The 57,671-nt window shown below is 62.8% G+C and carries 48 protein-coding genes, 1 other RNA gene and 1 pseudogene (1 of these 50 running past the window's edge); 19 read left to right on the forward strand and 31 right to left on the reverse strand.

What is annotated here, in order from left to right; genetic code table 11:
- Positions 1–320: hypothetical protein (locus R3F72_RS02305; protein WP_332778830.1), on the forward strand; the 320-nt coding region annotated here is incomplete at its 5' end.
- Between the two features lie 59 nt (positions 321–379).
- On the opposite strand, the gene prpD is transcribed toward R3F72_RS02305, so the two are convergent.
- From prpD to R3F72_RS02325, 4 genes are read right to left on the reverse strand one after another with little or no spacing between them, the layout of a single operon-like run.
- Positions 380–1,864, reverse strand: a complete 1,485-nt coding sequence (gene prpD / locus R3F72_RS02310) for a 2-methylcitrate dehydratase (protein ID WP_087718095.1) — start codon at positions 1,862–1,864, stop codon at positions 380–382.
- A 50-nt stretch (positions 1,865–1,914) separates the two neighbouring features.
- Positions 1,915–3,039, reverse strand: coding sequence for a bifunctional 2-methylcitrate synthase/citrate synthase (gene prpC / locus R3F72_RS02315; protein ID WP_332778831.1), 1,125 nt, complete (start codon positions 3,037–3,039; stop codon positions 1,915–1,917).
- A 37-nt stretch (positions 3,040–3,076) separates the two neighbouring features.
- Positions 3,077–3,961 carry a methylisocitrate lyase gene (gene prpB / locus R3F72_RS02320; protein WP_087717848.1) on the reverse strand — a complete coding sequence of 295 codons (885 nt, stop codon included), beginning with the start codon at positions 3,959–3,961 and terminating at the stop codon, positions 3,077–3,079.
- On the reverse strand, positions 3,958–4,704 hold the full coding sequence (locus R3F72_RS02325) for a GntR family transcriptional regulator (RefSeq protein WP_087717849.1): 747 nt from the start codon (positions 4,702–4,704) through the stop codon (positions 3,958–3,960). The genes prpB and R3F72_RS02325 overlap by 4 nt, the downstream gene beginning before the upstream one ends.
- Positions 4,705–5,027: 323 nt before the next feature.
- Between R3F72_RS02325 and pabB the strand changes: the two genes are divergently transcribed.
- The 4 genes from pabB (at position 5,028) to R3F72_RS02345 (ending at position 9,152) form a co-directional block, all read left to right on the forward strand.
- A complete protein-coding gene (gene pabB / locus R3F72_RS02330; RefSeq protein ID WP_087717850.1) occupies positions 5,028–6,428 on the forward strand; it encodes an aminodeoxychorismate synthase component I in 1,401 nt (466 codons plus the stop codon).
- Between the two features lie 79 nt (positions 6,429–6,507).
- Entirely contained in the window at positions 6,508–7,587 is a 1,080-nt protein-coding gene (locus R3F72_RS02335) for a FecCD family ABC transporter permease (protein ID WP_332778832.1), read from the forward strand.
- Entirely contained in the window at positions 7,584–8,366 is a 783-nt protein-coding gene (locus tag R3F72_RS02340; protein WP_332778833.1) for an ABC transporter ATP-binding protein, read from the forward strand. Before R3F72_RS02335 ends, R3F72_RS02340 begins: the two co-directional genes overlap by 4 nt.
- A 165-nt stretch (positions 8,367–8,531) precedes the next feature.
- A complete protein-coding gene (locus tag R3F72_RS02345; RefSeq protein ID WP_071231617.1) occupies positions 8,532–9,152 on the forward strand; it encodes a phosphoadenosine phosphosulfate reductase domain-containing protein in 621 nt (206 codons plus the stop codon).
- A gap of 130 nt (positions 9,153–9,282) precedes the next feature.
- Here R3F72_RS02345 and cysB read toward each other — a convergent pair whose 3' ends face one another.
- Positions 9,283–10,251, reverse strand: a complete 969-nt coding sequence (gene cysB / locus R3F72_RS02350) for an HTH-type transcriptional regulator CysB (protein ID WP_071231618.1) — start codon at positions 10,249–10,251, stop codon at positions 9,283–9,285.
- A 241-nt stretch (positions 10,252–10,492) separates the two neighbouring features.
- Between cysB and trxA the strand changes: the two genes are divergently transcribed.
- The gene (gene trxA / locus R3F72_RS02355; protein WP_071231619.1) at positions 10,493–10,816 is read left to right on the forward strand and encodes a thioredoxin; all 324 of its coding nucleotides are present in this window, start codon (positions 10,493–10,495) and stop codon (positions 10,814–10,816) included.
- Between the two features lie 197 nt (positions 10,817–11,013).
- Here trxA and R3F72_RS02360 read toward each other — a convergent pair whose 3' ends face one another.
- The 14 genes from R3F72_RS02360 to R3F72_RS02425 all read right to left on the reverse strand — a co-directional run bounded on the left by R3F72_RS02360 (position 11,014) and on the right by R3F72_RS02425 (position 29,824).
- A complete protein-coding gene (locus R3F72_RS02360; RefSeq protein WP_087717853.1) occupies positions 11,014–12,120 on the reverse strand; it encodes an AI-2E family transporter in 1,107 nt (368 codons plus the stop codon).
- Between the two features lie 179 nt (positions 12,121–12,299).
- Positions 12,300–13,124 (reverse strand): phosphate ABC transporter ATP-binding protein PstB, encoded by an 825-nt coding sequence (gene pstB / locus R3F72_RS02365; RefSeq protein ID WP_087717854.1) that lies wholly within the window; start codon positions 13,122–13,124, stop codon positions 12,300–12,302.
- 20 nt (positions 13,125–13,144) lie between these two features.
- Positions 13,145–13,996: a phosphate ABC transporter permease PstA gene (pstA, locus tag R3F72_RS02370; RefSeq protein ID WP_087717855.1), complete on the reverse strand. Its 852-nt coding sequence runs from the start codon at positions 13,994–13,996 to the stop codon at positions 13,145–13,147.
- Between the two features lie 16 nt (positions 13,997–14,012).
- Positions 14,013–14,951 carry a phosphate ABC transporter permease subunit PstC gene (pstC, locus tag R3F72_RS02375; RefSeq protein ID WP_087718097.1) on the reverse strand — a complete coding sequence of 313 codons (939 nt, stop codon included), beginning with the start codon at positions 14,949–14,951 and terminating at the stop codon, positions 14,013–14,015.
- Positions 14,952–15,057: 106 nt separating this feature from the next.
- A complete protein-coding gene (pstS, locus tag R3F72_RS02380) occupies positions 15,058–16,101 on the reverse strand; it encodes a phosphate ABC transporter substrate-binding protein PstS (RefSeq protein ID WP_087717856.1) in 1,044 nt (347 codons plus the stop codon).
- Between the two features lie 319 nt (positions 16,102–16,420).
- Positions 16,421–17,635: a Bcr/CflA family multidrug efflux MFS transporter gene (locus R3F72_RS02385; RefSeq protein WP_087717857.1), complete on the reverse strand. Its 1,215-nt coding sequence runs from the start codon at positions 17,633–17,635 to the stop codon at positions 16,421–16,423.
- A 253-nt stretch (positions 17,636–17,888) separates the two neighbouring features.
- On the reverse strand, positions 17,889–18,395 hold the full coding sequence (locus R3F72_RS02390; protein WP_071231623.1) for an STAS domain-containing protein: 507 nt from the start codon (positions 18,393–18,395) through the stop codon (positions 17,889–17,891).
- On the reverse strand, positions 18,388–19,527 hold the full coding sequence (locus tag R3F72_RS02395) for a PP2C family protein-serine/threonine phosphatase (protein ID WP_442978325.1): 1,140 nt from the start codon (positions 19,525–19,527) through the stop codon (positions 18,388–18,390). Before R3F72_RS02395 ends, R3F72_RS02390 begins: the two co-directional genes overlap by 8 nt.
- Positions 19,528–19,543: 16 nt before the next feature.
- Positions 19,544–20,290, reverse strand: a complete 747-nt coding sequence (locus R3F72_RS02400) for an MlaA family lipoprotein (protein WP_303853114.1) — start codon at positions 20,288–20,290, stop codon at positions 19,544–19,546.
- Positions 20,290–21,420, reverse strand: coding sequence for a beta-ketoacyl-ACP synthase III (locus tag R3F72_RS02405; protein ID WP_332778835.1), 1,131 nt, complete (start codon positions 21,418–21,420; stop codon positions 20,290–20,292). The genes R3F72_RS02400 and R3F72_RS02405 overlap by 1 nt, the downstream gene beginning before the upstream one ends.
- A gap of 84 nt (positions 21,421–21,504) precedes the next feature.
- Complete coding sequence (gene hrpA / locus R3F72_RS02410) at positions 21,505–25,551, reverse strand: ATP-dependent RNA helicase HrpA (protein ID WP_442978320.1); 4,047 nt, start codon at positions 25,549–25,551, stop codon at positions 21,505–21,507.
- A gap of 110 nt (positions 25,552–25,661) precedes the next feature.
- A complete protein-coding gene (locus R3F72_RS02415; protein WP_332778836.1) occupies positions 25,662–27,377 on the reverse strand; it encodes an AMP-binding protein in 1,716 nt (571 codons plus the stop codon).
- A gap of 126 nt (positions 27,378–27,503) precedes the next feature.
- Positions 27,504–29,300, reverse strand: coding sequence for a vWA domain-containing protein (locus R3F72_RS02420; RefSeq protein ID WP_332778837.1), 1,797 nt, complete (start codon positions 29,298–29,300; stop codon positions 27,504–27,506).
- Between the two features lie 65 nt (positions 29,301–29,365).
- Complete coding sequence (locus R3F72_RS02425) at positions 29,366–29,824, reverse strand: hypothetical protein (protein WP_087717863.1); 459 nt, start codon at positions 29,822–29,824, stop codon at positions 29,366–29,368.
- 244 nt (positions 29,825–30,068) lie between these two features.
- On the opposite strand from R3F72_RS02425, the gene R3F72_RS02430 reads away from it, so the two are divergent.
- On the forward strand, positions 30,069–32,135 hold the full coding sequence (locus tag R3F72_RS02430) for a S9 family peptidase (RefSeq protein WP_087717864.1): 2,067 nt from the start codon (positions 30,069–30,071) through the stop codon (positions 32,133–32,135).
- Positions 32,136–32,198: 63 nt separating this feature from the next.
- Here R3F72_RS02430 and R3F72_RS02435 read toward each other — a convergent pair whose 3' ends face one another.
- From R3F72_RS02435 to R3F72_RS02480, 10 genes are all read right to left on the reverse strand, one after another.
- On the reverse strand, positions 32,199–32,654 hold the full coding sequence (locus tag R3F72_RS02435) for a YcgN family cysteine cluster protein (RefSeq protein ID WP_087717865.1): 456 nt from the start codon (positions 32,652–32,654) through the stop codon (positions 32,199–32,201).
- A gap of 62 nt (positions 32,655–32,716) precedes the next feature.
- Positions 32,717–33,007: a YcgL domain-containing protein gene (locus R3F72_RS02440; RefSeq protein WP_087717866.1), complete on the reverse strand. Its 291-nt coding sequence runs from the start codon at positions 33,005–33,007 to the stop codon at positions 32,717–32,719.
- Complete coding sequence (locus R3F72_RS02445) at positions 33,007–34,131, reverse strand: ribonuclease D (RefSeq protein WP_087717867.1); 1,125 nt, start codon at positions 34,129–34,131, stop codon at positions 33,007–33,009. The genes R3F72_RS02440 and R3F72_RS02445 overlap by 1 nt, the downstream gene beginning before the upstream one ends.
- 80 nt (positions 34,132–34,211) lie before the next feature.
- The gene (gene recR / locus R3F72_RS02450; protein WP_087717868.1) at positions 34,212–34,817 is read right to left on the reverse strand and encodes a recombination mediator RecR; all 606 of its coding nucleotides are present in this window, start codon (positions 34,815–34,817) and stop codon (positions 34,212–34,214) included.
- Positions 34,817–35,143 (reverse strand): YbaB/EbfC family nucleoid-associated protein, encoded by a 327-nt coding sequence (locus R3F72_RS02455; protein WP_071231634.1) that lies wholly within the window; start codon positions 35,141–35,143, stop codon positions 34,817–34,819. The genes recR and R3F72_RS02455 overlap by 1 nt, the downstream gene beginning before the upstream one ends.
- Positions 35,144–35,264: 121 nt before the next feature.
- On the reverse strand, positions 35,265–37,547 hold the full coding sequence (gene dnaX / locus R3F72_RS02460; RefSeq protein ID WP_332778838.1) for a DNA polymerase III subunit gamma/tau: 2,283 nt from the start codon (positions 37,545–37,547) through the stop codon (positions 35,265–35,267).
- A 214-nt stretch (positions 37,548–37,761) separates the two neighbouring features.
- Positions 37,762–37,858: signal recognition particle sRNA small type (ffs, locus tag R3F72_RS02465), an RNA gene on the reverse strand.
- Positions 37,859–38,092: 234 nt separating this feature from the next.
- Positions 38,093–39,610 (reverse strand): tripartite tricarboxylate transporter permease, encoded by a 1,518-nt coding sequence (locus tag R3F72_RS02470; RefSeq protein WP_087717869.1) that lies wholly within the window; start codon positions 39,608–39,610, stop codon positions 38,093–38,095.
- Positions 39,610–40,056, reverse strand: a complete 447-nt coding sequence (locus R3F72_RS02475; protein ID WP_087717870.1) for a tripartite tricarboxylate transporter TctB family protein — start codon at positions 40,054–40,056, stop codon at positions 39,610–39,612. The genes R3F72_RS02470 and R3F72_RS02475 overlap by 1 nt, the downstream gene beginning before the upstream one ends.
- Positions 40,053–41,039, reverse strand: a complete 987-nt coding sequence (locus R3F72_RS02480) for a Bug family tripartite tricarboxylate transporter substrate binding protein (RefSeq protein ID WP_303853096.1) — start codon at positions 41,037–41,039, stop codon at positions 40,053–40,055. The genes R3F72_RS02475 and R3F72_RS02480 overlap by 4 nt, the downstream gene beginning before the upstream one ends.
- A gap of 300 nt (positions 41,040–41,339) precedes the next feature.
- Here R3F72_RS02480 and R3F72_RS02485 point away from each other — a divergent pair, with 300 nt between their 5' ends.
- From R3F72_RS02485 to R3F72_RS02500, 4 genes are all read left to right on the forward strand, one after another.
- Complete coding sequence (locus R3F72_RS02485; protein ID WP_332778839.1) at positions 41,340–42,011, forward strand: response regulator transcription factor; 672 nt, start codon at positions 41,340–41,342, stop codon at positions 42,009–42,011.
- The gene (locus R3F72_RS02490) at positions 42,008–43,402 is read left to right on the forward strand and encodes a sensor histidine kinase (protein ID WP_332778840.1); all 1,395 of its coding nucleotides are present in this window, start codon (positions 42,008–42,010) and stop codon (positions 43,400–43,402) included. Before R3F72_RS02485 ends, R3F72_RS02490 begins: the two co-directional genes overlap by 4 nt.
- Before the next feature lie 2 nt (positions 43,403–43,404).
- Positions 43,405–44,541 (forward strand): ABC transporter substrate-binding protein, encoded by a 1,137-nt coding sequence (locus R3F72_RS02495; protein ID WP_332778841.1) that lies wholly within the window; start codon positions 43,405–43,407, stop codon positions 44,539–44,541.
- 67 nt (positions 44,542–44,608) lie between these two features.
- Positions 44,609–45,358, forward strand: a complete 750-nt coding sequence (locus R3F72_RS02500) for a TlyA family RNA methyltransferase (RefSeq protein WP_087717873.1) — start codon at positions 44,609–44,611, stop codon at positions 45,356–45,358.
- 28 nt (positions 45,359–45,386) lie between these two features.
- On the opposite strand, the gene mscK is transcribed toward R3F72_RS02500, so the two are convergent.
- Complete coding sequence (mscK, locus tag R3F72_RS02505; protein WP_087717874.1) at positions 45,387–48,905, reverse strand: mechanosensitive channel MscK; 3,519 nt, start codon at positions 48,903–48,905, stop codon at positions 45,387–45,389.
- Positions 48,906–49,235: 330 nt separating this feature from the next.
- Between mscK and R3F72_RS02510 the strand changes: the two genes are divergently transcribed.
- From R3F72_RS02510 to R3F72_RS02525, 4 genes are read left to right on the forward strand one after another with little or no spacing between them, the layout of a single operon-like run.
- Entirely contained in the window at positions 49,236–50,159 is a 924-nt protein-coding gene (locus tag R3F72_RS02510) for a phospholipase A (RefSeq protein ID WP_087717875.1), read from the forward strand.
- 60 nt (positions 50,160–50,219) lie between these two features.
- Positions 50,220–50,561 (forward strand): DUF883 family protein, encoded by a 342-nt coding sequence (locus R3F72_RS02515; protein WP_087717876.1) that lies wholly within the window; start codon positions 50,220–50,222, stop codon positions 50,559–50,561.
- Entirely contained in the window at positions 50,561–50,941 is a 381-nt protein-coding gene (locus R3F72_RS02520) for a phage holin family protein (RefSeq protein WP_087717877.1), read from the forward strand. Before R3F72_RS02515 ends, R3F72_RS02520 begins: the two co-directional genes overlap by 1 nt.
- Entirely contained in the window at positions 50,934–51,233 is a 300-nt protein-coding gene (locus tag R3F72_RS02525) for a YqjK-like family protein (RefSeq protein ID WP_071232829.1), read from the forward strand. The genes R3F72_RS02520 and R3F72_RS02525 overlap by 8 nt, the downstream gene beginning before the upstream one ends.
- A gap of 69 nt (positions 51,234–51,302) precedes the next feature.
- Here the strand turns inward: R3F72_RS02525 and R3F72_RS02530 are convergent, their stop codons facing one another.
- The gene (locus R3F72_RS02530; protein ID WP_373419392.1) at positions 51,303–52,535 is read right to left on the reverse strand and encodes an NAD(P)/FAD-dependent oxidoreductase; all 1,233 of its coding nucleotides are present in this window, start codon (positions 52,533–52,535) and stop codon (positions 51,303–51,305) included.
- Positions 52,536–52,791: 256 nt separating this feature from the next.
- Here R3F72_RS02530 and R3F72_RS02535 point away from each other — a divergent pair, with 256 nt between their 5' ends.
- The 4 genes and pseudogenes from R3F72_RS02535 to R3F72_RS02550 all read left to right on the forward strand — a co-directional run.
- Positions 52,792–53,853 (forward strand): efflux RND transporter periplasmic adaptor subunit, encoded by a 1,062-nt coding sequence (locus R3F72_RS02535; protein WP_332778842.1) that lies wholly within the window; start codon positions 52,792–52,794, stop codon positions 53,851–53,853.
- Positions 53,853–56,985, forward strand: a pseudogene (locus R3F72_RS02540) (efflux RND transporter permease subunit). Before R3F72_RS02535 ends, R3F72_RS02540 begins: the two are co-directional and overlap by 1 nt.
- A gap of 126 nt (positions 56,986–57,111) precedes the next feature.
- On the forward strand, positions 57,112–57,462 hold the full coding sequence (locus R3F72_RS02545) for a DUF883 family protein (protein WP_332778843.1): 351 nt from the start codon (positions 57,112–57,114) through the stop codon (positions 57,460–57,462).
- Between the two features lie 67 nt (positions 57,463–57,529).
- A protein-coding gene (locus R3F72_RS02550) for a DUF883 family protein (protein ID WP_332778844.1) crosses the window boundary here: on the forward strand, positions 57,530–57,671 show its 5' portion. 95 nt of this gene lie beyond the right edge of the window; only the first 142 of its 237 coding nucleotides appear in the window; its start codon is at positions 57,530–57,532; its stop codon lies beyond the right edge, outside the window.

Consider the following 57,671-nt stretch of genomic DNA (forward strand, 5'->3'; position numbering starts at 1 on the left):
CCTTACTTTGCCGTTGTCGAACCCAAGTGCTTGTCAGCGCTTGTTTTCTGGGCCGCCGTAAGGAGTGGCGTATTTTAAGGATCTTGGCGGCGATGTCAACATCTTTTTCGTTGAATCCCGCTGGCTCCGGTCAAACCTGGTGGAGCCGATCCTTCGAAGAACTGGGAAGCGATCTTACCGGCTTCACCGCCTTGCGTCAACCGATTTCTTCAATCAAATCAAACGCTTGGCTTTCTTCTCCGCTGCCTCCGAAACCCTGTCTCGGCGTCAGCGGATGCGTACTTTACGACTCTCACCGGCAGTTGGCAACCCTTGGATGAAGAAAAAGTTGATGATACGACCCAGTCGTCATCAAACAGTCACCTCGAGGCCTTCTCTCTTAGATAATCCAGTGCTCCAGAAAGGTATTGACCGGCATCGCTTCGAGCTGCGCAGCATCTTCATACAAGGCGAGTATCCGCTCGCCTCGTTGTGCCGGGAAGCGCGTTGCCAGGTTACGGCGAAACTTCTCTTTCAACAGGGGAATCCCCTCCTCCCGCCGACGTCGATGCCCGAGGGGATATTCCACCGCCACCCGGTCGGTGTGCGTTCCGTCATTGAAGAAGACCTGAATGGCGTTAGCGATGGAGCGCTTGTCCGCCTGGTGATACTCGCGGCTGTATCGCTCGTCTTCTACGATCTCCATCTTGTCACGCAGGAGATCGATGACGGGATGCGCCCGATGGAAGTCATCCTCGTAATGCTCGGCGGTCAAGTCACCGAACGCCAGCGGCACGGCGATCATATATTGCAGGCAGTGATCCCGATCGGCGGGGTTGGCGAGCTCCCCCACCTTGGAAATGATGCGGATGGCAGATTCGTGCGTGGTCACCACGATCCGCTCGACCTCGTCCAGGCGATCGCGCACTTGAGGATGTAGTGCAACGGCTGCTTCGGCCGCGGTCTGGGCATGAAACTCGGCCGGGAAGCTGATCTTGAACAGGACGTTCTCCATCACGTAAGTCCCGTAGGGCTGAGACACGCGAAAGGCACGCTCGGCCTCGGGCTTGATCGCCTGGTCCCTGTTGGTCTTGCTGAACAGGACATCGTAGAACCCCCACTGCGGCGCGGAAAGTACGCCCGGAACGCCCATTTCGCCCCGCATCGCCATATCGGCCAGCCTCACCGCCCGGGACGTTGCATCCCCTGCCGCCCAGCTCTTGCGCGATCCGGCATTGGGTGCGTGGCGGTAGGTGCGCAGACTCTGCCCATCGACGAACGCATGAGAAAGCGCCGAGAGCAACTGCTCGCGGTTGGCGCCCATCAGCTTGGCGACCACAGCCGTCGATGCCACCTTGACCAGCACGACGTGATCCAGGCCTACACGATTGAACGAGTTCTCCAGCGCCAGCACGCCTTGTACCTCGTGGGCCATGACCATGGCGTCGAGTACATCACGAAGGGTCAGCGGTTGTTCGCCCTTTGCCAGGCGCTGCTGGGAAAAGTGATCGGCCACCGCCAGAATGCCGCCGAGATTATCGGAGGGGTGCCCCCATTCCGCCGCCAGCCAGGTGTCGTTGTAATCCAGCCAGCGGATGATGCAGCCGATATCCCAGGCCGCCTTCACCGGATCGAGTCGAAACGGAGTACCGGGTACCCGGGCCCCGTGCGGAACGATCGTACCTTCTACCAGCGGCCCCAGATGTTTGGTGCATTCCGGAAAACGCAGTGCCAACAGTCCGCATCCCAGCGTATCCATCAGACAGTGACGCGCAGTATCCAGCGCTTCCCGACTTTCGATGCGATAGTCGAGCACGTAATCCGCAATCGCCTGAAGCTCCGGATCGTAATCGGGGCGCTGGTTGAAATCGACGTTGGCACTCATGGCATTTCCTTTGATTTGTGACTTGTCCGGCTCGATGTTCGAAGCCGATATCATTGACGCTGCTCGATCGGCACCCAGTCGCGTTTTTCCGGTCCGACATAATCGGCACTGGGACGGATGATACGGTTGTTGGCGCGCTGCTCGAAGACGTGTGCGCACCATCCCGTCAAACGGGAGCAAACGAAGATCGGCGTGAACAACTTGGTGGGAATGCCCATGAAGTGATAGGCGCTGGCGTGATAGAAATCGGCATTGGGGAAGAGCTTCTTCTCTCTCCACATGACTTCATCGACACGCTGCGACACCGCATAGAGGTGATTGTCGCCCACGTCATCCGCCAGTTGTCTGGCCCATCCCTTGATGATCGCGTTACGAGGATCGGACTCGCGATAGATCGCATGGCCGAAGCCCATGATCTTGTCCTTGCGCTCGAGCATTTCGAGAATATGGCGCTCCGCCTCGTCCGGCGTCGACCAGCGGCTGATCATTTCCATCGCCGCTTCATTGGCACCGCCATGCAACGGTCCGCGTAGCGAGCCGATCGCCCCGGTAACGCAGCTGTGCAGATCCGACAGTGTCGACGCACACACCCGCGCCGTGAAGGTCGAGGCGTTAAACTCGTGCTCGGCATAGAGAATCAGCGAGACGTTCATCACCTTGGCGTGCAACTCGGAGGCCGGCTTGCCGTGAAGCAGATGCAGGAAGTGACCACCCACGGAGTCGTCGTCGGTTTCGGTCTCGATGCGCTCGCCGTAATGTGAATATCGATACCAGTAATTGAGAATCGACGGCATGACCGCCAGCAGCCGGTCCGCGTGGCGCTGTTGATCTTCCCTGCGCTGCTCGGTTTCCAGATTGCCCAGCATGGAAGTCCCCGTGCGCAGTACATCCATCGGATGCGCATCGGACGGGACCTGCTCCAATACCTTCTTCAGCGCCTCCGGCAGCGAACGGGAACGCTGGAGCAGCGCAACGTAGTCATCCAATTGACGCTGATTGGGCAACTCCCCCTTGAGCAGCAGGTAGGCGACCTCTTCGAAGCGCGCATTCTCCGCCAACGCCTGGATGTCGTAGCCACGATAGGTGAGCCCCGAGCCGCTCTTGCCGACCGTGCAGATTTCGGTCGAGCCGGCGCTCTGCCCGCGCAGCCCGGTGCTTTTGGGTCGTTCCGCCATGGTAGTCTCCTCCGATAGTCTTCTTCCTGGCTGCGACTCAGTCGCCCCCTTTCTCGAAGAGCGTATCGAGCTTGCGTTCGAAGGCGTGATAGTCGAGGAAGTCGTAGAGCTCTTCTCGTGTCTGCATCAGATCGACCACGTCTCGCTGATGCCCTTTGGCGTGAATGTCCCGATACACCTTGAGTGCCGCGGCATTCATCGCACGGAAAGCCGAGAGCGGATAAAGCACCATGCGACAGCCGACCTCGGCCAGCTCCTGCTGGGTAAATAGCGGCGTAGCCCCGAACTCGGTGATATTGGCGAGGATGGGTGCCTCGACGCCCTCGCAGAACGCCCGATAGTCATCCAGGGTATGCACCGCCTCGGCAAAGATCGCATCGGCGCCCGCCTCGATACAGGCGTTAGCCCGCTCGATCGCAGCGGCCAGACCCTCCTTCTGGAAGGCATCGGTGCGCGCGATGAGATAGAAATCCGCGTCGTGACGGGCATCGGATGCCGCCTTGATACGATCGACCATCTCCGACTGGGAAACGATCTCCTTGTTGGGACGATGGCCGCAGCGTTTCTGCGCCACCTGGTCCTCGAGGTGAACCGCGGCAACACCGGCGCGCTCCATCTCCTTGATCGTGCGGGCGATGTTGAAAGCCCCGCCCCAGCCGGTATCGATATCCACCAGCAGCGGCAGATCGCAGGCGCCAGTAATGCGACGGGCGTCTTCCACCACATCGTTGAGCGTGGTCATGCCCAGATCCGGCAGCCCGTAGGACGCGTTGGCCACCCCGCCGCCGGACAGATAAAGGGCATGATGCCCGACCGCCTTTGCCATCATCGCGCTATAGGCATTGATGGCGCCGACGATGGGCAACGGACGGTGGCGATCGAGCGCTTCACGAAAGCGGGCGCCGGGGCTTGGTTGAGTCATGATTCGATCCTCGGGATGTCGGGAGAGTCGGACGCCTCCTCTCCCAGCGTACGGGCATAATGGGCAGCGACGTTCTCGCGAGAGGCGCTGACATGGCGGCGCATCAGCAGCTCGGCCAGCTCGGCATCGCCCGCTTCGATCGCATCGACGATACGATGGTGCTCGACGAACGCTCGTTGCGGCCGGGAGCCCTTGGCACTGAATTGGGTACGATAGAGCCGCACCAGGTAATAGAGGTCATCGCACAGCAAGGTCATCAGCATGCGATTGTGGCTGCCTTGCACGATGCGATAATGAAAGTCGAGATCGCCCTCGCGCTGGTAATAAGCCTCTCCACTGGACAAGTCTTCCTGACGTTCGTGAAAAGCCAGCACTTCTCGCAGCCCGGCAATTTCCTCGGCGGTCATCGACTTCGCGGCCAGTCGCGCCGCCATGCTCTCCAGCGCCTCACGCACGTCGAACAGCTCCAGCAGCTCGTCCATCGACAGCTTGACGACCCGGGCACCGACATGGGGCACGCGCTCGATCAGGCGATAGGTTTCCAACCGGCGCATGGCTTCCCGCAACGGCCCCCGGGAGATACCGTAATGCGACGAGAGGTCCGGCTCCGTGATGCGCGTGCCGGGTGGCAGCTCGCCACGAACGATGGCACGCTGAAGCTGGTGGAAAACGCGCTCGGCCAGGGTACGAACTACAGGAAGTTCGGTGTCGGCATCGTGCGCATCGGAAGTTGGTTGAAACATTAAGTTGTTAACAATCAAAGGGCGAAGACCCAATCATAGGCGCCCCGTTTTCCCGGGGCAATGGAAAAAACGTCGCAGATATCGCACTTTAGTCGAAAACCACAAACTTCTTTCTGCATCATTGTCGACAATCAATTCCACAAGCGGCCAGACACCGGCAGATACGCTTCCGCTCCCGGCGCCATTCACGTTCGCCCCACGAGAGCGCAAAGACCTCGCTCATCATCACGACTCCCGATAGACTTGCCGCCAGGCATTCGTTGCCCGCATGACAAGGCTTTCGATGCCGTGTCGTTGTTTCATTCGTCAGGAAAAAGGTGTTCATGGCTGACGCGCGACCGTGGCTCGAGATAGCCGACCTTCCCTATACCTCCGATCCCACGTCGCTCTTCGAACGATTGCAGTCGCGTCCCGGTGCCGTATTACTGGACAGCGGCCGTCCGGGCGCCCCGGGTGGACGCTTCGACATTCTCAGCAGCGATCCGCTGGCGATGCTGACCATCGATGACGGCCACCCTCGTTGCGAGCCGTCGATGCCACTGCCCGCCGCCCCCTTCGCGGCACAGCAGGCCTTGCTGGAGCACGCCGAGACCGAACTGCTGCCGAGACTGTCGGACACCGTCGCGGCGCGGGCCAGCGCTCTTCCCTTTCTCGGCGGCCTGCTCGGCTACTGGGGCTATTCGCTGGTCAAGGCTCACGATGCGACGGACGACGCTGCCCGGCGAGCCGCCCGCCGACCGGGGCCCGGGCTGCCCGAGGCCAGGCTCGGGCTCTACGACTGGGCGCTGATTCAGGATCACTACGCCCGGCGCACGTTCGTTGTCGCCACGGCCGAACGTCGCCAGCAGGTCATGGCCTGGCTGAACGAGCCTGCAACGCCGACACGGCCCGGCTTCACCCTGACCCGCCCCTTCGTGGCCGACCTGGATCGCGCCGGCTATACACAGCGCTTTCAGCGGGTCATGGACTACCTTCACGCGGGTGACTGCTATCAGATCAACCTGGCCCAGCGCTTTACCGCCCATTTCCAGGGGAGCACCTGGCAGGCGTACCAACGTCTTCGTCAGGCCACGCCGACGCCCTACGGCGGTTATCTCGCTTGGGAGGACCAAGCCATTCTGTCGCTGTCGCCGGAGCGCTTCATCGGTATCGCCGATGGACGGGTCGAAACCCGCCCGATCAAGGGGACTCGCCCCCGTGGCTCGACGCCCGAGGACGACCGGCGTCTGGCAGCAGAGCTACAGCAGAGTGCCAAGGATCGCGCAGAGAACGTCATGATCGTCGATCTGCTCCGCAACGACCTCGGCCGTGTCTGCCGGCCCGGCAGCGTCACGGTTCCCCAGCTCTGCGGACTGGAGAGCTATGCCAACGTACATCATCTGGTCAGTATCGTGCATGGGAAACTCGCAATCGGTGCGAGGCCGCTGGATCTGCTGGCTTCCGCTTTTCCCGGCGGCTCGATTACCGGCGCCCCCAAGCATCGCGCCATGCAGATCATCGACGAGCTGGAGCCCTCTCAACGTAGCGTCTACTGTGGCAGTCTCGGCTATCTCGATCGTCGCGGCCGTCTCGACACCTCGATCGCGATCCGTACCGTCATCGCCGATGGAGACACGCTACATATCTGGGGCGGCGGCGGGCTGGTCGCGGATTCCGACGAAGAGGCCGAATATCAGGAAACGCTGGCCAAGATCGCACGACTGATGCAAGCGTTAGCGGGTTGAAGCCGTCGCGAGCCCGATTTCTGATAGCCTTTCCCTGGCTGACGCCGCCCGACGCCACCTCTAGACATCGATTCTTGCCTTGAAAGCCACCACTCGCTTGCCTCACATCGCGAAGCCGGAATCCACGGCTGCTCGCTACCTGGCCCGCCAGCGGCGTCAGCGGGGGTTGATCGTCCTGACCGCCCTGGCGGTCCTGGCTTCTCTCCTGGCCGATGTCGCCACCGGCCCGGGTGCCTATGCCCTTCCCGACGTGCTGAAAGCGTTGGTCGCACCGTCGGAGGTGTCTCGCGTCCTCCAGATCGTGGTATGGGAGATTCGGCTACCGGTCGCCTTGATGGCTATCATCGTCGGCGCCAGTCTCGCCGTCGCTGGTGCGGAGATGCAGACTCTGCTCGACAATCCGCTCGCCGACCCGTTCACGCTCGGCATCTCTTCGGCGGCCAGCTTCGGCGCCGCGCTGGCCATCGTGCTCGACTTCGGCCTCCTGCCGGTGGCCGGCACGCTGCTGCTGACCGGTAACGCCTTCCTGCTGGCCATGTTCGCCTCCCTGGCGATATGGGCCTTGAGTCGACTACGCGGCGTCAGCATCCAGACGATGGTGCTGATGGGCATCGCGATCATGTTCTTCTTCAACGCGCTGCTGGGAATCCTGCAGTACGTCGCTTCCGCCGAGTCGCTGCAGCAGCTGATGTTCTGGTCGCTGGGCAGCCTGGACAAGGCCAGCTGGGGAAAGCTCGGGCTCGCCGGCCTGGCATTGCTGGTCACGATACCCATCTTCGTCAGGGCACGGTCGCGACTGACCGCCCTGCGACTGGGAGACGTTCAGGCCAAAGCGATGGGTATCGATGTCGGCAGACTTCGGCTGCGCATGCTGCTGTGCTGCGCACTGCTGTCGGCGACGGCCGTCGCCTTCGTGGGAACCATCGGCTTCATCGGCCTGGTCGGTCCGCACATCGCGCGCCTCCTGGTAGGCGAGGACCAGCGCGTGTTCCTGCCGATGTCCGCGCTGACCGGCGCCCTGATTCTGTCGTTGACCTCGATCCTGTCGAAGACCCTGATTCCCGGCATCCTGCTGCCGATCGGCATCCTGACGGCCCTGATCGGCCTGCCGTTCTTCGTCTCGCTGATCCTGCGTTCGCGCCGGGAGCCATGGCGATGACTCTCACCATCGATCATCTCGACTGTTCGCTGGGGAAGCGTCGAATACTGCACGATCTCTCCGGCCTGAGCGCAAGACCGGGCGAGATCACGGCATTGATCGGCCCCAACGGCTCGGGCAAATCGACGCTGCTCAAGGCGATCGCCGGCATCGAAGCGGCCAGCGGTCGCATCCGGCTGGGCGAACGGCAACTCGATGCGCTATCTCTCGAGCAGCGCAGCCAATGCCTCTACTATCTTCTCCAAGATACCAGCACCCAGGCGGCGCTGAGTGTTTTCGAAGCCGTCCTGCTCGCTCGTCGCACGCAGGTTGCCGAGCCCGCCGCCACCGCGCTGTCGGCGGTCGAACGAGCCCTGACATCGCTGGAACTCGACCCCTTGGCCGAGCGCGAGCTGGTCATGCTTTCCGGCGGTCAGCGCCAGCGAGTCGCGATCGCGCAGGCGATCGTGCGAAAACCGAAGCTGCTGATGCTCGATGAACCGACCAGCGCGCTGGACCTGCACCACCAACTGCAGGTGCTCGACTATCTTCGGCGTCTGGCGCGCCGCGAAGGGATCGTCATCGTTCTCGCGATTCACGATCTCAACCTGGCCGCCCGCTTCGCCGATCATCTGTGGGTCGTGAAGGAAGGTCGACACATTGTCAGCGGCATGCCAGAGCAAGTGCTGACCCCCGAGCGCCTGCGAGACATCTATGCTATCGAAGCCCATGTGGAATGGCCGATCGAGGCCCCGCCTCGTGTCATCCCGCTATCGGCCCTGCACCGGCTGGGTGACTAATAATCAGAAGATTGATTTCTAACGCCAACTAGATAATCTGGTTATATATCCATCTAACCAAACGGTATTGGTCGATGCCTGGCCGCCCTTGCTAGAGTGACAGCCATTCCACGCCCCGTCGGATTTTGCCCACCTTGCGGCGTGACCACCCTGAAGGAGTCAGCCATGGCGTTCGACCTCGATGCCCTGAACCGTGAAATCGGCCACGATCCGCTGGCCATTACCGAATTTGCACTGAGCCTGGATCAGAAGGCGATCTGCACCACCAACTTCCGTCCGTTCGAGGCCGTGATACTGCACCTGGTCACTCGTGTGCGCCCCGATATTCCCGTCGTGTGGATGGATAGCGGCTACAACACGCCGGAGACCTATCGCTTCGCCGAGGAACTGACCAGGCAACTCGACCTCAACCTGACCATCTACCACCCGCTTCGCTCACGGGCCCATCGCGAGGCAGTGGAAGGCCCGACACCGCAGATCGACGACCCGCGTCACGCGGCGTTCACCGAAGAGGTCAAGCTCGAACCGTTCCGCCGCGCCCTGGCCGAGACGGCGCCGGATGTCTGGTTCACGGCACTGCGGGCAGAAGACACCGCGGAGCGCTCGCGCATGCAGCCCCTGTCCCGCAATGCCGATGGGCTGTTGAAAGTGGCTCCGGTACTGCACTGGACCGCCAAGCAGATGTATCAATACCTGCAGCAGCACGACCTGCCCAACAACTTCGACTACTTCGATCCGACCAAGGTGGAAGAAAAGCGCGAGTGCGGTCTGCATTTGCAACATTGACCGGCAACGCGTCTCGCTCGGTCCGCACCCTATAACGCATGAGCCCCGCCAGTGGCGGGGCTCATGCGTTGAGAAAAAGATCGTCTGCTGGAAACGATCCCGACAGGAACCGGCCTCTACGACACGGTTTCTACAGCACCGGCAGCTGAATTCCCTCGAACAGCTCGGCCTCGTGCCGCGGCCCCGCCGCCAGCGCCGCCTCGACGGTTTCTCGATCGAGGTGTGGTGCCATGCGCTTGACGAAGTCGTACATGTAGGTACGCATGAAGGTGCCGCGACGTATGCCGATCTTGGTGGTGGAACTCTCGAACAGATGCGACGCATCCACGGCGATCAGGTCGCTGTCGGCAACGGGGTCGACGGCCATGTGCGCAACGATGCCAATCCCCAGTCCCAGGCGCACGTAGGTCTTGATCACATCGGAGTCGGCCGCCGTAAGCACGACATTGGGCGTCAGGTCCCGGGACTTGAACGCATCATCGAGCTGCGAACGACCGGTAAAGCCAAAAACGTAGGTGACCAGAGGATGTTCGGCGACGCGTTCGAGCGTCAGCTCGCCGGTGGCCAGCGGGTGCCCCTTGGGTACGAGCACGCAACGATTCCAGCGGTAGCACGGTAGCAGTACCAGATCGTTGAACAGCTCCAGCGACTCGGTGCAGATCGCGAAATCCGCGGACCCTTCACTGACCATCTGCGCGATCTGCTTCGGCGTCCCCTGCTGCATGTGAAGAGCGACATCCGGATACTTCTGCCGAAACTCGCTGATTACGCCAGGCAGCACGTACCGTGCCTGGGTGTGCGTGGTGGCAATCGCCAGGTTACCGCGGCGTTCGTCGCTATGTTCCTGCGCGACGTGCTTGATATCCTCGACCGTTCGCAGCACCTTGCCGGCCAATTCGACGATCGCCTCCCCGGCGGGTGTCACGCGAGTCAGATGCTTGCCGCTGCGCGCGAAAATCTCCACCCCGAGTTCGTCTTCCAGCAGCCGAATCTGCTTGGAGATACCGGGTTGCGACGTGAACAGGCTTTGGGCCGTCGCCGATACATTGAGCTGATGCCGTGTCACTTCCCATACATAGCGCAACTGCTGAAGCTTCATAAGCGACCTCGTGGCTTCCCGACTCGCCAAAAATGGCATAAGAAACGATTTAAAGATTACTTTACGCAATAAGTGGCAGCACGTGAAGGCCAAAAAACGCTATTCCGGATATGAAAAAATGACCTTTAATAACTTGGCGCTATCGTTTCGATAAGCCAGGATATTTGCCAGCATCCCATGCAAGGGCTAACATCGACGCCATAAGCTCGGTAAGAGCCCAATGTCTACAGGAGTTAACGTCATGTCCAACAACGTCGATGTCACCACGGCCAATTTCGAACAGGAAGTGCTGAATTCGGACAAGCCCGTTCTGCTCAAGTTCTGGGCGCCCTGGTGCGGTCCCTGCAAGATGATGGCGCCCGTCGTCGATGAAGTCGCCGATGAAAAGGCCGAGGATATCAAGGTCGTCAGCGTCAATGTCGATGACGCCCCGGAGATCGCCTCCGAGCACGGGGTGCGCGGGGTTCCCACGGTGATGCTGTTCAAATCCGGCGCCAAGGTCGCTTCGCTGGTCGGCGCGCAGTCCAAGTCCCAGCTGACGCAGTTCCTCGAACAGAACGGCTGATACCGGCAGACCGTCGACAGATAGTCTCGGTTTCGCCATATCCTCAAGGCCGCACTCTCGTGAGTGCGGCTTTTTCATGGCCGCCATTCCGGTCGCCGGGTAACCGAACGGCAGTCGGAACCTCGAGAGGCCAAGCCAGCCTGCTCTCGAACTGGGTCCGGCCGGTCGAATCTTCGGTGTCTGACGCTACCCGATCGCTACTCGATTTCTTCCTCCAGCTCATCCAGCGCTTCCTGAGCCTTGCGCTGACGCCGCCGTCTACGCTCCGAGGGGCTCAACATCTTGGCGATCCAGCGCGTCTCGGGATGGCTGTCCAACGCGATCTTGAGCGTCATCGTCAGCGGTACCGACAGCAGCATGCCGACCGGCCCCAGAACCCACCCCCAGACCACCAGGGAAAGAAACGCGACCAGCGTCGATAGTCCCATCGTTCGGCCCATGACACGCGGCTCGACGATGTTGCCAAGAATGAAGTTGATGGTGAGATAGGTACCCGACAGGATCAGCGCCTTCACTACCCCGCCGTCCGGCATCGCGAGTGTCAGCAGGACCGGCGGCACCGCGGCCAGCACCGAGCCGATATTGGGAATGTAATTGAGAATGAAAGCCAGCGCCCCCCAGAGCAGCGCGAACTTCACCCCGACGAGCCATGCCGAAATCGTGACCAGCACCCCCGTGATCAGGCTGATCACGGTTTTTACTGCCATGTAGCGCTTGAGGTTGTAGCTGAACTCGGTGAACCGCTCCAGACTCGGCCCCGGATTGGTCAGTGCCCTGGCCACCTTCTGGCGAAAATCCAGCGTCTCGAACAGCATGAAATTGACCATCAGCAGAATGACCAGACTCTGGGACAAGACTAGGCCCAGGCCGCTGAGAAAGCCGGAGACCCAGCTCTGGTCGTCGGAGTCGTCGACCATGTCGGAAAGCTGCTGCGGCGAGACGGAGAGCCCCTGGTTGGCCAGCCACTCCAGCAGAGTCAAATAGTGCCCTTGGAGCTGCTTCTGCGTTTCCGGCCAGCTCTCCATGAACATCGCGAAGCTGTTGGCCAGCAAGGTGCCGAACAGCGCCAGCAATCCGCCCAGTATCAGCAGCGTGATCAGTACGGCCGCAAAGGAATTGACCCCTCGGCGGTAGAGCCAGTGGACCGGCGAGGCACAGATCACGGCAACGAACAGCGACAGCAGTATCGGGATGATGAGACTTTCCGCGGCGCGTATCCCGGCGATGATGATCGTCAGCGACGCCAGCGTCAGCATCAGATTGAAGGGAACGTTCCGAAACGTGGGTTCCTGCCCGGGCGACATAGTGATAATCCTAGTGACACATCCTGTGAATCGAGACAGTAGCACGATCCTTGCACGGGTTCGTTGCCACGATGCAAAGTGTCGGAAATATCCTCTTTATCCAGACGCTGAACGCAGACACGCCCGAGCCAGAGCCCGGGCGTGTCTGCCAACCTCGATCGACATCCGATCTTCGGCGATCAACCATAACGGCCGGTAATGTAGTCCTCCGTCCGGGATTCCTTCGGCTGGGTGAAGATCCTGGTCGTGTCGTCACACTCGATCAAACTGCCCAGATACATGAAGGCGGTGATATCCGAAATGCGGGCTGCCTGTTGCATGTTGTGCGTCACGATGACGATCGTGTAGTCCTTCTTGAGCTCGTTGATCAGGTCTTCGATATACCCGGTCGAGATAGGGTCCAGCGCCGACGTCGGCTCGTCCAGCAGGATCACTTCCGGCTTCACCGCGATGGTGCGGGCAATGCAAAGTCGCTGCTGCTGCCCGCCGGAAAGCGCCTGACCACTCTGCTTGAGCTTGTCCTTGACCTCGTTCCAGAGCGCCGCCTTGCGCAGCGCCCACTCGACTCGCTCTTCGAGCTCGCGTGCCGAGAGCTTCTCGTAGAGACGAATCCCGAAGGCGACGTTGTCGAAGACCGACATCGGGAACGGCGTCGGCTTCTGAAAGACCATCCCGACCCGGGAGCGCAGCAGGTTGAGATCGACGCCCGAATCGTAGATGTCGTGATCGTCGAGCAGGATCTGCCCCTCGGTCCGGATCCCCTCGTAGAGGTCATGGATGCGGTTGAAACAGCGAATCAACGTCGACTTGCCGCACCCGGAGGGGCCAATGAAGGCCGTGACCTGACGCTCCGGAATTTCCATGGAGACGTTCTTGAGCGCCTGGAACTTGCCGTAATAGAGGCTCAGATCGTCCACCCGCAACTTGGTAGCAACCTGGGGAGCAGGCGTCGCATCGACGGGATCGGCGTCGCGTTTCTGCTTGAGAGAAATATCGGCTGTCATGGCAGTCTCGCAGCTGGAAATCAGGAACGCTGGCGCGAGAAATAGCGCGCCGCAATGTTCAGAATCAGGATGGCAGCGGTCAGGATCAATGCACCGCCCCAGGCCAGTGCAACCAGGTCGGGAATGAAGGCATTGATCGTCATGTTCTGGTAGATGGTCATCGGCAGGTTGGCCATCTCGCTACCCAGGTCGAATAGATTCCACTGGTTGGAATTCAGCGACGTGAACAGCAGCGGTGCCGTCTCGCCACTGATACGGGCAAAGCCCAACAGGATACCGGTCAGGATGCCTGCGCGAGCCCCGCTGTAGCAGACCCGAACGATGATCCACCAGCGATGGGCGCCCAGCGCAGCGGCCGCTTCACGCAGCGAATTGGGGATCAGACGCAGCATGTCCTCGGTGGAGCGAATCACCACCGGCACGATGATGACGGTCAGTGCCAGCACGCCCGCCCAGCCGGAGAAGTTACCCATCGGCACGACGACCACGGCGTAGATGAACAGGCCGATGATGATCGACGGTGCCGACAGGAGGATATCGTTGATGAAGCGAATCACCTTCGCCATCAGTCCCTTGCCGCTATACTCCGCCAGCCAGGTGCCCGCAGCGACGCCAATGACGGTACCGATCAGGGTCGCGGCGCAGGTCATGATGAACGTTCCCCAGATCGCATTGCCCAGGCCGCCGCCGGTCATCCGCGTACGCTCGACGAAGGTCGACGGCGAGATCGCGCCGATGCCCTTGGTCACCAGCGTGAAGAGGATCGCGAACAGGAAGACGAACCCGATCACGGTGGCCAGCTGACAGAGCAGCATCACCAACTGATTGAGCCGTTTGCGTCGGCGGTAAAGCGGCGTTTGACTGATATTCATGGCTCTCTCCTGCCGCTTACGCGTGACGACCGGTACTGTTGCGCAACAGATAGCGCGCGAACGCCAGTACCGCAAAGGTGATCAGGAACAGAATCAGACCGAGCGCCAGCAGCGCCGAGCGCTGAGTGCCGTCCGACTCGGAGAACTGGTTGGCGATCAAGGCTGCGATCGACGTGCCCTGCCCGGTCAGAGTCGTGTTCAGGAACAGGTTGTTGCCGATCACGAACGTTACCGCCATGGTCTCGCCCAGCGCACGCCCCAGACCGAGGACGACACCGCCGACCAGACCGCCTTTCACCGACGGCAGAATCACGCGCCGCGTCACTTCCCAGGTCGTGCAGCCCAGCCCGTAGGCGGACTCGCGCATGACCGCAGGCACGGTATTGATCACGTCCCGGCTTACCGCCGTGATGAAGGGAATGATCATCACGGCCAGAATGATGCCCGCCGTCGTCAGACCGGTACCGGCGGGAAAGACCGTAGGGAACCAGGTGCGCAGCAACGGTGCCAGCACTTCCATACCCCACATGCCGTAAATGATTGATGGGATACCTGCCAGCAGCTCGATCAACGTGCTCAGCGGCTGACGCAGGAACCCGGGGCATCGCTCGGTCAGGAAGATAGCGATGCCGAAAGAGACCGGCACGGCAATGACGATCGCGATGAACGACGTCAGCAGCGTCCCGTAGATTGCCGGCAGTGCGCCAAAGACCTCGACGTTGGCCGCCCAGCGGTTTTCCGTAAGAAAGTCCAGGCCGTAACGCTGGATTGCCGGCCAGCTGGACAACATCAATGACGCGATGATCGCCCCGAGCAGCAGCAGCACGGCAAAGGCGAACGCGAACAGCGTGCGCTCGAACCATACATCGATGCGTGCCTTGCGTCGTAGCCGCTTGCGGGCAGCATCGCTGAGATGCCCCAGGCCGCTGGCTTGAATCGCGTTGGAGGTGGCCATCTTCATTCCTCATCGACTTGCCAACATGCCGCCAACCGGCGGCATTCGATACAGCGCCGCGACGGAGGCGGTATCCCGCCCACCGTCGCGGCATGTCATGCAGGGATTACTGGTTCCAGACAGCGCCGCCATCCGGACCCTGGATTTCGCTCCAGCTGTCGCGAACCATCTCGGCGACGTTCTCCGGCATCGGCACGTAGTCCAGCTCCTGAGCCATCTCGCTGCCGTTGTTGTAGGCCCAGTCGAAGAATTCCAGTGCCTGACGCGCAGCGTCGGCGTCCTGGACTTCCTTGTGCATCAGGATGAAAGACGCACCGGTGATCGGCCAGCTTTCGTCACCCGGCTGGTTGGTCAGCACCAGATACATGCCCGGCGCGGCCTTCCAGTCGGCGTTGGCGGCAGCAGCCATGAACGATTCCATGCTCGGCGCAACGACTTCGCCGGCCTGGTTCTTCAGGTGCACCAGGCTCAGGTCGTTCTGGGCCGCGTAAGCGAACTCGACATAACCGATCGCGCCATTGGTGTTGGCGATCTGGCTGGCGACACCAGCGTTCGCCTTGGCGCCGACACCGGCCGGCCACGCGACGGACTTGCCTTCACCCACGTTGTTGGCGAAATCTTCGCTGACCTGGGACAGGTAATGCGTGAACAGGAAGTTGGTGCCCGAGCCTTCCGCACGGTAGACCGGCGTGATCTGGGTATCCGGCAGATCCATGTTCGGGTTCAGCTTGGCGATCGCCTCGTCGTCCCAGCTGGTGATCTTGCCCTGGTAGATGTCGGCCAGCGTCGGGCCGTCCAGGTTGAGCGAACCCCCTTCGATACCTTCGACGTGGAATGCCGCGACCACGCCGCCCATGACCATCGGCCACTGCATCAGGCCGTTCTCGTCGAGCTCTTCCTTGGTCATCGGTGCATCGCTGGCGCCGAAGGTGACCGTCTTGGCGACGATCTGCTGAATGCCGCCACCGGAACCGATCGCCTGATAGTTGAGGCCGACACCGGATTCATCCTGGTAGGCGTCCGCCCACTGCGAATAGACCGGGTACGGGAAGGTTGCGCCGGCGCCGGTAATGGCTTCCTGGGCCTGAACACCAGCGGCACCCAGAACCAGCGATCCGGAAATGAGCGTTGCGAAGACGTGTTTAAGCATAGCGATATCCTGTTTCCACCTTGAATGCGTGAGCGATAACGACGTTGCGAAGGTTGCCAACACTCTCAGCACACACCGTACTTCAGTGTCGTGACAGTTTTATGACACCGATGTAGCAACTATCGCGAAGGTTTCGAGGTCGTGCCCGCCCTGTTATGAAAAAACCATCGAACGATTGCCTGAAGTCTTCAGGATCGTCGATGGTTCTTTGACGGAGCATTACCGTGACAACCTTCGCGCCACCACAGTGGCAAGGTTTGATGACAACAGGATGACAAACGTCAAATCGGGTAACGATATCGCCGCTTCGGGTAACGGCTCAGGATGTCATCTCGTCAGACACGACACGGCGTTTGAGCGCCCGGCCGGCCAGCATGCGAACGGCAACATTGCCCAGTAGCGTGGCGCCCAGCATCGTCAGCACCGTCGGCCAGGCGCTGGCCAGTTCAAAGGCCCCTACCAGCGCCCCCGAGACGGCGCCGCAAGTAAACTGCAGACAGCCTTGCAACGCGGTCGCCGTCGCGCTCATGCGCGGGAAATGATCCAGCATCGACGACATCGCATTGGGGCTGATCAGCCCCTGCATGCCCACGAACACCACCATCAGCGGCGCGACGGTGAAGATGGAGTCCAGCCCCGTCGCCACCATGGAGACCAGCAGTAACCCCGCCGTGAGCTGGATTCCCAGCCCCAGGAGCAGATTCTGCTGCGGTGTGCGCGTCTTCAGCAGCCGGATATTGAGCCGGCTGGACGATGCCATGATCAGGATGTTGGCGCCGAAGACGAAAGGATAGAGCGTGGTCGAAAGCCCGTAGTGCTCCATGTACAGATAAGGAGAGCCGGTGATGAACGCGAACATGCCGGCAAACGACATCGACACCGCACCGATGTACCCCATCGCTTCGCGATGCCGAAGCACGCTGACGTAGTTGCCGAGGATCTGACGTGCCGAAGGCGCCTGCGGATCGCGTCCATGGGTTTCCGGGAGATAGCGCCCCAGCAGCCACAGCACGAACGCGGCATAGACGGCGAGAAAAAGGAAAATCAGCCACCAGTCCGCCAGATTCAGCAACGCACTGCCGATGGCGGGTGCCACCAGCGGCGCCATCATCAGGATCATTACCATGGTGGACATCACCTTGGCTGCCTCGCGGCCACTGAATCGGTCACGCACGATCGCCGCGGAATTCACCACGCAGGCCCCGCCGCCCAGCGCCTGCACGAACCGCCACCCCCACAGTGTCGCCAGCGAACCCACCTGGGTCAGCGCCAGACTGGCGATGAAGAAGACGCCTAGCCCCAGCATCAACACCGGCTTACGGCCGAAGCGATCCGAAAGCGGCCCGCAAATCAGCTGACCAAGCGCGAATCCGAACAGAAAGACGCTGAGAGACAGCTCCGTATGATGCACGCTGGCACCAATCGAAGCAGCCAGTGACGGCATCGCCGGCAGATAGGCATCGATTGCCAGCGGCGCCAGCGCCGTATTGGCTGCGACCAAAAACGCCAGACGGCGTGCGCTCAAAGTCGTCACACTCTCTCCTTAACACTCCGGCGCCTCACTCCGATTTTCCTGCCGGAGGCAAACTGGAAGGAACCCATGGGAAATCAAGCAAAAACGCCTTGCCAAAGCGGCAAGGCGCGAAGGTTCGACACCCGATAATCACAACATAGCATTCTAAACACGATCCTGAGGCTGCCGCGGAAGGCTGCCCGGTCCCGGCTCATGGCTGGTGCTTCTGTTTCCGGCCCGACAGCTCGTCATGCCCGGCACCTAATCGTTCGGATCAGCCGCGCGATGGCGCGTTGGTGCGCTGTGACTCGAGCAGTTCGACGAACGGCTGAAACTCGTGCCGATTGTGCTCGCTCATACGCATGAGGATGCGGTGAGCCTCGAGGATTCGCCGCTGGATGTCATTTTCATCCGCCTCGACATGGGGCAGCTCGTCCAGCTCCGACGGCTCGGTCAGCGGGGCTTCCAGCAGCGTGAAATAGCGCGCGAATCCCATCACATCCAGCATGCGCCGCACGTCCGGATGTTCGGCGATGATCGTGGGTGGGTCATCCAGCCGCCCCTGTACGGCCATCGCCACCTTGGCCAAAAAGCCCAGCGCGGTCGAATCGACATTGGTTGCCTCGCGCAGATCGACCATCACCGCGCGCAGCCCCGGCAGTTCCGCCAGGCGCTGGGCCTCGGCATCCAGGGTGGCACACAGCGTCAGCCGCACGTCACCGCACAGCTTGAGCACAAATACGCCCGACTCGAAGGCCGCCTTGATTCGCCCTTCAATCATGGTCGAAACCACTCAGTGTCATCATGCTGAGATCATCCGGCAGAGGATCCCCCAGCGCCAACCCTTCCCTCAGATCGTCGACGCTGGTGCAGTGTGTCGTGCGGCGCTCGAGTTCCTTGAGCCGCGCGTCCAGTGAATCCGCCGGCAGACACTCGAGAATGCCGTCGGAGCAGAACCAGAGTCGAAACGATTCCGGCAAAGGACAACCATAGATGGGGTACTCGACATCGGGAAACAACCCCACGGGAGGCCCCTCGCCTCCCAGATAAGCGCTACGCCCCTCAGCCTGCAGAATCGGCATAGGTAATTGAGCGCCGAGCGCATAGTGCAGAAAACGACGCTCGTGGTCCAGCACCCCGGCAAAGACCGTCGCATGCTTGCCGATTCCGGTCTCGAGCAGCTCGCGGTTGAGCTCACCCAACCATCGGGACGGAAATGCCTCCGGCAACAATGTGCGCCACTGGGCCAGCCAGCGGTTGCAGAGATACCGCAGAAGCACGGTAACGAACGCCGACGAGGAGCCGTGCCCGGCGACGTCGGCAAAGTAGAAGAAACTGTAACGGTCGTCGCAGCGCTGGAAATCCAGAAAATCGCCCGACAGGTACAGGGATGGCGCGAACCAGTAGTCACAGCGCACGCCAAGGTGCGTAACGCCCTGGGGCGGCAGCAACTTGCGCTGCACGTGGCCTCCCGCACGCTGATCGTCCCGCAGCATGGCGAGATGTTTCTCGAGACGTTCGTTGAGCGCCTCGAGCTCTGCCCGGCTCTGGCTATGATCACGCGACAGCCGATCCAGTTCCAGGGCTCGCTCGACCAGACGCCGCAGGATATCGGCATGCTTCAACGGCTCGACCAGATAGTCGATCAGGCCTGCATCGAGTGCCTTGTGCAGGTCACCATCGCGACGACTCTCGCTGATCACGATGGTCGGGCGGCCGACGGCGAGCCGTTCCCAGCCCTCGTGGGAGACGGCCCGCACGTGCGCAACGACCAGATCGCAGTGCGCCGGCAAGGTCGAGACCGAAACGGCCACTCGCACCTCGACGTCGAGGCGAGAAAGCTCTTCCGCCAGCCGCTCGCGATCCGGTCCGGGCAGATCGATCAGCCCGATCACGGGCAACTCGTCCGACAGCGTCTTGGACACGGGTCTACTCGGCGAAGTCGTCTTCACTATATTCGAAATCGTCACCGAAACCGCCGCTGGCGAAGGGATCCTCCCCCGCTGCGCCGTTGGTGACCTCGAACTGCCGACGCTGGAGATAAGCGTCGCGAATGAAGCTGTAGCGGTCCCCCTGGATCAACGCCTCCTGGTCGAGCAGGCTGGCACGCAGATCCACGTAGCGCAGGAAGGTCAGGCCGTAACGCCATTTATCGTCCTCCACATAGGTGACCGGATAGGTATACATATCGACCGGCAGGCCGCTGGTATCGCGAACGGTACTCGGCCCCAGGATCGGCAGCACCAGGTAGGGGCCGGAATCGACACCCCAGACGCCCAGCGTCTGGCCGAAGTCTTCCTCGTTCTCGTCCAGGCCCATTCGCGTGGCCGGGTCGAGAACGCCGCCGACGCCGAGAATGGTATTGACCAGGAAACGGCCGGACGCCACGCCAGCGTTGCCCCACTGCCACTGGAGGATGCTATTGAAGACGGTACGGATCTCGCCCAGGTTGGAGAAGAAGTTACCCACGCCATCCTGGACCGGATCGGGCGTGACGGTGTCGTAACCCTGGGCGATCGGTTTCAGCGCATAGCGATCGAGCGTGTCGTTGAACTGATAGACGCCCCGGTTGAAGCCTTCCCAAGGGTCCTGAGGATTGGAATCCTGCCCCGTCGAGGCGCAGCCGCTCAACGCTGCAGCGACACAGACGCCACCCAGCCAATGGATCGATTTCATTAACACGCATTCCCTTTACGCAGTATCACACTGCCCGCACTGTAGCCCGCACCGAAGGAACACACCACCCCCACGTCGCCCTCCTGCAGATCGTCTCGATGCAGGTGAAAAGCGATGATCGATCCTGCCGAGCTGGTATTGGCGTAACGGTCGAGAATCACCGGCGCTTCCGTCTCCGAGGCTTCTCGCCCCAGCACCCGCTGCGCGATCAGGTCATTCATATGACGATTAGCCTGATGAAGCCACAGTTTCTTGACCGAATCCCCCGTCAGCGCCTGGCTTTCCAAATGATCGAGAATCAGCGAAGCGACCATCGGGCAGACCTCCTTGAACACTTTGCGCCCTTCCTGGACGAAAAGCTTGTCCGATGTCTGCGCGGGTTCATCGGCGAGACGATTGAGAAACCCGAAATTGTTGCGAATGGCGTTGGAGAATTGGGTCACCAGACGCGTGCCGAGTACCGTGAAATGCTCGCGATCCTGAGCGAGATGATCCGCCTCCAGTACGATGGCGGTACAGGCGTCGCCGAAGATGAAGTGACTGTCGCGGTCGCGGAAGTTGAGATGCGCCGAACAGATCTCGGGGTTCACCACCAGCACCCGTTCCAGACTGCCCGCACGAATCGCATTGGTCGCCATATCGATGGCGAACGTCGCGCTGGAACACGCCACGTTCATGTCAAACGCATAGCCTCCGGCGCCCAGTGCCGCCTGAAGCTCGACCGCGACCGCCGGATAGGGTCGCTGGAGATTGGAACAGGCGACGATGATCAGATCGAGCTGATCGGCGCGGATACCGGCCGCGTCCAGCGCCTGGCGAGCGGCAGCCACCCCCATCTCGGCCTGCACCGAGAGCGTGTCGTTGGGCCGCTCGGGAATCCTCGGCCGCATCCGCTCAGGATCGAGAATACCGCTGGCCTCCATCACGTAGCGACTCTCGATACCCGACGCCTTGACGATGAACGCCTCGCTCGAGTGTGCCAGCGGCTCGCGTTCGCCCCGGGCGATCGCTTCCGCCTGTCGCGCATTCTCCGAATCGACCCAGGCATTGAAGCTGGCGACCAGCTCGGCGTTGTCGATCGAATCCGGCGGCGTGAAAAGGCCCGTCGCGGTAATCACGGCTTGCGTCATCGGCTGTTACCTCCCGCGGCATCGGCCGCATTGATCCTTACGCGCATCCAGCCGCAGCGGATGCAGTGTGGCGACCCTCGACGATCATACGGTCTGCCCGGTCATTTCCTGCCAGCGCCGCGCCAGGCGCTTTTCCGACACGCTCTCCAGCGTGCCCAACTGCTGGGCGAATAGCGAGACTCGCCACTCCTGCAGCCACCAGCCGAACTCGACCAGATCGGCATCGACGATGCCGTCGCGGTGGGTCTGCTGCTTACGCGCATCGACCCGCGCCTCCCAGGCCTGTACCTGCTGCATCGACAGCTGGTCCCGGCGCAGGTCCCGAGGCGCCTTCTCGAGCCGGATTTCCGCTGCCTGCATGTAGCGCGGGTAATGGCTCAGCCAGGCGCCGGCGTCGCGCACGAAGCCGGGATAGACGAGCCGCTGCATCTGCGCCTTGAGATCACTGTAGGTCAGAGCCAGCGCCAGCGTGACATTGCCCTTGAGCGCCTTGGTCACTGCCAGGTGCCCCTGCAACGCCTTGTGCAGGTCTTCCAGCAGCGACTCGGCATACGCGACCAGCTCGCCACGCCAGCTTTCGAGACGGGCATCGAACGCCTCGCGGGACCGCGGCAGCGGATCGGCGGCCACGGTCTGCGCCAGGCAGGCGTCGATCACATCGCGCGACAACTGCTCCTGACTGCCGACCTTGGCGAACAGTAGCGCGCACTGCTTGAGCTTCGGCAGCTCCCGCTGGATATAGCGCACCGTATCGGGAAGCCGACGGCGAGCCAGCTGCACCAGACCGTCGCGGTGCGCCGTCGCCGCGCGCTCGGCATGGTCGAACCAGGCGACAGTCAGGTCGTCACCGTTAGCCACCAGTGCCGGATAGACTTCCACCTGGATGCCGGCCTGGTGGGTCGTACGAGAATCCGGCAGGGCCGTTTCCGGGAGATCGTCGAGACGTTCGGCACTCTCCCGTGGCGTTTCCGCCAGCGCCCTGGCCCCTGCTGCCGCCGCCTCGCCGAAGCGTTTCTGCAGGGCATGCAGATCGCGTCCTTCCCCCAATACCGTGCCGTGATGATCGACCACGCGCAGGTTCATGAGCAGATGCGGATCGAGCTGATCGAGACGCCAGACAGACGCATCCAGGCGCGTGCCGGTCTTGATTCGCAAAAACTCGCCCAACGCCTCCTCGACCGGGCGCTCGTCCGGCGTCAAGGTGGCGAGCGCGGCATCGACCCAGTCCGGAATCGGCACGACCTGGCGGCGCATCGCCTTGGGCAGCGCCTTGAGTAGCGCGATGCACTTCTCGCGCAGCAGGCCCGGCACCAGCCAGCTCAAGCGACCTGGCGGCAACTGGGCGAGCATCACCGCGGGTACGGTCAGGGTGACACCATCATCACTGGCACCCGGGGCGAAGTGATAGCTCAGCGGATAGCGAACGCCATTGAACACGAGCTCGTCCGGGTACTGCTCGACGCTGACGTCGTCGGCTTCCCGCGCCATCAACGATGCCTTGTCCAGCTTGAGGATATCCGGCGTGTCGCGCTCGGCCTGCTTGCGCCAGTTCTCGAAGCTGCGCCCGCCGGCGACGTCCCGAGGAACGCGTTCGTCGTAGAAGGCGAACAGCGTCTCTTCGTCGATCAGGATGTCGCGCTTGCGTGCTCGATCCTCGAGCTCCTCGACTTCGGCGACCATCGCCCGATTATGTGCGAAGAATGCAGCCTTGGTCTGATAATCCCCTTCCACCAGTGCGCGCCGCAGAAAAATCTCTCGCGCTTCTTCCGGCGCCACCTTGGCGTAATCCACGCGACGACCGGTCACGATCGGCAAGCCGAAGAGCGTGACCTGCTCCAGCGCCACCACCTGGGCCCGCTTGCGCTCCCAATGCGGTTCGCTATAGCTGCGCTTGATCAGATGGGCCGCCTGCGGCTCGATCCACTCCGGCTTGATTCTGGCCACGTCACGCGCATAGAGACGGCTGGTCTCCACCATTTCGCCGGCCATGACCCACTTGGGCGGCTTGCGCGAAAGCCCTGACGCCGGGTGGATGAGGAAGCGCCGGTTCCTGGCGCCGAGGAATTCGCGGCTTTCCGGCTGCAACTGCCCCAGGTTGGAGAGCAGGCCGGACAACAGAGCCTGATGTAGACGTTGCGTATCGATCCGGGGCGGCTTGGCCGCTGCTGACTCTTCCGACAACGAGTCGCCGGAGCCGCTTTCGGCCGATCGTGCCGGTTCGTCGTCATCGGGTTGCACGGCGCTCGTCAGCTCGATCTTCATCTCGCGGGTCAGCTGACGCAACTGGCGACAGGTATCGTGCCATTCGCGCAGCCGCAGATAATTCAGATACTGTTCGCGGCACCAGCGTCGCAGCTGGTTGCTCGACAGCGTCTCGCGCATGGCATCGAAGCCATGCCACAGGTTGAGCCAGGCGACGAAGTCGGAGTTGGGGTCTTCCCACTGCTTATGGCGCTGATCGGCGGCCTGGCGCTTTTCCGCCGGCCGCTCGCGGGGATCCTGCGTCGCCAGCGCGCTGACCACGATCAGCACTTCGCGCAGGCACTGGAAGCGCTCCCCCGCCAGCACCATCCGCGCCAGGCGCGGATCGATCGGCAGCCGCGACAGCTGCCGCCCCAGGCCGGTGATACGCTCGGCGTCATCCACCGCCCCCAGCTCGAACAGCAGCCGATAGCCATCCTTGACGAAGCGGGCATCCGGCGCGTCGACGAACGGGAAGTCGAATACGTCGCCCAGCTTGAGCGACAGCATCGACAGAATCACCGAGGCCAGGTTGGTGCGCTGAATCTCGGGCTCGGTGAATTCGGGGCGGGAAAGAAAATCCTCTTCACTGTAGAGCCGAATACAGACCCCTTCGGCGACACGCCCGCAGCGCCCCTTGCGCTGATTGGCGCTGGCCTGGCTGACCGGCTCGATCGGCAGGCGCTGGACCTTGGCCCGCGCGCTGTAGCGGCTCATGCGAACCAGGCCGGGATCGATCACGTAGCGGATACCGGGCACGGTCAACGAGGTCTCGGCGACATTGGTGGAGAGCACGATACGACGGCCGGCGTGAGACTGGAACACCCGGTTCTGTTCGGCGTTGGAGAGCCGCGCATAGAGCGGCAGAATCTCGGTGCTCTTGAGATCGGCGCGCCGCAGCACGTCGGCGGTTTCGCGAATGTCCCGCTCGCCGGGCAGAAAGATCAGGATATCGCGCGGACCGCTGTACCAGCGCTTTTCGCGTTCGATGCGCTCAACTTCTTCGACCGCTGCCAGGATTCCCTCCTGCAGCGTCAGGTCCTCTTCTTCCCGGGATTCGCGTACCAGCGGCCGATAATGCACCTCCACCGGATACGCCCGTCCGGACACTTCCACCACCGGCGCCGGCTGGGTCTTGCCGTCACGCTCGATGGCGAAATGCCGCGACAGACGCTCGACGTCGATGGTTGCCGACGTGATGATTACCTTGAGGTCGGGCCGGCGGGCCGTCAGCCGCTTGAGATAGCCCAGCAGGAAGTCGATGTTGAGACTGCGCTCGTGGGCTTCATCGATGATGATCGCCTCGTAGCGCATGAGATCGGGATCGTGCTGCGTCTCGGCCAGCAGAATGCCGTCGGTCATTAGTTTGACCAGGGTGTCGTCGCTGCTCTGATCGGTGAAGCGCACCTGATAGCCGACCTGCTCGCCCAGTGGCACCTCGAGCTCCTCGGCCAGGCGCGAAGCCACCGAACGCGCCGCCAGCCGGCGTGGCTGGGTATGACCGATCATGCCCCGACGCCCCAGGCCCAGCTCCAGACAGAGCTTGGGTAGCTGCGTGGTCTTGCCGGACCCGGTCTCGCCGGCCACCACCACCACCTGATGGTCGCGCAGCGCCTCGAGAATGGTTTCGCGCCTGGCCGCGACCGGCAGCGACTCGGGGTACTCCAGCGTCACCGGCTGACTCCGGCGACGCGCAAGCACCTCGCTGGAGGCGGCCAGCCGAGACTCGATCTCCTTCAGCGACCGGTCGATCGGCTTGCCGTCACGGGCACGTCGAGCCAGACGCCGGAGCCGCTGGCGCTGCTCGTGGGCGTCACGCAGCAGGCAGTCTTCCAGGCGAGTTTCCAGGTCATTCAGGGCTTGCAGTGAGGGGGAAGCGATAGCGCTCAAAGAGATCCTCTACGTCGGCGAGATAACGGCAGAAGCGGTGCCGCCATCAAAGGCGATGGCGAACCCGTCATTATAGCGCCGTCGGCGGATCAACTCACGTCCGAGGAGGATCAATGGCCCGTCGAGGAGGCATCGCCGGCCTGTGGGGAAGGCGAGGCTTCGCTGCCCGCCGACTCGTCGCGCAGCTCCCGACGCAGCACCTTGCCCACGTTGCTCTTGGGCAGCTCGTCACGCAGCTCCACGAACTTGGGCACCTTGTAGCCGGTCAGTTCCTGCTTGCACCACTGGCGTAGTGCCTGCGGGTCGAGACTGTCGTTACGCGCCACCACGAACAGCTTGATGGCTTCTCCGGTCTCCTCGTCGGGGATCCCCACCGCCGCGGCCTCGACGACATCGGGATGGCCCGCGACGACCTCCTCGATTTCGTTGGGATAGACGTTGAATCCGGAGACCAGAATCATGTCCTTCTTGCGATCGACGATCTTGACGTAGCCATCGTCGAGTATCACCGCCATGTCGCCCGTCCGCAGCCAGCCGTCGGCATCCAGCGTTCTGGCCGTGTCTTCCGGGCGGTTCCAGTAGCCCTTCATGACCTGCGGCCCCTTGACGCAAAGTTCGCCGCGCTCGCCACGTGGCAGTGCCCGTCCGTCGTCATCGACGATCTTGACCGAGGTGCCGGGCACCGGCTTGCCGATGGTACCGATCTGTGTCGCCTCGGGCGGATTGACGAGCGCAATGGGCGAGGTTTCGGTCAGGCCGTAACCTTCGACGATGCCATTACCGGTGGTCTGCTCCCAGCGCTGGGCCACGGTATGGGTCAACGCCATGCCGCCGGAAATCGTCATCTTGAGGCCGGAGAAATCGAGCGCCTTGAAGTCGTCGCGCTGACAGAGCGCATTGAACAGGGTATTGAGCCCCACGAATACCGTGAAAGGCGTCCTGGACAGCGTCTTGACGAATCCGGGGAGATCACGAGGGTTGGGGATCAGAACGTTGTGCTGTCCGGTAACCATCGCGAACAGGCAGTTCACCGTAAAGGTATAGATGTGATAGCAAGGCAGAGGCGCAATGATCGTCTCCTCTCCCTCGGTCAGCGCCTTGCCGACCACCTGCTTGGTCTGCAGCATGTTGGCGATCAGGTTGCGGTGGGTCAGCATCGCCCCCTTGGCGACGCCAGTGGTGCCGCCGGTGTACTGCAGCGCCGCCACGTCGTCGCCGCGGCTGGCGACCACCTTCACCTGATGCCGGCTGCCGACGGAGAGCGTATGCCGGAAACCGATCGAGCCGGGGAGCGAATAGGCGGGCACCAATTTCTTGACGTACCGCACCACGCCATTGATCAGCGACCTCTTCGGCCAGGGATGGAGATCCGCCATCTCGGTCACGTAGACATGGCGGATATCAGTCTGATCGAGCACCTTCTCCAGCTTGTGAGCCATGTTGGCCAGCACCACCACCGCCTTGACGCCGGCATCGCGAAACTGATGACGCATCTCGCGCTCGGTGTAGAGAGGGTTGGTATTGACGACCACCAGTCCGGCACGTAGCGCACCGAACACCGCCACCGGGAACTGCAGCACGTTGGGCAGCTGGATCGCGATCCGGTCGCCGGGCTTCAGGTCGGTTTCCTGCTGCAGCCAGGCGGCGAAGTCACCGGAAAGCCGATCGACATCACGATAGCTCAAGGTATGACCCAGGCAACTGAAAGCCGGATGGTCGACGAACCGACGGCACGCCTCCGCGATGATGTCGTTGATCGACTCGAACGCCTCCATGCCCTCCAGCGGCGCTCCCGTTTCGATGCACGGGCTGACGCTGTCGCTCATAGGATCTCCTTGATTCGTGTCGGTTACTCGACCTTATAACAGGATCGGACCGGCGAGGCGCTGCCACCAAGGTTGTAAGGGAACCGCAAACCGTCGTCCGGGCAGCCCCATAGTGCGTCGGCGTGGTTAGACCGAGGGTTCTTCGCGCCGCGCCAGGCGGCGTCGCTTGGCCGCTCGCCGCCAGCGTAGCAGCATCCAGAGCAGCAAAAGCGCCGCAATCACGATCCACGTCACCGGGCGCTGAGCGTAGGTTTCCACGTAAGGCCTGGCCAGTCGCCATCCCTGCTGGGCCTTGTCGACGGCGATATCGGCCATCTGCGAAGGGGTCAATCCATCAGCGAAGTCATTACCGTCATCGGCATTCACACTGTCTTCTTGCTGGCGCGACTCGCTGGCGACGCCCTGCTCGAAATCGGCACCGCTCAGGCCCACCGCGGCGTCGGGATTGAGACGCACCACCGGGAGATCGAGATGCAACGTGCGGCCATCCAGCTGCGCCTCGGCGGTGATTCTGACCGGCAGCGACTCGTTGGGATCCGTCTGCGGTACCGCGATCGTCCATTCCCGATCGCCGGTCTGGCGTATGTCGAGCGAACGGCCGGTGAGGCTTGCGCTCAGCCGGGTGTTGTCGACGTTGAGATCCGGATGATTGGCACGCACCACGATTTGGGTGCCATCCTCGCTCAGCACCGCATTTAGAGCCGCGACCACGTTCACCGGCTGCACCTGCTGGCGAATCATGCGCTCGCTGCGCGCCGTGATCGTCAGGCGCGCGTTGCCCAGCTGGTCGGCACCCGGCAGCTCGCCACGGAAATGATCCTCGGACGAGGCCAGCGCCGTCTCGGCGAGCGTCGCGTCGTCGAGATCCCGCAGTTCGGCGCGCACGCTCATCCCCGCCGGGTGCTCGTCGGCGGCCAGCGTCCTGCCTTCCGAAGCCAGCCAGACATCCAGCGGTGTCGAAAATCCCTGATAGAGCGTCGCCGGCAGCGGCTCGCTGCGCAGCACCGTATCGGCATGGATGCCGATACGACTGTCGGCACCGATATCGCCTTCGATCTGCCATTCGCCCGGTGCGGGGTCGGGCACGGTGATCAGGTCGTAGCGGTCACTGCTCAGCCATTCCACGGAACCGGGGTGATCGTCGCGGGAGTATCGCTGCCCGCCGGGGCCGATCAGAACCGGCGAATCGACGCCCGGCGCGTGGAACAGCAAGGCATTGAACTCGTCGATATCGTCATCGACGCTAAAGCGCTGTCGATCGTCGATGGGCACCTGGTCGCCCGGCAGAATGCGGTCGAGAACATCCAGGAAGGCCCGCAGCAACTCTTCGGGCGTGTCGGCCACCGCCGCCAGCCCGCCGGTGGTCTGCGCGACCTGCTCGAGCAGCGGCAGGTCGACGTTGTTGGAGAGCGCGATGGGATGCACGACGACGCCGCGCGCGGCGAGGTCCGGCCCCAGCTCGGTGATGATGCGCTGGCGTGAAGCGCTGTCACGTTGCGCCTTGTCGCTACCGGAAGCCGGCAGGTCGACCATGCCGTCGGTCAACAGGATCAGATGCCGATTGCCGCTGTCCGGCGTCGCACTCGCCGTCTGCCGCAGCGCGCGCTCGATATCCGTGAACTGCTGGTAGTCGGTCAACTGCGAAGCCATGCTTCCGGCCTGCTCCCGCCAGGCATCGACGACCTCGCCACTCGGCAGCGGGTTGGCGACGGTGGTCCCGAAGGTCCAGACCGATCCTCGCGCACTGGGAGGCAGCAAGGTCGCGGCGAAACCCAGTGCATTGGCGCGCAGGTTGCCGGGATCGTTCTGTTTCATGCTGCCGGAAACGTCGATGACCATCCGCACGTCCGGCGCCGTCTGCGCCAGCGCCCAGCCGGGAGACATCCCCGCCGCCAATATCAGAATCAACAACAACGCACGCATTTTTCGCTTCCTTTCGAAATACACGTCAGGACGAGATCATCTCATCCGAAAATCTACTCGGCTCATCAGTTGACCACCGGCTCGCGGCGGGTCCGCCCCTTCGCTCGCGGCGCCGGCCCCTCCTGCGGCGAGCTCCGCTTTCCCCGGCGCGGGCCGTCGCCAGCATCGCCTCCATCGTGGCGGCGAGCCAGTAGCCGCCATGCCAGCACGCCCAGCACCGCTCCCATGGCGGCACCTGCCAGTAGCAGCGGCAGCGCGCCGGCGACCTGGCCGCCATCGTGCTGGAGCACGCCGACCGCCATGACCACGACGGCTGGTGCCAGGCCGGAGTACGTCTCTCCCGGTTCCAGCAATGGCAGCGAGAATGGCGCCACCATCCACAACCCGCCAGCGACGATGCCCACCAACACAAGACGCGGCAGCAACGGCAGCAGTCGCACGCCCAGATAACCGGTGATCAGAACGACCAGAGACAGCACGCCATAACTCAGCCAGAGTTGCGGCAGGGAATCGGAAAACAGCATGGTAATGACTCTCGATTCATACGATTTGGGACATGGTACACTCCAAGTCGGTAAAGCACAGCCGCGCCGCTATCCGACGTGGCATGCGGCTCGCCCCCGCCGCACGGCCTCCCGAGCGCAACAGACGGCAATCGTCCCACGGCATTGTCGAAGCGCGATTGTCAGAAGTATCCTTTTTCGACGTTGACGCCTCCTTTTTCGATGTCATTGAAACAGCCTGCCCGAAAGGACCTTTCCTCGACCCATGCCCCGCTCGCAGACGACACAAACACCACCCGTCGCTCACTTTCGCCGTAGCGACGATCCCGACTGGCACTGGCTGGAGTCCCGCGATGACCCGCAGGTCAAGGCATTCCTGCGCGCAGCCAATCGTGAAAGCGATGCTTTCTTTGCCCCGCTGAAACCGCTGGAAGATGCCCTCTACGACGGGCACCTGGCGCGCCGGGAACTCAAGGTCACCGGTTTGCCGACGACGCTCGAACGGTTCCGCTACTGGAGCGAAACGGCCGCCGATGCCGACTACCCCTTGTGGTGGCGCCAAACCAGGGACGGCGATACCGCGCCCGAGCTGCTGCTGGACCTGGAAGCTCGCTCCCAGGCCCATGATTTTCTCGAACTGGGCGACATGGCGATCTCGTCGGACGAACAGTGGCTGGCCTGGACGGAAGATGCCAGCGGCAACGAATATTTCGATCTCTACCTGAAGCGGCTGCCGGACGGCGAACCGCAACGGCTGCGCAGGCGCATCGGGCCGGATCTGGTGTGGGCGGAGGATAACCGGACGTTGCTGTTCACCCGTTACGATGCCACGCAGCGCCCCGCTACCGTGTGGCTTCTGCGGCCGGAGGACGATCACTGCGAAAAGATTTTCGAGGAAGTGGACGTCGAGTTCTGGGTCGGGCTGGGCAAGACACGCTCCCGTCAGTGGCTGGTACTGGAGACCGCCTCGAAGGACACCTCGGAGTGCCACCTGATCCCGGCGACAGCGCCCCGGACGGCGCCGGCATGCGTCCGGCCGCGGGAGACCGGCGTCGAGTACACGCTGGAGCATCGCGACGACGTCTTTTACGTGCTGCACAATCGTGACGGCTCGCATTTCCGCCTGGATACGGCCCCCGTCTCACAACCCGACTCATGGACGCCGCTGGTCCCGCACCGCGAGGACGTCACGCTCGAGGGCATCGATGCCTTTTCCTGGGGCGTGGTCGTCACCGAACGTGACCACCACGAAGCCCAGGTCTACCTTCGCGTCATCGAGCAAGGGGAAGCCGATCTGGACGGGAATGCTCAAGCTGACGAAGGGCTACCGGGGAGCCGGCTTCCGCTTCCCGAAGCTCCCTGCAGCCTGGCGCTTGGCGACACGCCGGATTTCCATACCCGCAAGCTGCTGCTGCGCGAAGAGTCGTTCACCCTACCAGTACGCTGGGTCGAGCACGATCTCGACAGCGGAGAGCAGCGCGTGCTCAAGACTCAGCCGCTGCATGGCGACCTGCAGCCCGACGATCTGGTCTGCCGGCGGCTCTGGGCCGAAGGTCACGATGGCGAGCGCATTCCCGTTTCCGTGGTGGCCCGAGCCGACAGGCTCGGTCAGGCACCGATGCCGACGCTGCTCTATGGCTACGGCGCGTACGGCGAAGTGCTCGATCCCTGGTTCTCGATTGCTCGCCTGGAACTGCTCTCTCGAGGCGTCGCGTTTGCCGTCGCTCACGTACGCGGCGGCGGCGATCGGGGCGAACCCTGGTATCTGGCGGGCAAGCTGGAGCACAAGGAGAACAGTTTCAGGGACTTTCTCGCGGCGCGTCAGGCCCTGGTCGCCGAAGGAATTGCCGATCCCGAACACATCGCAGCCTATGGCGCCAGCGCCGGCGGCCTGCTGGTCGGCGCCAGCCTCAATCTCGAGCCGGAGGCGTTCTGCGCGGCGGTACTGGACGTGCCTTTCGTCGACGTGCTGCGGACCATGGAAAATCCAGATCTGCCCCTCACCACGGCGGAGTACACGGAGTGGGGAAACCCGGACGAACCGGCCGTACGGCGACGCATCCGCGATTATTCGCCGCTGGACAACCTGAACGCGCAGCCCTACCCCAGCGTCCTGCTGCAGGGCAGCTGGCACGATTCGCGGGTTCCTTACTGGGAGCCCGCCAAGCTCTACGCACGCATGACGGAACTCGGCAGCGCGCGTGGCCCGGTCCTTCTGCGTACCGACATGGCCGCCGGCCACGGTGGCGCGTCAGGACGATTCAAGGCATGGCGAGACAACGCCCGCCAGGACGCTTTCATCCTATGGGCACTGGGGCGAGACGCCGTCTGACGCTAGCGGGAGTGCACCTCGGGGGACGCCGGCGGGAGGAGTGACATCCCGCCGGCTGAGGGTTCAACGTTGCTCGTCGAGGGGAATAATGTCGATGATGTGTTCTTCATAGTCGGCATCATCGACCTCGGCTTCGCTGACGGCGAAATGGCGAACGCTCATCTTGCGCTCGTGCATGCGGCGATCACTGCCGCTGCGCAATGGATGCCAGCTGGCCAGCTTGCGCCCCTCGGCGACACGCCGGTAGGCACAGCTGTGCGGCAGCCAGTGAAACTGGTCCAGGTTCTCCAGACTCAACTGGGTACACTCGGGTACCCGCTCGAAGCGATGCGCATAGTCGCTGCAGCGGCAACTGCCGATGTCCAGCAGTCGGCAGGCCACGTTGAGGGTGGCGACGTCTCCCGTATCGGCGTCTTCCATCTTGACCAGACAGCACTTGCCACAGCCGTCGCACAACGCCTCCCACTCCTGCTGGGTCAGTTCTTCCAGAGGGAACCGCTCCCAGAATCGCTCACGCATACGACTCTCCTTGCCTTGGCTCAGGGCCGCCCCGGAAGAACGGGTGCCACGTTCGGCCAGGATCACTCATCCCGCCGGGTAAACAGGTCCAGCATCTCGGGATCCTTGGGCGGCGGCATCTGCAGATAGAACCCCTGCCCCCGGATCGCCGCCATGACCTTGACCACATCGACCCGCGCCAGCGGTCGCTCGGGCCGCAGCAACAACGTCATCACCGGGATCGGTCGACCGAATTGCTCGCGCAGCGCCTGGGGCACCGGCGCCATGCCGCGCGCCTTGTCGAGATAGAGATACATTTCATCCCGTCGCGAGCTCTTGACGATCTCGCAGATGAGCCTGGAGGTATCGTTCATCACGCGGCTTCCTGCTCGGCAAGCGCCTGCTTCCAGTCGGCCGATAGCTGCTGCCCACGCCACCCGGTCGGCAACGGCAAATCCAGCTGCCTGAGATGCGCGGTGACCACCGCCTCCATTTCCGCTCGGTTGGAGAGCCGTTCGGGTGCCAGCCCCAATGCTTCGGCACGGGTCTGTACGACCTTTTTCAGCGCCTTAAAGCGGCACTTGAAGGCAGGGGATGTCGGGACCGGCAAAGGTTCGCAGAGTTCGGACGCCTCCCGATGCTGCGCTGTCTTGACCAGCGCCAGCATCGCGTCCCCTTCCCGCTTGACGAGACTTGGCGTCATGCCATCGACGGCGGCCAGTTCATACCGGTTGCTCGGCATGGCCTCGGCGATAGCGTAGAGCACGCTATCCTTGGCCAGCCAGCCCCGCGGCACATCCCGACGCCGCACTTCGGTTTCACGCCAGGCGGTCAGCTCCCGATACGCTTCGACCTGCCGGGGCTGCAGGCGCCATAGCTGGCGATGGCGGGTGTACCACTGCTCGCCGGCAGCAGCGTTGCGACCCTGGCTCAACGCCTCGCACTCTTCCTCGAACCAGCGCTCGCGTCCCAGCGTCGCCAACGCCTGACGCTGCTGCTCCCAGATCACCGGAAGATAGACGACATCGAGAGCGGCATAATCGAGCTGCGCCGGTGTGAGCGGGCGCTCGAGCCAGTTGGAACGCGTCTCCTCCTTGGGCAGATCGACGCCGCAACGCTGCGCGACCAGGCGTCGATAGCCCATGGCCGGGTCGGCGCCAAGGAAGGATTCGGCGATCTGCGTATCGACCAGCGGAGCCACCGTCACGCCTGCCCATAGCGCCAGCACATCGAGATCCTCGCTGCAGGCGTGGATCAGTTTCGGCGGGCCGGCGCTCAGCAATTGCCGCAAATCGTCACTTGCCGCGATCGCCTGAGGATCGATCAGATAGACGACTTCCCCGGCCGTCAGCTGGATCAGCGCCGGCACGGGAAAAAAGCTCGACTCCCGGAAGAATTCGGTATCCAGGGCGACGAGATCCGCCGTGGTCAACGCCTCGCAAGCGGCCTGCAATCCTTCCGGGGTGTCGACCCAACACAGCGAATAGTCAAAACTCATTCAGATCCCTCTCGGCCCGTCATTCGGCCGGCATTACAAAAAATCGGAGCGAGGGCTCGGCGGACGAGCCACCGATGCCCTTACTCGTAGGAAAATGGCTGGCGCCCCTGAAACGCCCGGCTGAGCGTGCCGCCATCGACATACTCCAGCTCGCCGCCCATCGGGACGCCGTAGGCCAATCGGGAGAGCTTGGCCTCCCGCCCGACCAGGTGCTCGGCGATGTAATGCGCGGTGGCCTCCCCCTCCACGGTCGGGTTGGTCGCCAGGATGATCTCGCTGACCATCTCTCGGGAGAGCCGGGACTCCAGTTGATCCAGGCCGATATCGTCGGGGCCGATGCCGTCGAGCGGTGACAGATGGCCATGCAGCACGAAATACTGACCGCGAAAGCCGCCTGCCTGCTCGATCGCCAGCATGTCGGCCGGCGACTCGACCACGCACAGCAGGGCCGAGTCGCGCCGCGAATCCTGGCAGACGCCGCACAGCGCCTCTTCGGTCAGCGTACGGCATCGCTCGCAGTAGCCGACCTGCTCGATCGCCTGGACCAGCGCTTCCGAGAGCCGCCGCCCACCCTCGCGATCACGCTCCAGCAGGTGAAGCGCCATCCGCTGCGCGGTCTTCGGCCCGACTCCCGGTAGCACGCGCAGGCTATCCAGTAACTGCTCGACAAGCGGTGAAAAGCTCATCAGAACGGCATCTTCATCCCGGGCGGCAGATTGAGTCCGGAAGAGACTTCTTCCATGCGCGCCTTGGACTGGGTCTCGACCTTGCGTGACGCGTCGTTGACGGCAGCCGCCAGCAGATCTTCCAGCAGCTCCTTGTCTTCCTGCATTACGGAAGGATCGATCTCGACGCGGCTGACGTCATGGCGGCCATTCATGGTCACCTTGATCATGCCGGCGCCGGCTTCGCCCAACACTTCCATCTGGGCGATCTCTTCCTGAGCCTGCTGCATCTTTTCCTGCATTTCCTGGGCCTGCTTCATCAGATTGCCCATGCCACCCTTGAACATGACGAACTCCTTCGAGATTGGGAATGCTTTGCAAAAGCGTGACGCCCGCGAAAGCGTGACGTCTGCGAAATCGTATGTCTGCGAAATCATATGCCTGCGAAATCGTGATGCCCGGTCGGGATCACACGCGATCGGCGGTTACGCTTCCTTCCATCAGCCGAGCGCCGAAACGCGCTTCCAATTCCTGGATATGCGGGTCGACACGCAAGGCTTCAACAGCGCGTGCGTGACGTTCGCGTGCCTCGCGGTCACGCTTGGCCTTGGCCGTCTCGCGTGCGCCGTCCAGTTCAGCAACGCTGATCTCGAGCCGACGCGTGTAGCCGAGGCCCGCCAACGCCTTGGTGATGCGCTCGATATGCAGATCGGAGAGCATGGCCGACTGGCCGGGGTCCAGCGTCACCTTCAGCGCGCTGCCATCGTCACTCTCGATAACGCAGTGAGCCGCGAGATTGCGCGTGAGACCGCCAATATCGAGCTGATCGAAGCGATCCAGCCATAACCCGTGCGTGAGCTGGCCGGCATTTACCGGCGAGTCCTGTGTCGCCGCCGGGCTGTTCATCTCTGCCATCGGCGCCTCGGCCATCGCCGGCACCGCATCCGCTTCGATAGCGGCTGTCGACCCGTCAGCGCCAGCCGATGCATGCCCCGTGTCGGCTGGAGCGACGTCGCCTTGAGCACCGTCGCTTTGAATACCGCTACTTTGAAAGTCTGGCCGGGCCGGTTGCGCTATCTGCTCGACCGGGGCGGAAGCCGCTGCTATATCGGTCGCGACGTCGACAGCCGGCGAGTCGCCGGGCTCGGGTGCCGAAGCCTCTGCCGCTTCGGCCGCCCAGGCGTAGGCCTCGTCGCTGAAACCGGCTTGATCGTCGAAACGGCTCGCGTCCTCGAAATCGCTGGCATCACTGATAGCCGCGCTGCCCGACTCGGCCGTGACGGTGACCTTCTCGCCCTGTTCCCCGCTCGGCTCCGGTGACGCCGCTTCCGGGACGATAACGGCCGCGGGAGCTTTAGCTTGGGATGCCTCGGTCTCGGTAGACCAGGGTGGGCGGTCGTCTGCCGACCCGTCGGCTATGACTGGCTCGACCGATGCAGACGAAGGGGGGGCGGCAGGTTCCGCGGACTGAGCCTGACGCTCGACAGGTGCCGACGGTGCCGCAGCGGCTGGCTCCGGCGCGATCTTCGGCGCAGGAACGGTGCTGGTCGCCTGCGGCGCCTCCGCCGTCGACGTGGCCGATGTCTGACGCTCGTCGCTCGGCGACCTGCCGCCTTGCTGGGCGCCCCTGCGCAAAGGCAGGTCAGTCTGCGGTGGCGTCGGTACACCCTGGGGCCGGAAGGCCAACATGCGCAGCAGCGTCATCTCGACCGCCGCGCGGGTATCCGGTGCGTTATCGATATCGCCTCGGCCCTGCAGCGCAATCTGGTAATAGAGCTGCACGTCTTCCGCGGTGAAGCGTCCGGCCAGCGCCAGCAGCTCGTCACGATCGCCATGGCCGTTGTCCAGTGCGCCGGGAACCATCTGGGCGATCGCCAGGCGATGCATCAGGCCGGAGAGCTCGTCGAGCACGCCGGCAAAGTCCGGCCCCTGCTCGGCCAGTGAGGCCACTTCGGTGAGCAACCGCTCGGCATCGACATCCGCCAATGCCTCGGCCAGCGCGATCAGATGCGCGTGATCCAGGGTACCGAGCATGGCGGCCACGTCTTCCCGCCGCACCTCGCCCTGGCCAAAGGCGATGGCCTGGTCGGTCAGGCTCATGGCATCCCGCATCGAGCCGTCGGCGGCCTTGCCGAGCAGCCATAGCGCCTGCGGATCGAAGGCCACCTGCTCAGCTTCGAGAACCCGGGTCAGATGCTCGACCACCCGCTCCGGCGGCATGTTCTTGAGCGTGAACTGCAGGCAGCGCGACAGCACCGTCACCGGCAGCTTTTGCGGATCGGTGGTCGCCAACAGGAACTTGACGTGCGGCGGCGGCTCTTCCAGCGTCTTGAGCAGCGCGTTGAAACTGTGCGTCGACAGCATGTGCACCTCATCGATGAGGTACACCTTGTAACGCCCCTGGGTTGGCGCGTACTGGACGTTGTCCAGCAGTTCGCGAGTGTCTTCCACCTTGGTGCGCGAAGCGGCATCGACCTCGATCAGATCGACGAAGCGGCCGCTATCGATATCGCGGCAGGTCTCGCACTGGCCACAGGGCTGGGAGCCCACGCCCTGCTCGCAATTGAGGCACTTGGCGAGAATCCGCGCCAGCGTCGTCTTGCCGACACCGCGAGTCCCGGTAAACAGATAGGCGTGATGCAGTCGCCCCTGGTCGAGCGCATTGACCAGAGCACGGCTGACATGCTCCTGACCGACCAGTTCGTGGAAGGTACGCGGGCGCCATTTACGGGCCAGAACCTGGTAACTCATGCGGCGCGATACTCCTCGCAGATAGGCTCGCGGCTGGACGTGATGGTCAGGAATCGGCACGACCACGATCGAAACATCGTTGCCAGCATCGGTCATCCTGAAGTGATCGGGCCATTCTAGCAGGGTCGGGAGAAAACTGACGAGGCGGGAGGCAGCGACTTGGTCGCCGAATTCATGACAGGCCAAATTGCGCAGGGCCAGAAATGGAGGCGGCCCCTACCAGCCACATCCCGGCACACGCGGCCACCACTACCGTTGCTCCCTTCCGGGCCTGGCGGGGTTTGCGGTTTAGCGTTGCGGGAGGACCGGCAAGGGCCACCATAGCTCGATTCATCAGTGACGCGATGAGATCGAAGGCCGACAAAGCCTGTTCCATCAAGACGTTGCCGAGCGAGCGGCACTATAACAGCGTCATCGCTCTGCGGCAACCGGGAAGGATTCAAGAGTACCCAGAAAACGATAGCAGCGAATATCTCTACCCTCGCTGCGAACAAAAAAGCCCCGCCGTTTCAACGAGCGGGGCATGGAACATGTCATCTCGCGGCTCAGCCGACCTTCTCCTTGGCCGCCTGCATCCGGCGCCGCAGAATCGGCCCCACCACCACCGGCAGCACCAGCCCGATGATCGCCACCAGCCACAGCCCGATGGAGAGACCGCTACCCCAAAGGATCGACCAGTCGCCGTCGGAGATCTGCATCGCGTGACGCAGGTTCTTCTCCATTTCCGGCCCCAGCAGCAGGCCGAGAATCACCGGGACCAGCGGAATTTCCAGCTTGCGCAGAATGTAGCCGGCGACGCCGAAGGCGATCATGAAGTAGAGATCGAAGGTCGAGTGGCTGATCGAGTAGATGCCCACGAACGCGACCATGGTCACGATCGGCAGCAGATACATCGGCGGAACCGACAGGATCTTCACGAACACGCCGACCAGCGGAATGTTGAGCAGCAGCAGCATGAAGTTGCCCACCAGCAGTGCGGCGATGACGCCCCACACCAGGTCGGCATTCTGCGTGAACATCAACGGCCCCGGCGTGATGTTGAGCGACACCAGCATCGCCAGCAACACCGCCGTGGTCCCGCTACCCGGTACGCCAAGCGTCAGCATTGGCACCAGTGCGCCGCTGGACGCGCCGTTGTTGCCCGATTCGGGCGCAGCCACGCCACGCGGATCGCCTTCCCCGAAGTAGCCCTTCTTGCCGACGATCTTCTTTTCCAGCGTATAGGTGATGAAGCTGCCCAGCGACGCGCCCGCTCCCGGCAGCACACCGGCGATGAAGCCTAAAATGCCGCCGCGCACGGTGGTCGGCATGATCGACAGAATTTCCCGCCACTTCAGCTTGAGCGGGTTGACCTTGATCATCTCGCGGCCGGCGCCGGCCTTCTCTTCGATGAAGAACAGAAGCTCGGATACCGCGAACAGACCGACGATGGCGATGATGAAGTCGACGCCTTCGTAGAGCTCTAGCACGCCGAAGGTGTAGCGCTGCGTGCCGGTGGAGAGATCGATTCCGACAGTGGCGATGATCAGCCCGATCGCTGCGGCCATCAGCGTCTTCATCGGGTTCTTGCCGGTGATACCGCCCAGCGTGGCGAAGGCCAGCACGAACAGCGCGAAGTATTCGGCTGGGCCGAAGGTCAAGGCGAAGCGAGCCAGCAGCGGCGCCAGCAGGATCAGGCCAATGGTGGCGATCAGGCTGCCCATGAAGGAGGCGATCGCCGAAATCGCCAGTGCTTCGGCGGCCTTGCCCTGGCGAGCCATCGGGTAGCCGTCGAGACAGGTCATCATCGCCGGCTCGTCACCGGGAATATTCAGCAGGATTGACGAGATACGTCCGCCATACATCGCCCCGGCATAGACGGCCGTCAGCATGATCAAGGCGGTTTCCGGCTTGAGGCCGAGGGTGAACGCCAGCGGAATCAGGATCGCCACGCCGTTGGCCGGGCCCAGACCGGGCAGCGCGCCGATCAGCGTGCCGATGAAACACCCCATCAAGGCGAACATCAGGTTCTCGGGCTGCAGCGCCACGCCGAAGCCGAGGGAAAGATAGTGCAACGTTTCCATCAGTTCATCTCCAGCAGGCCAAGCGGCAGCGGCAATTCCAGTCCATAGGTGAACAGTACGAACACCACCACACCGCTAATCAGCCCGGTGAGATAGGCCTTGATCGGCCGCGCGCCCATGCGCCAGCAAAGCGTGCCGACCGCCAGCGTGGTCGAGACGATGAAGCCCAGCGGCTCGAGCAGCAGCGCGTAGACGACCAAGGTGACCACGGCAATCCCCAGCTCGCCAAAGGTCCTGGCGACCGGCCAGTGATTGTCGGGGTCGGGCTTGACAATCATGTAGAGACTGCAGATGGCCAGAATCACGGCCAGCAGCTTGGGAAAGGTCTCCGGGCCAACGGCTTCCGACCCCCCGAAGGGAACCGGAAACCGGGTGGCGCCGTAGTAGTAGGCGACGGCGATCACCAGCATGATCAGACCGAAGACGCGATCATTGAACTTGCTCATTGAATCAGCCCGATTTCCTTGGACAGCGACTGGATATCGTTGATCTGCTGCTTGACGAAGGCCTGGAATTCACCGGAATCCGGGTGGAACGGCATCAGACCGTTGCTTTTCATGACCTTCTTCCACTGATCGCTGGCATAGAGCTCGTCGACGGCATCGACCCAGTACTGCTTGGCGTCTTCGTCGATGTCGGACGGCATGTAGAAGCCGCGCCAGTTGGGGCCGACCGCATCGATGCCCTGCTCTTTTGCGGTGGGGATATCGGCCAGATCGCCGGGGAGACGCTCGTCGGAGAGCACCGCCAGCACGCGGAGATCGCCGGACTCGAGGAAGCCCTGGGTTTCGGTGATGTCGCCGGTGAATGCATCGACGTGGCCGCCGATGACCTGCGTCATCGCTTCGCCACCGTTGTTGTAGGAGAGATACGGAATACGCGGCAGATTCTCGACACCGGCAGCCTTGGCAGCGATCAGCACCTTGAGGTGATCCCATCCGCCATTGGCGCTACCGCCGGCGAACTTGACCGAACGCGGGTCTTCTTTCAAGGCGCTCATCAGCGAGTTGAGGTCCTGATAGGGAGAATCCTTGGATACCGCGATCACGCCGTAGTCGGCCCCTACGGCACCGATCCAGTTGACCATGTCGGCGTCCATGCCAGGGAACTGGCCCTGAGCCAGGCGGGTGGTGGTCGCCGTCGAGGCCGCCACCAGCAGCTGGTCGTCACCCTTGCGCTTGCTGACGGTGTGAGCGAACGCGACGCCGCCACCGGCGCCTGCCATGTTGATGGTCTGAACGCTGGCCGGCACGAGCTCCAGCTCCTCGAGCACGTTACCCACGCTGCGACAGGTAAAGTCCCAGCCGCCACCCGGGTCTGACGGAGCGATACATTCGACCTTGCCAGCAGGCTCGAACGCCATGGCGCCACTGGCCGTCAGGGCCAGCGCCGCAGCGGCCACCCACCGGATCGTCTTGACTGCAAACATGATGCTTCTCCTCGCTGATGGAGCAATATTATTCGTGGCTGACGCCAACCTTACAGTTCCGTAAGGTAGAACTTTGTTCCCATGAGCGGAAATTAAGGTGAAGTCATGTAACGGTCAACGGCGTGAACGCAAAAGCCGACTAAAGTTCAATGCCTTGCGCGCCAATTCATTTACAATTGCCTGCCAGCGCGATGGGCGAAGTCATCGCTGTTCATCTCCGAGAGAACGACGAAAGAAGCGGGTTTCCGAGTGTTCATCACGGAAGCCCCCCCGCCCCTCTTTCACCTGCAGGAGTTTCCCATGCCACTCAAATTGCTGCTGATCGAGGACGACCCTCTGCTCGCCAGCACCCTTACGGAAACATTGACCGTCGAGAATCAGCGCGTCGAGCGGATTGCCGATGGCGGCGAAGCTTTCGCCCGCCTTTCCCTCGATCACGACTACGACCTGATTCTGCTCGATCTCAACCTGCCAACCCGTAGCGGCCTCGACGTGCTGGCAACATTGCGCTCGCGCGACCGACAGACGCCGGTACTGATCCTCACCGCCCGGGCAGCGATCGAGGATCGAGTCAAGGGACTCGACCTGGGCGCCGATGACTACCTTGCCAAGCCGTTCGCGCTCGACGAGCTGGAAGCCCGGGTTCGGGCGTTGCTGCGTCGTCGCCAGAATGACCCGAGCGAACCGCTGGTGCTCGGCTCGCTGAGCCTCGACCGCCAGCGCCAGCATTTCACGTTGAACGACACCATCTTGTCGCTGCCGCCGCGGGAGCACCGCCTGCTGGCATGCCTGATCCACTACGCCGGCGAGCCGGTAGACAAGGCACGACTGCTCGAAGATGCCTTTGCCGGCGAAACGGTCGGCGACAATGCCATTGAAGTCTACGTGCACCGGCTTCGCCGTCGGCTCGCGGCGTCCGACGTCAGGCTACGCACGGTGAGAGGTATCGGCTATCTGCTGGAGGTCGAGTGACCCTGTTGCGAAGGTGGCACCTGTCACATCTGAGCCTTTACCGGCGACTGATGGTCTGGCTGCTCTGCCCGCTGGCGCTGCTGGTCGCCATCATGCTGCTACAGGCCTGGCTGGCCTCTCGCGAGGCGGCCGACCGCGCCTTCGACCGGCTGCTGGATGCCGCTGCACTCTCCATTGCGGAACAGGTTCGCTGGCAGCAGAGTCGGCTGTGGATGGATCTCCCACCTTCAGCGCTGGAGATGCTCGCTACCGATGCCGAGGAGCGAGTGTTCTACGCGCTCTACGATGCCCAAGGGCATTTCGTCACCGGCAATCGGTCACTTCCCTCCCTGCCTACCGAGAACGACATTCAAATGAACTATGGGGACGTGACTTCCCAGGACATGCCGCTCCGGCTCGGGGTCCTGCGTGCTCGTCTCGAGGGCTGGGATCGAAGCGATCGCTTCGAAGTCAGGGTGGCGCAGACGCGCGAAGGCCGGCAAGCCCTGGCCAATCAGCTGTTCCTGGCAAGTTTCGTCAATATCTTGATCATTGCCGGCCTGGCCGTGGTGGTCGTCCTGCTCTCGGCCCGCTTCGCGCTGGAACCGCTGACGCGACTGCGCCGCGCGATCCGCCAGCGCAACCCTCGGACACTGTCACCGCTCGAACTGGCTCTGCCCCTCGAACTGGCTGAGCTACGTCAAGCCCTCAACGAACTGCTGGCCCGCATGCGTCGCGTTCGTGCCAACCAGGAGCGTTTCATCGGCGATGCCTCTCACCAGTTGAAAACGCCGCTGGCCGGCCTCTCGGCCCGTGCGGAGCTGGCCCTGCGGCAGTCGGACCCAGCAGCCTGGCGCGAGGCGCTTACCACCATGCACGGCACCGCCACCAAGACCGCGCGACTCGCCGGCCAGTTGCTGTCGTTGACCCGACTCAACAATCCCGAAGCGACGCCGGCCAAGCAGACTGTCGACCTCACGGCGCTGGCCCGGCGCTGCGTGAGAGAGGCATTTTCCCGCCACCATCGCCGCGGCATCGACCTCGGCGTGGAGGTTCCGGAGCATGCGGTGATGGTCTCCGTTAACGACTGGCAGCTGGAGGAGGCGCTGAACAACCTGATCGAAAACGCCTCAATCTATGGCGCCAGCCAGGTCACCGTTCAGGTCACCGATGCACCGGCGCGGCTGACGGTCACCGATGACGGTCCGGGCATTCCCGAGTCCCAGCGCCTGCTGATGCTGCGCCCTTTCCACCGCGGCCAGGAAACCGGCGACGGTAGCGGCCTAGGGCTGGCCATCGTCGACAGCATTGCCCGCGCCCACGACATCCGCTTAAGTCTGCAAGCCGCCCATCCCGACCACCCCGAGCGTCCCGGCCTATGTATCGCCTTGACCTTTTCATCCGACGCCTGACGATGGCGCCACACCGTATCCGGCATCTCGTCGGCGCCTTGCTGGCGCTCGCGCTGATGGTGACGCCGCCAGCACAGGCAAAAGCACTACATTTCACCGCAGACGCCGAATCGTCCCAGCCGCTGACCATTTATGGTGTCGTCGACCCACCGCAGATATACCCGCTACTCGCGGACTTTCACCAACGGAATCCGGATATCGCGATCACCTATCACAACCTGGAGACACTGGCGCTACATGCGCGGGTACTTCAGGAACGTGACACGCCACGGGCCGACGTGATCATGTCGCCCGCCATGCCATGGCAATACCAGCTCGCCAACGAAGGACTCTCGGCCCCCGTCGACTCGCCCGCCGCCGCGGCCTGGCCAAGCTGGGCTCGCTGGCGTCAGGAGCTGTTCGGCTTCACCTTCGAGCCCATCGTCATGGTCTATCGGCGAGATCTCGCCGCCCGCATGCCCCCGCCGGAAAGCCACGCCGAGCTCCTGAGCCTGCTACGGCAACGGTCCGCTGAACTGAGCCACCGCGTGGTCACCTACGATCCGCGCTTCAGCGGCGCCGGCTATACCTATGCCATCGAGGATGCCAGGATCTCGGCCCGTTACTGGGATCTGGTCGAGGCGCTCGGCCATGCACACAGCGAGCTGAAGACCACCACGGCAGCGATGCTCGAGGGGCTCAGCGAAGGGCGCTACTGGATCGGCTACAACCTGATCGGCTCCTACGTCCAGGATTACGTGGCCGAACATCCCGAACTGGCCATGGTCGTGCCCAAGGATTATGCGCTGGTGCTGCAACGCCTGGTCATGATGTCTCGCAACGCGCCGCATCCCGTCGCCGCACAGCGCTTCATCGATTATCTCCTGAGCGCACCAGCCCAGCGCCTTCTCGCGACGCGGACGACCCTGGGCGCCGTGCACCCGTCGATCGACGGGCTCGGCACCGCGGCAGACCTGCGCAAGCGACTGGGAGAGGCGATCCGCCCCGTGCAGATCGGCCCCGGCCTGCTGGCAACGCTGGATACACTCAAGCGTCAGACGCTGCTGGAACAGTGGCAACAAGCCTTCAAGAACCACTCGACCTACGCCGACGGGCCGCTGGCCGACCCCTCTCCGCTCCCCCGACCATCGCAGGAATGAGCATGGCAGACATGCGTACCGTAGATATGAGCACCGTAGACATGAGCACTGCAGGAATGAACACGCCATGAAACGACTCGACCAACTCGTCACCGCCCACGTGCGTTCGCGCACCCGGGCGCAACGCCTGATTCGCCAGGGCTTTGTCAGCATCAATACAGGGGGAAAGTGGCAGGTCGCGACCAAGCCCGGCGAGAAACTGCCGGAGACGACGGCACTGCATATCGCCGAAGCACCGGAAGAACGCTACGTCTCGCGAGCCGGCCTCAAGCTGGAAGCGCTGCTGGAGACGTTGGACCGGCGCCTCGACGGCTTCACCGTGCTCGACATTGGCCAGTCCACCGGCGGCTTCACCGACTGCGCGTTACGCTACGGCGCGACAAAGGTCATCGGCATCGAGGTGGGACACGATCAGCTCGATGCCTCCCTGCGTGACGACGACAGAGTCATCTGTCTGGAAGGCACCAATGCCCGCCAATTGCCGATGACGCAACTGGAGGCCCTGGCACCTGGCGGCATCGATGCCGTGGTGATGGACGTCTCGTTCATCTCGCAGACGCTAATCCTGCCGGAAATTGCCCGCGTCCTGCGCCCGGGTGGCGAGCTCTACTCGCTGGTCAAGCCGCAGTTCGAGGTCGGCCCCGGCAAGGTCGACTCGCGGGGCATCGTCCGCGATGCCGAACTCTATAAAGGAGTCGCCGATACGCTGCATCAGACCTGTCGCTCTCACGGTCTCGACATCGACCACTGGCAGGAAAGCCCGATCCAGGGTGGCGACGGCAATCGCGAGTTTCTGCTCCACGCACTGCGCCGTTGAACGTCGCTCTATTTCCGAGGCGGTGCGATCAACGACCGCCGTCCCCTCCTCCATCGCCGCCACCATCGTGCCCGGCGCCACCGACTTCTCCATCGCCCAGGTGGCCATCGTCACCACTGCGAGACTGGCGTGAATTCCGGGGTGCCGCCGGCGTCGGGGATGCCGAGTCGGGCTCCGCCCCCAGCGCCGCCTCGTTCCCGTTGGCGCTCTGGACCTTTGTCACCTGTCCGTTGTCGCCATGCAGCCAGACGTCCATCTGGTTGAACGCCACGCGGATGCCATGCTCCTTGAACAACTGATCCAGCCGGCGGTTGATCTCGTCGCTGGCGTAGAGCCGATCGAGCAGATCGTTGACGAAGATCCGCAACTCGAAGTTGAACGATGTCGGACCGTAGCTGAGGCAGAACACCTGCGGCTCGGGATCCCGCAATACCCGACGGTTTTCGTCCGCCGCCTGCCGCATCAGCCGATGCACCTCGTCGAGATCCGAGCCATGGGCCACGCCATAGGTCAGCACGACTCGGGTCACGTTATCCGACAGCGACCAGTTGATCAGTTGATCGGTGACGAAGGTCTTGTTGGGAATGATGATCTCCTTGCGGTCGAAATCGGTCACCGTGGTCGCCCGGATACGAATGCGGCTGACCGAGCCGTGGAGCTGGCCGAGCGTGATGGTGTCGCCGATCCGCATCGGGCGCTCGAACAGGATGATCAGGCCTGAAATGAAATTGGCGAAGATCTCCTGCAGGCCGAAGCCCAGCCCCACGCCCAACGCCGCCACCAGCCACTGCAGCTTGTCCCAGGAGACCCCGAGCGTGCCGAGCGAGGCCACCACCCCGGTCCCCACAATGGTGTAGGAAAGCAGCGAGGAGATCGCGTAGGCGCTGCCCTGCTTGAGCGTCAGGCGCGACAGAACCATGACCTCCAGCAGACCGGGCAGGTTGCGCGCCAGCATCATGGTCAGCGCCACCATGACCAGCGCCACGACGATGTCCGCCACCGTGATCGGATCCAGGGTCATCGCCTCGCCCTGCCCACGCTCGATTTGCCACACGCTGACGTGATCGAGATAGGAGAAGACTTCAAGCAGGTCCGACCAGATCAGGTAGAAGGCGAAGGTAAAACCGATGAACAGGATCAGCTTGGAGAGTCGCAGCGACTGCTGGTTGACCTGCTCCATGTCCAGCGGCGGCTCCTCGACCACCTCGAGCCCGCCCTCGGCCCCTTCCTGAATCTGCGCCCGCCGACGTGCCACCGCCCGGCGATAGGCCAGGCGGCGCTGTGCCACCGCGAGCCCACGCACCACCGTGGCCTCGACCAGGATCCACAATCCGAAGAGATAGAGCGAATTGATGAATCGCCCGATCAACCGCAACGCCGCGTACTCGTAGCCCAACGCGATCAGCCCGGCCAGCACCAGCGGCACCAGCGCCAGTGCCAACCCCAGCAGCAGGCGAAACAGCTTGAGCCCGAAATAGGGGACATGCGCCAGGATCAACCGCACCAGGATGACGCTCATCGCCAGCAGGCCGGCCAGCAGCAACAGCAGGAACAGCGGTCGACTGGATAGCTCGGCCTGGCTGCCGGGCGACGTGCCACTGATGAGAATGACGGGAATGAGCGAAATTCCCAGCCAGAACAGCAGCCGGCGCAGCCGGGCCACGTAGCCGGTCGACCAGTGGAAATGGCGTGTCGCCACGCCGTCCGACACCAGCAGTCGACGAGTCCAGCCAATGACGCCCCATGCCAGGGCGAGCTGCAATAGCGACTCACCCACCCGCTCGGCGAACGCATCGCTGCCCAGTCTCAGCAGCCCGCCGATCACGGCCAGCAGCATGGGGCCATGGGCGGCCAGCAACGCGTTGTAGAGAATCGCGCGCGGGGTATGCATCTGGGTGTCGCGCTTGAGACGGCCGATCTGCTCATGAAGGTTGAGCAGTCGGACCTTGATCCGGCGCCTCGCCATCAGCAGCACGGCAGCCAGAATCAGAACCGGCACGACCGCCAGCGCACGAAGATCCGGCACCTGCCAGAAACTCGCCAACGCCTGTGGCCAGGCATCTCCACGCACCTGGCTCGCGAGGAGACCGGGCGCATCCTGCCACCAGCTCAGCGTCAGCGGACGCGAACTGGCGACCCAGAACAGCTGCTCCTCGATGACGCCACGAAGCGACGTGGTGAGTCCGGCCAGCTGCTCCTGGTTGAGCTGAAGATCGATCGCCACGGTCAACAGGTTGCCGTATTCGCGATCGAGCTGTTCGAGGATTTCGCTCCGCGACTGGAACAGCTTCACCAATGAATCGATCAACGCTGGCGTCACATCAATATCGGTATCGGCCAGACTCTTTTCGGCCAATGCCCTTGGCTGGCGAAGGGCGTCCCGCTGTTCGACCAGATCGAACTGACTCAGCCGCGTTTCGGCGATCTCTTCCTGCAACCCGCCCAGTTCGTCCACGTCCGGGAGGGCTCGGCGCTGCTCGTTGAGGATGCGCGACAGCAGCGGGCTGCCGCGGATCGCGTCGATCTGTTCGTTGAGCGTACGCTTGATCTGGCGCACGCGATCGAGCTGCGAGCGGATATCGATGGCCCGCCGGATCAGATCGTTGGTGCGGTCGGTGACCTCGAGCAGCTGGTCGCTGAACTCGCGATTGGTCGCCTGAATATCACGCAGCACCGGATGCGCAGCGATCGCTGCCCGATCTTCTTCTCCGATATCGGCGACGGCCTTCTCCGATTCGGCACGCCGCTGCCGGTCGAGCGCCGCCCGCAATGCATTCAGGCGGGCTTCTTCGATGGCAATCTGGCGCTGGAGCAGGTCGCGGCGCTGGGCATCGAGCTCCCGAAGCTGCGTGTTGTTGGCCAGTTCCCGGCGATGATACTCGGCTTGCAGCTCGGCCAGCGCGAGTTCCAGTCGATAGCGTGCCTGGGCCGGATCGAAGGTCTGGGTTTCGTCGCTATCGGGCGTCTGGAGCTGTGTTCGTGCCTGTTCCGCATCGGCCATCGCCTTGGCAATGGCCGACTGTGCCCGCTCCGGCCGTGTCTCCGCGCTGATCAGCCGCGCGTTGACCGAAGCCAATTGGCCTTGCAACGCTTCGAGCCGATCCAGTGCTTCGGAGGTTTTTCGGCCCAGGGTGTCCACCATGAGCTCGTCGAGAGCATCGGCTGCCGGGGCGTCGTCATCGCTCAGCGCGGAAAGCTGCCTCTCGAGTTCGCGAATACGCTGAGGGGCCTGCTGCGCCGAGCTTTCGAGCATCTTCAGTTCCTTGCGCAGCGCCTCCAGTGAATCCAGCGTCTGCAACGCGACGCCCAGATCCTCCAATTCCGTCTGCTGCTGCTCATCGGGCGTCTCGATCTGCTCGAGTTTCTGCTGTTCGGCAGTGAGCGTGTCGTGCGTCGGCAGGCTTTCCTGCTGTTGCGCCAAGGCGACAGTGCTTGTCATCAGTATGCACAATGCCAGCGCGAGGAACGTGATACGCTGAGCCGCTTTTTTGACGACCGAAACAGCTTTGACGACAGAGACAGCAGGCGCAGGCGCCCAGGCGGTCATTATAAGAGCATTGGCCCTCGTGGATTTGAACGCCCTCTGAGCAAGAGGCTCTGGTTGACTGACATACTCGCTCCCGGCCGGATAATCCGACATGCCCTCTCCTCGTCAACTCCGTTCATGCGGCCACCGTCGCGTTCGCGCGGTGCGATTCCTATCGAAGTCGGAGTTTACCGCCAGGGCGAGCGGATTCCGAGGCGTCCGTTAACCGCGTTTGCCGAGTTTGACTTAAGCCGACGACATGCTAGAAATCGTCACTACTTAATACGAAGCCTGATCTTCATCGACCTGATCGCGCTTCTATCCACTGGATTACCTTGACAGGACAGTCTTATGACGCCCATTCGTTCGCTGCGCGATACCAGCCTTCTACTATTGGGGATGCTGGCTACCCCATTAGCGACTGCGCAGACACCGGACAGCGATGGCGACCCGGTTCAACAAGCGAACGAGCAGGCCGAAGTGCGCCGTAACCTCGAAGCGGAAACCGCCGAGAACCCACTCGCGATCACGACCTATCGCCGCAACTACTTCCTGCCATGGACTTACAACGCTAACCCGGACGAGGCCGATTTCCGCCAGATCACCTCCGAGGGCGACATCGATGAGTCGGAAATCAAGTTCCAGTTGAGCTTCAAGATCAAGCTGCTCGACGACATGTTCGGAGACAACGGCGACCTCTATTTCGCCTATACCCAGCGTAGCTGGTGGCAAGCCTACAACTCCGAGGCATCGGCCCCCTTTCGCGAGACCAATTACGAACCCGAGGGTTTCGTGAGCTTCGATAATCGATGGACGGTGCTGGGCTGGACCAACACCATCAACCGGGTCGGCTTCGCGCATCAGTCCAATGGCCGTTCGGACCCGCTGTCACGCAGCTGGAATCGAATCTACGCCGAATCGATATTTCAGCGTGGCAACTGGGCGTTCAGTGTCGCCCCTCACTGGCGCATTCCGGAAAACGACGAGGATGACGACAATCCCGATCTGGAGAACTATATCGGCTATGGTGACCTGACCGTGGTCCGCGCCTTCGGCGACCAGGAAGTTTCGTTGATGGTTCGCGGCAACCCCGGCAAGGCACACTATGGCGGTCAGCTCGACTACTCCTTTCCGCTGTTCGGCAAGGTTCGCGGCTACCTCCAGTACTATCAGGGCTACGGCGAAAGCTTGATCGACTATGACCATGACGTGCAGCGTTTCGGCCTCGGCTTCAGTATCAATACCTTTTTGGCCGGCATCCCTGGCACTCGTTGATCCCTGCAGATAGCCTGTCTATGCTGATCCACGTTAATTGACTGTCAAAGGAAGACGACCATGACCATGCAATCCATCGGCGGCAACGGCTCCGAGCGCGAACGCGAAGCTTCTACCGAGCAGCTCAAGGAAGATCTGCGCAACCTGTCGCAGACCGTCGAAGAGTTGATCCACGCCACGGCGGACGACTCCCGTACCAATATCTCCGAAATGCGTGAACGCGCCCAGCAGCGCCTGCAGGAGACACGTGGACGTCTCGAGGCCCGCGGCGAGAAGCTTTATGCCAGCGCCAAGGATCAGATGGACGCCACCGATCAGTACGTGCACGAGAATCCCTGGACGAGCATCGGCATCGGCGCCGCCGCTGGCGTCGTTCTGGGGCTGCTGCTGGGGCGTCGTTGATGGCGGGTCCGGCTGAAAACGTCATCACCGCCGCCCGGCGGCTGATCGCCAACCTCATCGCCAGTGGCGAGACGCGCCTGCGTCTCGCCGTTGTCGAATGGGAAGCCGAACGCGACCGAATGTTGACCCTGCTGCTGCTGGCGGGCGCCGGCCTGATCATGCTCTCCTTCGCCATCGGCATGCTGCTTCTGCTGGTCGTGGTGGTGTACTGGGAGGATAACCGCTTGCAGGCCATCGGGATCTGCTCGGCGGTGCTTTTCGTCATCGCGGGCGCGCTGATTCTCTCGGCCAAGCGAGTGGCCAAACAACGTAAGTTGATGGCCGCGACCTTGCATCACCTCGAACGCGATCGAGAGGCACTGGGGCCTTCCCATGACTGAACGGACTCGGCAGCAGCAGATCGACGACCTCGAGGACGAGATTCTCCAGCAACGCCTCGACATGACGTCCGCCATGCGTGAATGGCGCGATGCCACGGCACCGATCGACCATGCCTGGGAAAAGATCGTGAGCTGGAAGGTGCCGCTGATGGCGATCGGCAGTCTGGTGGCCATGCGCAGCGCGCGCAAGCCACGTTCGACGGGTCGGCTGTTTCGTCGCGCCCTGACCGGACTGCTGATGTACAACCGCGGCAAGGCACTCTACCGGGCGTCTCGCGGGCGCAATCGCTAAGCGACGCCATACTCGCTCTTCAGCCTCAGAAGCGGCCACTATGACCTAGTGGCCGCTTTTTCGTTCAGCCTAGAGCGACTGACCACAGGCGACGCCGGACGCCCAGGCCCACTGGAAGTTGAAGCCGCCCAACTGGCCCGTCACGTCCAGCACCTCGCCAATGAAGTAGAGTTGAGGCAACGCATTGACCGCGAATGTCTTCGAAGAAATCGCATCGGTATCGACGCCGCCCATGGTGACTTCCGCCGTCCGCCATCCCTCCGTGCCTGCCGGCTTGAACTGCCATGCCCCGAGCCCCTGCGCAATCGTCTGAATATCGCCATTGGAGAGCTCGGCCATCGGCCGATCCTTCCATCCCTGCCATTGGAGCAAGGCCTGCGATAGCCGCTTGGGCAACACCTCTCCCAGCCAGGTTCCCAGATGCCGGCGAGGCGCTTCCTGGCGCAGCTTGCGCAGGGTCTCCTCGACAGGAATCGATGGTAGCCAGTCGATCTCGACCGCCATTCCCGGCCGCCAGTGGCTCGACGCCTGAAGCATCGCCGGCCCCGACAGGCCACGATGGGTAAAGAGCAGCGGCTCCTGGTACTGACCATCTCCGCATCTGGCCGCCACCGGGCAGGAAAGGCCGGCTAGCGCCGCCAGCGATGTCTTCCACTGCGACGTCACGGTGAACGGTACCAGTGCCGCTCGCGTCTCGGTCACCTCGAGCCCGAACTGACGAGCCAGATCGTAGCCCAGACCGCTGGCTCCCAGCGTCGGGATCGACAGGCCGCCAGTGGCAACGACCACGGCCCCCGCCTCGACCCTGGCGCCATCGATCTCCAGCCGCATGCCGTCGCCGAGACGCTCGATGTGGTTCACCGGTGTGGAGAGCGAGACCTCCACGCCCGCCCACTCGCACTCGGTCAACAGCATGGCGACGACATCCTTGGCCGAATGGGCACAGAACAGCTGCCCGGGCGCCTTCTCGACATACTCGATGCCATGCCGCTCGATCAGCTCGACGAAATGGTGTGGCGTGTAGCGCTTCAGGGCCGAGATCGGAAAATGCGGATTGCGCGAGAAGAAATTCGCCGGCGTGGTCGCGAGGTTGGTGAAGTTGCAGCGTCCGCCACCCGACATCAGGATCTTCTTGCCGGCCTTGTTGGCATGATCGACGACGCGCACCCGAAGGCCGCGATAGCCCGCCGTGAGCGCGCACATCAAGCCGGCCGCGCCAGCGCCGATAATGACGACGTCGTAGGTTTTCATGTCCGCACCGATCTTGCCTTGCTGGTTGGGCGGGCATTCTAACAGAGCCATTTTGCGACACGCCCTTTTCATTCGGCAGGGGTTGAGGTACTAACGAGTAGCAAGACTTCACAACGTATCGACAGCCCTATACTTACACTTTGTAACGCAGCGCAGACACCAGCCCACTATGACAATGATATCGGTGACCCGCTCGACGCCCGCTCTTTTCCACAGACGCCTTCCGTCACCGTCGACACTGTCGAGCCTGTCAACCGCTGCCGCGCTACTGTTCGGCTCGATCCATACCGGCTCGGTATTCGCTCAGATGCAGAGTGATGCACCAATCGCAGTGATCGGCGCCACCGTCGACACCTCGATCTGGCAAGACCCGGTCGAAGCTCTGGGCACCTTGAAGGCGGACGAGAGCGTTACCCTTTCCTCGACGCTCACCGGCACTGTCAGTGCCATCAACTTCGAGGACGGCGACAGCGTCGAGGCCCGTCAGTGGCTGGTCCAGCTCGACGACGAACAGGCCCAGGCAGAACTTCGGGCCGCCCAGGCGCTGCTTGATCAGCGCCGGAGCGCCCTCGACCGCGCCCAACAGCTTCAGGATCGCAATTTGGGCGTACGTGCCACGCTCGAGGACAATGCCGCGCTGGTCAGGCAGAGCGAAGCGGAAATCGATGCCATTCGCGCCCGGCTTGCCGATCATCGGTTACGCGCGCCCTTTGCAGGCACCGTCGGGCTGCGCGACGTCAGCGTCGGTGCGCTGGTGACCCCCGGCACCGAGCTGGTCACGCTGGACAAGCTCGATACCATGAAGCTCGATTTCACCGTACCGGCAACGCTGCTCTCGGTGCTGCATCCTGGGCTCACGCTCAGCGCCACGACACCGAGCTATCCCGACGCCACGTTCCGTGCAGAGGTCGCCACCCTCGGCACCCGAATCGACCCCGTCTCCCGAAGCCTGGTGGTGCGCGCCAATCTGGACAATCCCGACGGGCGCCTGCTGCCGGGCATGCTGATGGAAGTGCAACTGAACCAGCCCGCCCGCGAGGCGCTGACGATTCCGGAGAGCGCGCTGGTGCCCGATGGGGAACGCCAGACCGTCTGGTTGATCGAACCCGGCCAGCCCGCCAGCGTCACGCGTCGGGAAGTCGCCATCGGCGAACGCCGCCAGGGTGAGGTCGAGATCACCGATGGTCTCGAGAGCGGCCAGCGTATCGTGACGCATGGCACCCTCAAGGTACGCGAAGGCGACCCCGTCGAACTGATCGCCGAGGACGTCAGCGACGGTGACATCAAAGAAGTCCTCGAGCGTCAGCGCCGCGCCACCGAATCGCAGGTCAACGAATCGCAGGTCAACGAATCGCGAGCCAGGAACTGATGCGGATTTCCGACCTATCGATCCGTCGTCCGGTCTTCGCGACCGTCGTCTCGCTGCTGCTGATCGCCTTCGGCCTGCTGGCCATGGAGCGCCTGCCGTTGCAGGAGTATCCGGCCATCGATCCGCCCATCGTCAGCATCGAGACCAACTACCCGGGCGCCTCCGCCAGTGTCGTCGAGACGCGCATCACCCAACTGCTCGAAGACCGCATCGCCGGTATCGAGGGCATCGTCTCGATCGAATCCAGCAGTGCCGATGGCGAATCGGAGATCGACGTCGAGTTCTCGCTGGATCGCGATATCGACGGCGCCGCCAACGACATTCGCGACCGGATCTCGTCGGTAGCCGACAACCTGCCCGACCAGGCCGAGCCGCCGGAAATCGAGAAGAGCGACAGCAGTGACGACGTCATCATCTGGCTGTCGCTTTCCGGAGAGGGTTACACCATTCCGGAGCTGACCGATTATGCCAACCGCTATCTCGTCGACCGCTTCTCGACCCAGAACGGAGTGGCCCGGGTGCGCCTCAGCGGCGGCAAGGAGTACGCGATGCGGGTCTGGCTGGATCGCAACGCCCTGGCCGCGCGCCAGTTGACCGTCGACGATGTGGCCGATGCGCTGGAGAGCGAGAACGTCGAACTGCCCGCCGGCTTCCTCGAATCCCGCGATCGGCAGTTCACCCTGAGAATCCCGCGCAGCTTCACTACCGCCGCCGACTTCCAGAACCTGGTCGTCGCCCGCGGCAACGACGGTTACCTGGTACGACTGGCTGACGTGGCGCGCGTCGAGGTCGGTTCGGTAGAGGAGCGTTCGCTGTACCGAGGCAACGAGGTCCCGATGGTGGGCCTCGGCATGATCAAGCAGTCGACCGCCAGCGTGCTGGAAGTGGCCAACGGTGCCAAGGCGGAGATGGCCCGGCTGCAACCCACGCTACCCGACGGCATGCAGCTGTCGCTCAATTTCGACTCGTCGGTGTTCGTTTCCGGCGCGCTGCATGAGGTCGTATCGACGCTGTTCATCGCCATGGGGCTGGTCGTGGTGGTGATCTTCGTCTTTCTCGGCAACATACGCACGACCCTGGTGCCCGCAGTAACGGTACCGATCTCGCTGATCGGTACTTTCATCTTTCTGGCGCTGTTCGGGTTCACCCTGAACTTGCTCACGCTGCTGGCGCTGGTGCTGGCGATCGGGCTCGTGGTCGATGATGCGATCGTGGTCATCGAGAACGTTCACCGGCGCATGGTGATCCACGGCGAGACGCCTCTGGTCGCTGCTTTCCGGGGCACCCGCCAGATCGGCTTCGCCGTCATCGCCACCACCCTGGTGTTGATCACCGTCTTCATCCCGTTGAGCCTGCTCCAGGGCGATATCGGCCGCCTGTTTTCGGAGTTCGCCCTGACGCTTGCCGCGTCGGTCGGCCTCTCCTGTCTGGTGGCGCTGTCGCTGGCACCGATGCTGTGCTCGAAACTGCTCAGCCCGCGCATGCACGAGAGTCGTATCAGCCATGGCGTGCATTGGCTGCTGGACCGTTCGCAGACGATCTACCGACAGGCACTGCTGTGGGCGCTGCGTTGGCGCTGGATCGTGGTCGGACTGTTCGCCCTGGTGCTGGCACTCACCGCCTGGCTGTTTCAACAGCTGCCCAACGAATATACGCCCCAGGAAGATCGCGGCGCCTTTTTCGTGCTGATCGAAGGGCCGCCCGGCGCGACCTTTCACTACATGCAGGATTACTACGACGAGATCGAGGCCCGCCTGATGACGCTGGTCGATGCCGGCGACATCAATCAGGTGTCGGTTCGCGGTCCCCGCGGCTTCGGCAATGTCGAGAACTTCAATGATGGCATGGCCGTCGTTACGCTCAATGATTGGGGCGATCGACGATCGGCCTGGGATATCCTCGCCGACGTCCGCAGCCGGCTGTCGGATCTGCCCGGCGTCACTGCCACGCCGGTGATGCGCCAGGGCTTTGGCGGCCGGGTCGAGAAACCGATCCAGTTCGTCATCGGTGGCAGCACCTACGAACAGCTGGCCGACTGGCGCGATCGGCTGCTGACTCGCATTCGAAGCGACGACAGCAGCGGCCTCGAGGCGGTGGACAGCGACTACAAGGAAACCCAGCCACAGCTGCGCATCCAGATCGACTACAACCGTGCCGCCGCGCTGGGCGTTACCGTGAGCACCATCGGCAATACCCTGGAGACACTGTTCGGAGGCCGTAACGTCACCACCTATGTCGACGGCGGCGAAGAGTACGACGTCATCCTCGAAGGCGAACGTGACAATCAGCGCGCCCCAAGCTCGCTGGACAACGTGCAGGTACGTTCAGCGGTCAGTGACGAGCTGATTCCGCTGGCAAGCCTGGTGTCGGTGTCGGAATTTGCCGGTGCCAGCGAGCTCAACCGCTTCAACCGAATGCGCGCGATCACGCTCGAGGCCAATCTCCAGGGAGGGGTCGCGATCGGCGACGCGCTGGCCTACCTGCAGGGTATCGCGGAAGAAGAGCTGCCCAGCGAAGCTGGTCATCGACTACAAGGGGCCCTCCCGGGATTACCAGGAAGCCAGCGGTGCGACGACCTTCCTGCTCATCCTGGGCATCGTCGTGGTCTTCCTGGTGCTGGCTGCCCAGTTCGAAAGCTTCGTGCACCCGCTGGTCATCATGCTCACGGTACCGATGGCCATCAGCGGCGCCTTGCTGGGCCTATGGGCCAGCGGGCAGTCCCTCAATATCTACAGTCAGGTGGGGCTGGTCATGCTGGTCGGTCTGGCCGCCAAGAACGGTATCCTGATCGTCGAATTCGCCAACCAGTTGCGCGACGAAGGTCAGGCTTTCTCCGACGCGCTGGTCGAGGCTTCCGTGACTCGTCTCAGGCCGATCCTGATGACGACCGTCACCACCATGGCCGGCGCCGTTCCCCTGATTCTGGCCTTCGGCCCTGGTGCCGAATCGCGCATCGTCATTGGTACCGTCATCTTCTGTGGCGTTGCCGCCGCGACCCTGCTGACGCTATTCATCGTACCGGTGGCCTACGACATGCTAGCGCGGCGTACCGGTTCACCCGGCGACGTCAGCCGGCGTCTCGAACGCGAAATACACGGCTACGAGACACGAGACGAAGAAATCAGTCGATGAGGTTTGGCTACCACACGAGCCTAGCAAGGAACGGAATTGCAACTACACTAAGGCAACCATGCTGCTGCAATGGTGCCATTGCGTGAGCCAGTCGGGAGGTCATTCCATCGAACCGGAGGGATGAACATGAGCCTGTTCCATCGTGACGACAAGGACACCGGGACTAGCCGAATCGATGAAGACATGGCAGTCGCCGCCGAGCGCGCACCGCATTTGGGAGATGATCCGATCCGGGAGGAACCTGCATTGGTATCCGAAGAAGAACCGCTTGAAGAAAGCATCGACGAACCGTCACCCTACGCCACGGCTTATCTGACACGTGACAGCTGGGCAAGCCGCTCACGTCGTCGACTGAACGATCAGATCAGCGATACTTGCGAGAGTTGCGACGAATTCGTACAACATAAGCCTTGGCAGAGTGTCGGTATCGCCGCGCTGGGCGGCGTGCTGATGACCCTGCTGTTGAGTCGGCGCTGACAGCCGTTTTCCACCTGATCGGTCACGTGCACCGATCCACACATTGACGAATGGTTAAGGACGATCCATGAGCCGTAATTACCGTGAAGACACGCGCCATTACTACCGGGATGCCAAGCGCCGCGGCCGCAAAAGCCTCGATCGGGCTCGCCACCGCGCCGACGATATCAGCCATGAGCTGGCGGAAAATGCAGAAGAAGCGTGGCGCG

Origin of the sequence: Salinicola sp. 4072 (assembly GCF_036663415.1) — a bacterium.
In the GTDB taxonomy this organism is placed as follows: domain Bacteria; phylum Pseudomonadota; class Gammaproteobacteria; order Pseudomonadales; family Halomonadaceae; genus Salinicola; species Salinicola salarius_A.

Bases quoted from the DNA above. Each gene is read 5' to 3' on its own strand.
- prpD (WP_087718095.1), bottom strand. From the start codon at position 1,864: ATGAGTGCCAACGTCGATTTCAACCAGCGCCCCGATTACGATCCGGAG.
- prpC (WP_332778831.1), bottom strand. From the start codon at position 3,039: ATGGCGGAACGACCCAAAAGCACCGGGCTGCGCGGGCAGAGCGCCGGC.
- prpB (WP_087717848.1), bottom strand. From the start codon at position 3,961: ATGACTCAACCAAGCCCCGGCGCCCGCTTTCGTGAAGCGCTCGATCGC.
- R3F72_RS02325 (WP_087717849.1), bottom strand. From the start codon at position 4,704: ATGTTTCAACCAACTTCCGATGCGCACGATGCCGACACCGAACTTCCT.
- pabB (WP_087717850.1), top strand. From the start codon at position 5,028: ATGGCTGACGCGCGACCGTGGCTCGAGATAGCCGACCTTCCCTATACC.
- R3F72_RS02340 (WP_332778833.1), top strand. From the start codon at position 7,584: ATGACTCTCACCATCGATCATCTCGACTGTTCGCTGGGGAAGCGTCGA.
- R3F72_RS02345 (WP_071231617.1), top strand. From the start codon at position 8,532: ATGGCGTTCGACCTCGATGCCCTGAACCGTGAAATCGGCCACGATCCG.
- cysB (WP_071231618.1), bottom strand. From the start codon at position 10,251: ATGAAGCTTCAGCAGTTGCGCTATGTATGGGAAGTGACACGGCATCAG.
- trxA (WP_071231619.1), top strand. From the start codon at position 10,493: ATGTCCAACAACGTCGATGTCACCACGGCCAATTTCGAACAGGAAGTG.
- R3F72_RS02360 (WP_087717853.1), bottom strand. From the start codon at position 12,120: ATGTCGCCCGGGCAGGAACCCACGTTTCGGAACGTTCCCTTCAATCTG.
- pstB (WP_087717854.1), bottom strand. From the start codon at position 13,124: ATGACAGCCGATATTTCTCTCAAGCAGAAACGCGACGCCGATCCCGTC.
- pstA (WP_087717855.1), bottom strand. From the start codon at position 13,996: ATGAATATCAGTCAAACGCCGCTTTACCGCCGACGCAAACGGCTCAAT.
- pstC (WP_087718097.1), bottom strand. From the start codon at position 14,951: ATGGCCACCTCCAACGCGATTCAAGCCAGCGGCCTGGGGCATCTCAGC.
- pstS (WP_087717856.1), bottom strand. From the start codon at position 16,101: ATGCTTAAACACGTCTTCGCAACGCTCATTTCCGGATCGCTGGTTCTG.
- R3F72_RS02390 (WP_071231623.1), bottom strand. From the start codon at position 18,395: ATGATTGAAGGGCGAATCAAGGCGGCCTTCGAGTCGGGCGTATTTGTG.
- R3F72_RS02400 (WP_303853114.1), bottom strand. From the start codon at position 20,290: ATGAAATCGATCCATTGGCTGGGTGGCGTCTGTGTCGCTGCAGCGTTG.
- R3F72_RS02405 (WP_332778835.1), bottom strand. From the start codon at position 21,420: ATGACGCAAGCCGTGATTACCGCGACGGGCCTTTTCACGCCGCCGGAT.
- R3F72_RS02415 (WP_332778836.1), bottom strand. From the start codon at position 27,377: ATGAGCGACAGCGTCAGCCCGTGCATCGAAACGGGAGCGCCGCTGGAG.
- R3F72_RS02420 (WP_332778837.1), bottom strand. From the start codon at position 29,300: ATGCGTGCGTTGTTGTTGATTCTGATATTGGCGGCGGGGATGTCTCCC.
- R3F72_RS02425 (WP_087717863.1), bottom strand. From the start codon at position 29,824: ATGCTGTTTTCCGATTCCCTGCCGCAACTCTGGCTGAGTTATGGCGTG.
- R3F72_RS02430 (WP_087717864.1), top strand. From the start codon at position 30,069: ATGCCCCGCTCGCAGACGACACAAACACCACCCGTCGCTCACTTTCGC.
- R3F72_RS02435 (WP_087717865.1), bottom strand. From the start codon at position 32,654: ATGCGTGAGCGATTCTGGGAGCGGTTCCCTCTGGAAGAACTGACCCAG.
- R3F72_RS02440 (WP_087717866.1), bottom strand. From the start codon at position 33,007: ATGAACGATACCTCCAGGCTCATCTGCGAGATCGTCAAGAGCTCGCGA.
- R3F72_RS02445 (WP_087717867.1), bottom strand. From the start codon at position 34,131: ATGAGTTTTGACTATTCGCTGTGTTGGGTCGACACCCCGGAAGGATTG.
- recR (WP_087717868.1), bottom strand. From the start codon at position 34,817: ATGAGCTTTTCACCGCTTGTCGAGCAGTTACTGGATAGCCTGCGCGTG.
- R3F72_RS02455 (WP_071231634.1), bottom strand. From the start codon at position 35,143: ATGTTCAAGGGTGGCATGGGCAATCTGATGAAGCAGGCCCAGGAAATG.
- dnaX (WP_332778838.1), bottom strand. From the start codon at position 37,547: ATGAGTTACCAGGTTCTGGCCCGTAAATGGCGCCCGCGTACCTTCCAC.
- R3F72_RS02470 (WP_087717869.1), bottom strand. From the start codon at position 39,610: ATGGAAACGTTGCACTATCTTTCCCTCGGCTTCGGCGTGGCGCTGCAG.
- R3F72_RS02475 (WP_087717870.1), bottom strand. From the start codon at position 40,056: ATGAGCAAGTTCAATGATCGCGTCTTCGGTCTGATCATGCTGGTGATC.
- R3F72_RS02480 (WP_303853096.1), bottom strand. From the start codon at position 41,039: ATGTTTGCAGTCAAGACGATCCGGTGGGTGGCCGCTGCGGCGCTGGCC.
- R3F72_RS02485 (WP_332778839.1), top strand. From the start codon at position 41,340: ATGCCACTCAAATTGCTGCTGATCGAGGACGACCCTCTGCTCGCCAGC.
- R3F72_RS02495 (WP_332778841.1), top strand. From the start codon at position 43,405: ATGGCGCCACACCGTATCCGGCATCTCGTCGGCGCCTTGCTGGCGCTC.
- R3F72_RS02500 (WP_087717873.1), top strand. From the start codon at position 44,609: ATGAAACGACTCGACCAACTCGTCACCGCCCACGTGCGTTCGCGCACC.
- mscK (WP_087717874.1), bottom strand. From the start codon at position 48,905: ATGACCGCCTGGGCGCCTGCGCCTGCTGTCTCTGTCGTCAAAGCTGTT.
- R3F72_RS02510 (WP_087717875.1), top strand. From the start codon at position 49,236: ATGACGCCCATTCGTTCGCTGCGCGATACCAGCCTTCTACTATTGGGG.
- R3F72_RS02515 (WP_087717876.1), top strand. From the start codon at position 50,220: ATGACCATGCAATCCATCGGCGGCAACGGCTCCGAGCGCGAACGCGAA.
- R3F72_RS02520 (WP_087717877.1), top strand. From the start codon at position 50,561: ATGGCGGGTCCGGCTGAAAACGTCATCACCGCCGCCCGGCGGCTGATC.
- R3F72_RS02525 (WP_071232829.1), top strand. From the start codon at position 50,934: ATGACTGAACGGACTCGGCAGCAGCAGATCGACGACCTCGAGGACGAG.
- R3F72_RS02530 (WP_373419392.1), bottom strand. From the start codon at position 52,535: ATGGCTCTGTTAGAATGCCCGCCCAACCAGCAAGGCAAGATCGGTGCG.
- R3F72_RS02535 (WP_332778842.1), top strand. From the start codon at position 52,792: ATGCAGAGTGATGCACCAATCGCAGTGATCGGCGCCACCGTCGACACC.
- R3F72_RS02545 (WP_332778843.1), top strand. From the start codon at position 57,112: ATGAGCCTGTTCCATCGTGACGACAAGGACACCGGGACTAGCCGAATC.